The 57,671-nt window shown below is 34.6% G+C and carries 48 protein-coding genes and 2 tRNA genes (2 of these 50 running past the window's edge); 28 read left to right on the forward strand and 22 right to left on the reverse strand.

All coding sequences use genetic code 11. From position 1 onward, the window contains the following. Positions 1 to 94, reverse strand: partial view of a ribosome assembly cofactor RimP gene (rimP, locus tag H6X70_RS07015; RefSeq protein ID WP_194766961.1) — the beginning only. The gene continues 368 nt to the left of window position 1, outside the view; 94 of the gene's 462 nt are visible here — the first part of the coding sequence; the start codon lies at positions 92 to 94; its stop codon lies beyond the left edge, outside the window. A 215-nt stretch (positions 95 to 309) separates the two neighbouring features. Between rimP and H6X70_RS17005 the strand changes: the two genes are divergently transcribed. Continuing rightward, entirely contained in the window at positions 310 to 702 is a 393-nt protein-coding gene (locus H6X70_RS17005) for a universal stress protein (RefSeq protein ID WP_317171458.1), read from the forward strand. A gap of 29 nt (positions 703 to 731) precedes the next feature. Next, positions 732 to 1,139, forward strand: a complete 408-nt coding sequence (locus tag H6X70_RS17010; protein ID WP_317171459.1) for a universal stress protein — start codon at positions 732 to 734, stop codon at positions 1,137 to 1,139. Positions 1,140 to 1,242: 103 nt separating this feature from the next. On the opposite strand, the gene H6X70_RS07025 is transcribed toward H6X70_RS17010, so the two are convergent. Then, complete coding sequence (locus tag H6X70_RS07025; RefSeq protein WP_194767026.1) at positions 1,243 to 2,196, reverse strand: transposase; 954 nt, start codon at positions 2,194 to 2,196, stop codon at positions 1,243 to 1,245. Between the two features lie 506 nt (positions 2,197 to 2,702). Continuing rightward, positions 2,703 to 2,775, reverse strand: a tRNA-Gln gene (locus H6X70_RS07030). Between the two features lie 149 nt (positions 2,776 to 2,924). Here H6X70_RS07030 and H6X70_RS07035 point away from each other — a divergent pair. The 3 genes from H6X70_RS07035 to H6X70_RS07045 all read left to right on the forward strand — a co-directional run bounded on the left by H6X70_RS07035 (position 2,925) and on the right by H6X70_RS07045 (position 8,266). Continuing rightward, entirely contained in the window at positions 2,925 to 6,221 is a 3,297-nt protein-coding gene (locus tag H6X70_RS07035) for a protein O-mannosyl-transferase family (RefSeq protein ID WP_194766962.1), read from the forward strand. Positions 6,222 to 6,235: 14 nt separating this feature from the next. Continuing rightward, positions 6,236 to 6,889 carry a polysaccharide deacetylase family protein gene (locus tag H6X70_RS07040; RefSeq protein ID WP_194766963.1) on the forward strand — a complete coding sequence of 218 codons (654 nt, stop codon included), beginning with the start codon at positions 6,236 to 6,238 and terminating at the stop codon, positions 6,887 to 6,889. Positions 6,890 to 6,979: 90 nt separating this feature from the next. Next, positions 6,980 to 8,266: a DUF445 domain-containing protein gene (locus tag H6X70_RS07045; RefSeq protein WP_194766964.1), complete on the forward strand. Its 1,287-nt coding sequence runs from the start codon at positions 6,980 to 6,982 to the stop codon at positions 8,264 to 8,266. Positions 8,267 to 9,273: 1,007 nt separating this feature from the next. On the opposite strand, the gene H6X70_RS07050 is transcribed toward H6X70_RS07045, so the two are convergent. Both H6X70_RS07050 and H6X70_RS07055 read right to left on the reverse strand, forming a co-directional pair. After that, a complete protein-coding gene (locus tag H6X70_RS07050; RefSeq protein ID WP_194766965.1) occupies positions 9,274 to 9,570 on the reverse strand; it encodes a thioredoxin family protein in 297 nt (98 codons plus the stop codon). Between the two features lie 142 nt (positions 9,571 to 9,712). Then, on the reverse strand, positions 9,713 to 10,948 hold the full coding sequence (locus tag H6X70_RS07055; RefSeq protein ID WP_194766966.1) for a metallophosphoesterase: 1,236 nt from the start codon (positions 10,946 to 10,948) through the stop codon (positions 9,713 to 9,715). Positions 10,949 to 11,485: 537 nt separating this feature from the next. On the opposite strand from H6X70_RS07055, the gene polA reads away from it, so the two are divergent. From polA to H6X70_RS07075, 4 genes are all read left to right on the forward strand, one after another. After that, complete coding sequence (polA, locus tag H6X70_RS07060; RefSeq protein WP_194766967.1) at positions 11,486 to 14,341, forward strand: DNA polymerase I; 2,856 nt, start codon at positions 11,486 to 11,488, stop codon at positions 14,339 to 14,341. A gap of 17 nt (positions 14,342 to 14,358) precedes the next feature. Further along, the gene (locus H6X70_RS07065) at positions 14,359 to 14,577 is read left to right on the forward strand and encodes a hypothetical protein (RefSeq protein WP_194766968.1); all 219 of its coding nucleotides are present in this window, start codon (positions 14,359 to 14,361) and stop codon (positions 14,575 to 14,577) included. A gap of 83 nt (positions 14,578 to 14,660) precedes the next feature. Then, complete coding sequence (locus H6X70_RS07070; protein WP_194766969.1) at positions 14,661 to 15,047, forward strand: (deoxy)nucleoside triphosphate pyrophosphohydrolase; 387 nt, start codon at positions 14,661 to 14,663, stop codon at positions 15,045 to 15,047. Beyond that, complete coding sequence (locus H6X70_RS07075) at positions 15,044 to 18,181, forward strand: DUF3427 domain-containing protein (protein ID WP_194766970.1); 3,138 nt, start codon at positions 15,044 to 15,046, stop codon at positions 18,179 to 18,181. The genes H6X70_RS07070 and H6X70_RS07075 overlap by 4 nt, the downstream gene beginning before the upstream one ends. Before the next feature lie 3 nt (positions 18,182 to 18,184). On the opposite strand, the gene H6X70_RS07080 is transcribed toward H6X70_RS07075, so the two are convergent. After that, complete coding sequence (locus H6X70_RS07080) at positions 18,185 to 20,143, reverse strand: YgiQ family radical SAM protein (protein ID WP_194766971.1); 1,959 nt, start codon at positions 20,141 to 20,143, stop codon at positions 18,185 to 18,187. Between the two features lie 483 nt (positions 20,144 to 20,626). Beyond that, the gene (locus H6X70_RS07085) at positions 20,627 to 22,258 is read right to left on the reverse strand and encodes an ABC-F family ATP-binding cassette domain-containing protein (protein ID WP_194766972.1); all 1,632 of its coding nucleotides are present in this window, start codon (positions 22,256 to 22,258) and stop codon (positions 20,627 to 20,629) included. A gap of 221 nt (positions 22,259 to 22,479) precedes the next feature. Between H6X70_RS07085 and rplM the strand changes: the two genes are divergently transcribed. The 14 genes from rplM (at position 22,480) to H6X70_RS07155 (ending at position 36,672) form a co-directional block, all read left to right on the forward strand. Further along, positions 22,480 to 22,935: a 50S ribosomal protein L13 gene (gene rplM / locus H6X70_RS07090; protein ID WP_194766973.1), complete on the forward strand. Its 456-nt coding sequence runs from the start codon at positions 22,480 to 22,482 to the stop codon at positions 22,933 to 22,935. Beyond that, positions 22,935 to 23,321, forward strand: a complete 387-nt coding sequence (rpsI, locus tag H6X70_RS07095; RefSeq protein ID WP_194766974.1) for a 30S ribosomal protein S9 — start codon at positions 22,935 to 22,937, stop codon at positions 23,319 to 23,321. Before rplM ends, rpsI begins: the two co-directional genes overlap by 1 nt. A 202-nt stretch (positions 23,322 to 23,523) precedes the next feature. Continuing rightward, positions 23,524 to 24,300 (forward strand): 30S ribosomal protein S2, encoded by a 777-nt coding sequence (gene rpsB, locus H6X70_RS07100; protein ID WP_194766975.1) that lies wholly within the window; start codon positions 23,524 to 23,526, stop codon positions 24,298 to 24,300. Positions 24,301 to 24,385: 85 nt separating this feature from the next. Then, positions 24,386 to 25,360 carry a translation elongation factor Ts gene (gene tsf, locus H6X70_RS07105; protein WP_194766976.1) on the forward strand — a complete coding sequence of 325 codons (975 nt, stop codon included), beginning with the start codon at positions 24,386 to 24,388 and terminating at the stop codon, positions 25,358 to 25,360. Between the two features lie 179 nt (positions 25,361 to 25,539). Further along, on the forward strand, positions 25,540 to 26,247 hold the full coding sequence (pyrH, locus tag H6X70_RS07110; protein ID WP_228530293.1) for a UMP kinase: 708 nt from the start codon (positions 25,540 to 25,542) through the stop codon (positions 26,245 to 26,247). 41 nt (positions 26,248 to 26,288) lie between these two features. Beyond that, positions 26,289 to 26,846, forward strand: a complete 558-nt coding sequence (gene frr, locus H6X70_RS07115) for a ribosome recycling factor (RefSeq protein WP_194766977.1) — start codon at positions 26,289 to 26,291, stop codon at positions 26,844 to 26,846. A 611-nt stretch (positions 26,847 to 27,457) separates the two neighbouring features. Then, on the forward strand, positions 27,458 to 29,863 hold the full coding sequence (locus H6X70_RS07120; RefSeq protein ID WP_194766978.1) for an efflux RND transporter permease subunit: 2,406 nt from the start codon (positions 27,458 to 27,460) through the stop codon (positions 29,861 to 29,863). 207 nt (positions 29,864 to 30,070) lie between these two features. Next, positions 30,071 to 31,504 carry an asparagine--tRNA ligase gene (gene asnS, locus H6X70_RS07125; RefSeq protein WP_194766979.1) on the forward strand — a complete coding sequence of 478 codons (1,434 nt, stop codon included), beginning with the start codon at positions 30,071 to 30,073 and terminating at the stop codon, positions 31,502 to 31,504. Between the two features lie 93 nt (positions 31,505 to 31,597). Further along, on the forward strand, positions 31,598 to 32,164 hold the full coding sequence (locus H6X70_RS07130) for a hypothetical protein (RefSeq protein ID WP_228530294.1): 567 nt from the start codon (positions 31,598 to 31,600) through the stop codon (positions 32,162 to 32,164). Next, positions 32,161 to 33,009 (forward strand): ABC transporter ATP-binding protein, encoded by an 849-nt coding sequence (locus tag H6X70_RS07135; protein WP_194766980.1) that lies wholly within the window; start codon positions 32,161 to 32,163, stop codon positions 33,007 to 33,009. The genes H6X70_RS07130 and H6X70_RS07135 overlap by 4 nt, the downstream gene beginning before the upstream one ends. 6 nt (positions 33,010 to 33,015) lie before the next feature. Then, entirely contained in the window at positions 33,016 to 33,846 is an 831-nt protein-coding gene (locus tag H6X70_RS07140) for an ABC transporter permease (protein ID WP_194766981.1), read from the forward strand. Then, positions 33,846 to 34,502: a hypothetical protein gene (locus H6X70_RS07145; protein WP_194766982.1), complete on the forward strand. Its 657-nt coding sequence runs from the start codon at positions 33,846 to 33,848 to the stop codon at positions 34,500 to 34,502. The genes H6X70_RS07140 and H6X70_RS07145 overlap by 1 nt, the downstream gene beginning before the upstream one ends. A 101-nt stretch (positions 34,503 to 34,603) precedes the next feature. Next, positions 34,604 to 36,067: an RNA polymerase factor sigma-54 gene (gene rpoN / locus H6X70_RS07150; protein WP_194766983.1), complete on the forward strand. Its 1,464-nt coding sequence runs from the start codon at positions 34,604 to 34,606 to the stop codon at positions 36,065 to 36,067. Then, positions 36,064 to 36,672, forward strand: coding sequence for a hypothetical protein (locus tag H6X70_RS07155; RefSeq protein WP_228530295.1), 609 nt, complete (start codon positions 36,064 to 36,066; stop codon positions 36,670 to 36,672). The genes rpoN and H6X70_RS07155 overlap by 4 nt, the downstream gene beginning before the upstream one ends. Positions 36,673 to 36,700: 28 nt before the next feature. Here the strand turns inward: H6X70_RS07155 and H6X70_RS07160 are convergent, their stop codons facing one another. From H6X70_RS07160 to H6X70_RS07195, 8 genes are all read right to left on the reverse strand, one after another. Then, a complete protein-coding gene (locus tag H6X70_RS07160) occupies positions 36,701 to 37,348 on the reverse strand; it encodes a porin family protein (protein ID WP_228530296.1) in 648 nt (215 codons plus the stop codon). Between the two features lie 151 nt (positions 37,349 to 37,499). After that, positions 37,500 to 37,976 (reverse strand): ExbD/TolR family protein, encoded by a 477-nt coding sequence (locus tag H6X70_RS07165; protein ID WP_194766985.1) that lies wholly within the window; start codon positions 37,974 to 37,976, stop codon positions 37,500 to 37,502. Between the two features lie 19 nt (positions 37,977 to 37,995). Further along, a complete protein-coding gene (locus tag H6X70_RS07170; protein WP_194766986.1) occupies positions 37,996 to 38,586 on the reverse strand; it encodes an ExbD/TolR family protein in 591 nt (196 codons plus the stop codon). A gap of 4 nt (positions 38,587 to 38,590) precedes the next feature. Further along, positions 38,591 to 39,022 carry a hypothetical protein gene (locus tag H6X70_RS07175; protein ID WP_194766987.1) on the reverse strand — a complete coding sequence of 144 codons (432 nt, stop codon included), beginning with the start codon at positions 39,020 to 39,022 and terminating at the stop codon, positions 38,591 to 38,593. A 24-nt stretch (positions 39,023 to 39,046) separates the two neighbouring features. Further along, positions 39,047 to 39,820, reverse strand: coding sequence for a MotA/TolQ/ExbB proton channel family protein (locus H6X70_RS07180; RefSeq protein WP_194766988.1), 774 nt, complete (start codon positions 39,818 to 39,820; stop codon positions 39,047 to 39,049). A 75-nt stretch (positions 39,821 to 39,895) separates the two neighbouring features. Further along, a tRNA-Ser gene (locus H6X70_RS07185) sits at positions 39,896 to 39,983 on the reverse strand. 73 nt (positions 39,984 to 40,056) lie between these two features. Beyond that, entirely contained in the window at positions 40,057 to 41,088 is a 1,032-nt protein-coding gene (locus H6X70_RS07190; protein WP_194766989.1) for an asparaginase, read from the reverse strand. Between the two features lie 3 nt (positions 41,089 to 41,091). Then, positions 41,092 to 41,859, reverse strand: coding sequence for a TatD family hydrolase (locus H6X70_RS07195; RefSeq protein ID WP_194766990.1), 768 nt, complete (start codon positions 41,857 to 41,859; stop codon positions 41,092 to 41,094). Between the two features lie 85 nt (positions 41,860 to 41,944). Between H6X70_RS07195 and H6X70_RS07200 the strand changes: the two genes are divergently transcribed. Continuing rightward, entirely contained in the window at positions 41,945 to 42,385 is a 441-nt protein-coding gene (locus H6X70_RS07200; protein ID WP_194766991.1) for a TIGR02281 family clan AA aspartic protease, read from the forward strand. Between the two features lie 51 nt (positions 42,386 to 42,436). Then, entirely contained in the window at positions 42,437 to 43,069 is a 633-nt protein-coding gene (locus tag H6X70_RS07205; protein ID WP_194766992.1) for a response regulator, read from the forward strand. Between the two features lie 480 nt (positions 43,070 to 43,549). Here H6X70_RS07205 and odhB read toward each other — a convergent pair whose 3' ends face one another. Continuing rightward, positions 43,550 to 44,761, reverse strand: a complete 1,212-nt coding sequence (odhB, locus tag H6X70_RS07210; RefSeq protein WP_194766993.1) for a 2-oxoglutarate dehydrogenase complex dihydrolipoyllysine-residue succinyltransferase — start codon at positions 44,759 to 44,761, stop codon at positions 43,550 to 43,552. A 39-nt stretch (positions 44,762 to 44,800) separates the two neighbouring features. Further along, a complete protein-coding gene (locus H6X70_RS07215) occupies positions 44,801 to 47,539 on the reverse strand; it encodes a 2-oxoglutarate dehydrogenase E1 component (RefSeq protein ID WP_194766994.1) in 2,739 nt (912 codons plus the stop codon). Between the two features lie 155 nt (positions 47,540 to 47,694). Between H6X70_RS07215 and H6X70_RS07220 the strand changes: the two genes are divergently transcribed. After that, positions 47,695 to 48,225, forward strand: coding sequence for an alpha-ketoglutarate decarboxylase (locus tag H6X70_RS07220; protein WP_228530297.1), 531 nt, complete (start codon positions 47,695 to 47,697; stop codon positions 48,223 to 48,225). A gap of 127 nt (positions 48,226 to 48,352) precedes the next feature. Next, positions 48,353 to 48,850 carry a c-type cytochrome gene (locus tag H6X70_RS07225; RefSeq protein ID WP_194766995.1) on the forward strand — a complete coding sequence of 166 codons (498 nt, stop codon included), beginning with the start codon at positions 48,353 to 48,355 and terminating at the stop codon, positions 48,848 to 48,850. A gap of 111 nt (positions 48,851 to 48,961) precedes the next feature. Here H6X70_RS07225 and H6X70_RS07230 read toward each other — a convergent pair whose 3' ends face one another. The 5 genes from H6X70_RS07230 to H6X70_RS07250 all read right to left on the reverse strand — a co-directional run bounded on the left by H6X70_RS07230 (position 48,962) and on the right by H6X70_RS07250 (position 56,030). Then, positions 48,962 to 49,255 carry a FoF1 ATP synthase subunit delta/epsilon gene (locus H6X70_RS07230; RefSeq protein WP_194766996.1) on the reverse strand — a complete coding sequence of 98 codons (294 nt, stop codon included), beginning with the start codon at positions 49,253 to 49,255 and terminating at the stop codon, positions 48,962 to 48,964. Between the two features lie 77 nt (positions 49,256 to 49,332). Then, the gene (gene atpD, locus H6X70_RS07235; RefSeq protein WP_194766997.1) at positions 49,333 to 50,841 is read right to left on the reverse strand and encodes a F0F1 ATP synthase subunit beta; all 1,509 of its coding nucleotides are present in this window, start codon (positions 50,839 to 50,841) and stop codon (positions 49,333 to 49,335) included. A 302-nt stretch (positions 50,842 to 51,143) separates the two neighbouring features. Then, positions 51,144 to 52,337, reverse strand: coding sequence for a hypothetical protein (locus H6X70_RS07240; RefSeq protein ID WP_194766998.1), 1,194 nt, complete (start codon positions 52,335 to 52,337; stop codon positions 51,144 to 51,146). A gap of 279 nt (positions 52,338 to 52,616) precedes the next feature. Then, positions 52,617 to 55,376, reverse strand: a complete 2,760-nt coding sequence (locus H6X70_RS07245; protein ID WP_194766999.1) for a TonB-dependent receptor — start codon at positions 55,374 to 55,376, stop codon at positions 52,617 to 52,619. 264 nt (positions 55,377 to 55,640) lie between these two features. Beyond that, positions 55,641 to 56,030: a carboxypeptidase-like regulatory domain-containing protein gene (locus tag H6X70_RS07250; RefSeq protein ID WP_194767000.1), complete on the reverse strand. Its 390-nt coding sequence runs from the start codon at positions 56,028 to 56,030 to the stop codon at positions 55,641 to 55,643. A 347-nt stretch (positions 56,031 to 56,377) separates the two neighbouring features. Here H6X70_RS07250 and dgt point away from each other — a divergent pair, with 347 nt between their 5' ends. Further along, on the forward strand, positions 56,378 to 57,671 hold the 5' portion of the coding sequence (dgt, locus tag H6X70_RS07255) for a dGTP triphosphohydrolase (RefSeq protein WP_194767001.1). The gene runs 47 nt beyond the window's last position; only the first 1,294 of its 1,341 coding nucleotides appear in the window; it begins with the start codon at positions 56,378 to 56,380; its stop codon lies beyond the right edge, outside the window.

Raw genomic sequence — 57,671 nt, forward strand, 5'->3', positions numbered from 1 at the left:
GATTTTCACTGTTTATAGAAAAATCTATTAGAAACAAGTCTGGTCGTTCAACCAGTGCTGTATCAAGTAATTCTGTAACCTTCTTTTTAAACATTTTTAGTATAAAAAGAGGGGACTTTCCGTCCCCTCATATCATTAATTTCGCCTTTCAACGGTGCAAATATACAATATATTATTGATTTTTAAAGGAATATTTAATAATTTAGACAAGACTTGCTTATAACATCTCATACTTCAAACCTAAAAAAACAGCGATGATCAAGATGTTATTTTCAATACACGTAACCTCATTTCAAAATATAAAACACCATGAAAAAAATATTAGTCCCTACCGATTTTTCCAATCAAGCAGAAAACGCTTTAAAAGTAGCTGCACAATTAGCTAAAGTTCATGATTGTGAAATTCATCTGCTTCATATTTTAGATTTGCCTTTACACCAAATTGACCCTGTTAACACAACCAGTTTTTCATCAGGACCAGAAGCCCTTTTTTTTATGAAATTAGCAAAGCAAAAATTTGATGATTTATTAAGCCATGACTACTTAGAAGGACTTACTGTATTTAACACCATAGATTTTTCTGAAATCTATAATGGTATTTCAAACCTGTGCGAAAAAAACAATATCGATCTTATAATTATGGGATCGAATGGCACAAGCGGTATTGAAGAAATTCTAATTGGAAGCAATACCGAAAAGTAGTTAGAAACTCTAAAACTCCAGTTTTAGTTATAAAAAAGGAACATCCAGATTTTAAAGTTTCTAATGTTGTTTTCGCCTCCGATTTCGCCGATGAAAGCAAACCCGCTTTTGAAAAAGCACTCAGTTTCGCAAAACTGTGGGATGCAAAAATCCATTTACTTTTAGTAAACACACCAAACCAATTTATTACAACGAAACAGGCTAATGAGCGTTTTAAAAAATTCACAAAAGATTTTAGCTCTGAAAAACTACCTGTTATTATCTATAACGATGTCACTATTGAAAAAGGCATTATCAATTACAGCTACAGCATAGATGCCGACTTAATAGCTATGAGTACACATGGTAGAAAAGGCATTTCGCATTTCTTTAACGGAAGCATTAGTGAAGACTTAGTAAACCATGCAAAACGCCCCGTTTTAACTTATAAAATATAACAAATAAAAAAAGTCTTCCGAATTGGAAGACTTTTTTGTTGGCCCACTAGGGCTTATCTCGTCTGCGCTCGATATAAACCTGGATCAATCCTAATTGTTGTGTTTATGCAAAAATTGTGGTTAATCTGTATAGAAAGAATTCTATGTTTTTGACCCCTCTAAATTGACTTCTAAATGCTTTAATTTTCGCATTAAAAGATTCTGCAGAAGCATTTGTACTTCTATTAATAAAATAATTGAGTATTGAACGGTAGTTTATCGTTATGGTATTTGCTATTGTTCTAAAAGCTCTAAAGCCAGATTGTTCCACCTCTTTATACCAATGTGCGAGTTTGGTGTATGCTATTTCTCTTGATTTAGCTGAATTAAAAATATTTCGAAGCCCTTGCACCAAGCCAAAGGCGGTTTTGATGTCAGGGTATTCATTAAAAAGTATTATACTTCTTTCATATTGATTTTTGGTCCAATTTGAAGGTGATTTATAGAGTAAATATCTGCTTCTGGCTAAGAGTTGTTTTCTAGTATCTTCTTTGCTAAAGAGCTGTGGTTTATATGTTTTGTTAGCGGATTTGGCTATTTTAATAGCGTCGTTTTCTAAATCTATAGCATGCCATCGGTGTTTGATTCTTATGTCTTGTAAAGCTTCTAAAGCTAGTTTTTGTACATGAAATCGATCTGTAACTTGTATGGCTTTAGGAAAACATTTCTTTGCTATGGTTTTCATTGAGTTTGCCATATCTAATGTGATTTCCTTCACCGCTGCTCTTTTTTTAGCTGATATGGTGAGAAGCTGTTTTACAATAGGTTCAACTTTTGTGCCAGCAAAAATTGCCACAATACAACCTTTTTTTCCTTTAGCTTTTTTATTGGTAATAATGGTATAGAGCTCTCCTTTAGAAAGAGCTGTTTCATCTATAGATAAGTAAGCTCCAATGTTTTCTGGAAAGATAAGCCATTGTTTGGCGTGTGGTTTTTGTTTCCAGGCTTTAAATTCACTAAGATGGTCTCGATATTGTCTGCTAAATTTTTTACCATCAATATTATAAAAACCACCTATAGTATGGCAATCGTAAGCTTTAGTATCTGCTAATTTCTTTTAAAAAATCAGCGAACTCGGTGGTCATCCGTGTTCCCTGGGCTACTAAATTCCAATCTCTTTGAACTAATTCACTTGTTTGTTTATCTAACCATCTACGGCGTTTGACATGAAGATATACGGTATTGCCTCTTAAGGGAAAATCTTGAATAGTGACTTCCTTATGAAAACCATGGGCTATGAGTGTTCTCGAAGTTTCTTCTTTTGGAACTGCTTTTCATTCTTCAAAATAGAGATGCATGACTTCTCCGTTTTTTGTGTTTTTAACTAAATCAAAATGATTGATTAAAAATTCAGGAAGAATCAATTTTAATAGGTCTAGGTAATTATCCAAAGTGCTTTTTTTTTACAAAAATCGCAATCTTATTTTAATTCACACACAACTTTTGAGATTGACCCATAAACCTCTCGCACATATATGCTTTAAAAAGAAAAATCCTAACTTCTTTCGAAATTAGGATTCTCTGTTGGCCCACTAGGGCTCGAACCTAGACTCTTTGGTACCAAAAACCAACGTGTTGCCAGTTACACCATGGGCCATTCGTGTAATGAGGGTGCAAATTTAAAATAAAGTTTTATTTCTACAAGCATTTTTTAAAAAATATTTTTTAAAACTTAACGTTTCTTTAAAAACATTTGCGATACCATTATTATTGTTAAATTCGCAATGCAAAAAAACACAGAGACATATGGCACATTTTGACTATAAAAAATGGAATACCATTTTAGGTTGGTTTTCTTTTTTAATAGCACTTATAACCTACAGTTTAACAGTTGAACCTACGGTAAGTTTTTGGGATGCTGGCGAGTATATTTTAACTTCTGCTAAACTGGAAGTAGGCCACCCCCCTGGAGCACCACTTTTTCAAATGCTTGGTGCATTTTTCTCGATGTTTGCCTTGGAACCTAATCAGGTTGGATTTATGATGAATATGATGAGTGCCGTTGCAAGTGCATTCACGATTTTGTTCATGTTTTGGACCATTACTTTACTGCTTAAAAAAATGGTTTCTAAAAACGACACCATGTCTCAAAGCAAAGCCATTGCTATTTTAGGAAGCGGTTTAGTGGGAAGTTTAGCCTTTACTTTTACAGATTCTTTTTGGTTTAATGCTGTTGAAACCGAAGTTTATGCCATGGCCACTTTAATCATGGCTGTATTATTCTGGTTAGGACTGCGCTGGGAACAAGACATGAATAAACCACGAGGCAACCGTTGGTTAATTTTAATTGCTTTTATTATAGGACTCTCATTTGGAGTTCACTTTATGGGCTTACTAACCATTCCTGCCATTGGCCTGATATACTATTTTAAAAATTATAAAACAGTAACTTTTAAAAGTTTTATAATTGCTAATGTAGCCGCTGTAAGTGTTCTATTATTTGTTTTTAAGTTGTTAGCACCTAACATTCTTAAGTTTTTTAGTGTCTTCGAAATTTTCTTTGTAAACTCCATTGGCCTGCCCTTTAACTCTGGGTCTATCATTGCAGGAATTACACTAATAGGCTTTATTTATTACGCACTGCGCTATACGCGTAATAAAAATTATGTGCATTTAAATACTGCTATTCTTTGTGTTACCTTCGTTATTATTGGTTTCGCAACATGGATTATGCTTCCCATTCGTGCCAACGCTAATGTTGTAGTTAACGAAAACAACCCAAATAGCGCAAGAGAATTATTAGCCTATTATAATTTAGAGCAATACCCAGAAACACACTTGTTTTACGGACCACAGTTTACCGACCAATATGCCTATTTAGATGAAAACAATCCTTATGTTGATGATAAACCAAACTATGAAAAGGATGAAAAATCTGGAAAATACATTATTGTAAACGATTATAAAAACGCCAAACAAAATTACAATTCGAAACACGCGTCTATTCTACCACGTATGTGGAGCACAGAACACGCCGAAAACTACATGATGTTTTCTGGTTTTTTAAAGTTCAAGCTAAAGCCAGATTTTCAAATGGAAAACGAACTGCGTACTGCTGTAGCGAATTTCAGAAAAGATGTTGCTCAAGGCAATGTAGACTATGAAGATTATAACAATTTTTTAAAGCAATTTAAAGATTATATCGATATTGAAAAACCATCGTTATTCAGTAATATCACCTATTTATTCGAATACCAATTGGGTTATATGTACTGGCGTTATTTCATGTGGAATTTCTCTGGAAGACAAGACGATATTCAAGGCCGCTACGACAACCACGGAAACTGGATAACAGGCATCAAATTTATTGATGAATGGCATTTAGGGTATTCGCAAGACAATTTACCTAGCGATGTGAAAAATAATAAAGCCCGAAACACCTATTATTTGTTACCGCTAATTTTAGGGCTTCTAGGGTTTTTCTTTTTATTCAATAAAGACAAAAAAACATTCTGGGTTATGTTTGTGTTTTTCCTATTTACAGGAATTGCCATTCAGGTTTATACCAATGTACGCCCTTTTGAACCTCGCGAACGCGATTATTCTTTAGTAGGCTCATTCTATGTATTCGCATTATGGATTGGTTTTGGTGTTTACGCTGCCTACGATTTCATTAAAAAATACGTCCCTAAAAAACTAGCTGCACCCATTGTGTCGGTGCTTTGCTTATTGTTAGTACCTGGAATTTTAGCAGCAAACAATTGGGATGACCACGACCGTTCTGGCAAATACACCGCCCGTTCTATGGCAAAAATGTATTTAGATTCTTGCGCCGAAAACGGTATTCTATTTACCATTGGAGACAACGATACCTTTGCACTTTGGTATGCTCAAGAAATCGAAGGTTACCGAACCGATGTACGTGTGGTGAATACCAGTTTATTTCAAACCGATTGGTACATCGACCAAATGAAGCGCAAGGCTTATGAAAGTGACCCCATACCATCGCAACTTACACACGATTTATACCGTTATGGCACGAATGACTACATCATCATTCAACCCGTTATTAAAGACACCTTATTAGTAAAACAATTTTTAGATTTTGTTGGCAGTAACAACCCAAAAACTAAATACAAATACGTATTGCAACAACAAGGTGTTGATCTTTCTAAAGTAAGAAGTCAAGATGCCAATGCTACGTATTTACCAACACCGCATTTACGCATTCCTGTAAATAAAGAAAACGCGCTTAAATCGGGGATTGTAAAACCTGAAGATGCCGATAAAATTGCGCCCTATATCGACATTAACATAAAAGGAGGCGCTTTATATAAAAACAGGCTTCTTATGCTGGATATTGTTGCTAATAACGATTGGAAACGCCCTATTTATTTTACTGGCGGAAGTTTTGGCGACGATGATTACCTTTGGATGAAGGATTACCTTCAACTAGATGGTTTATGCTACAAATTAGTTCCTATTAGAACACCTATTGATAAATCGAACCCGTTTGATATGGGCCGTATTGATAGCGATTTAATGTATGAAAAAGTTAAACAATGGGATTGGGGAAATAGCGGAAGTCCAGATATTTACCACGATGTAGAAACTAGAAAAAACTCCATCACTTACCGTGGAAACTTAGCCCGTTTAGCCGAAAAATTAATCAATGAAAAACAATTGGCTAAAGCTGAAGAAGTAGCAGATATCGCTATGACAAATATGCCGGTTGAATATTTTGGCTATTACACCCTTTTAGAGCCTTACATTAGTATTTACTATGAAGTAGGCAACAAAGAAAAAGCACAACAATTATATAAGGAAGTGGCTAAAAAATATCAAGAAAACCTAGCCTATTACAGTAGTTTGAGTGTTGATAAACAAGAACGTTTATTTGAAGAAATTTACACCGATATTCAACGCTATAAAGGCCTAGTAGATGTTTTAATTCGATATGATATTAAGTTTGCTGAAACTGAAGGCGATATTTTCAACGAGCATTTAAGAGCGTTCAGACACTTTTATGGCGATCAAGAACCTGAAGACATAGAAGCTACGATGCCAGAAGAAGACACCTTGCAAACCGATAGCATCAATTAATTTAGATTAAGGTTATGACCTTAATACCCACAAAAACACCGTTAGTAGCTAAAAAGATGTTCCCAAATTATATTTGGGACATCCCTACTAACGAAAAAATACTCTACCTAACTTTTGATGATGGCCCAACACCAAGCATCACCAATTGGACTCTAGATATTTTAAAAAAACACGAGGCCAAAGCAACCTTTTTCTGTATTGGAAACAATATTGAAAAGCATCCTGATATTTTTCAAAACATTCTAAATGATGGGCATACCATTGGCAACCACACCTACAATCACGTTAAAGGCTGGAAAACAAAAACTGAAGATTACCTCGAAGAGGTTTCAAAAACCCAAAAGATAATTGAAATAGCTACGCGCCATGTTCCTTTGGCGACTCACACTCTTTTTCGTCCGCCCTACGGCCAAATTTCTAGAAAACAAGGCCAAAACCTCATCGAATTGGGTTATAAAATCATCATGTGGGATATTCTATCTTTCGATTGGGAAGCTTCTATTTCAGAAGAAAACTGCTTACAAAATGTGATAAAAAAAGCAACCAACGGCAGTATTATTGTGTTTCATGATAGTGTAAAAGCTTCAAAAAACATGCAATATGCCCTTCCTAAAGTCTTGGAACATTTTAGCAAAGAAGGTTTTATCTTCAAATCATTAAAAGGTTAACTCTTTAAAACTATTTTGAAAGTCCGTTTAGCATTTTAAAATTTCGTTACTTGTATTCATAAAAGTTTAGATGTTTTAATATCACACTTCATGGAAACTAAAAAAAACTACGTTGGAAGAACCTCTCTATTAATTTCAATAATTGGACTTATAGTTGTTCAAGCCCTCATTCAGTTAGGCTATTTAGAATCTAAATATTGGCATATTTTATTAACGGGTTTTGAAGCCGCAACCATTGGTGGTTTTGCCGATTGGTTTGCAGTTCGTGCCCTATTTCATGAAATTCCCATTCCTATAATTAGAAAACACACCAACATTATTGTAAGAAACCGAAATAATCTCACCGAAGGCATTGTAGATTTAGTGACCAACAAATGGTTATCTCCAGAAATTATTAATGAAAAATTAACGGATGTTCAAATTGTAAAAAACATTGTTACATCTTTAAAAGAACCAGAAAACACACAAAAAGTTGTTGGTTTTTTAAAGCAAATAAGCACACGGTTAACCGAAAACATTGATAGTCCCGAAGTTGTAAATGTGCTACAAGCCCTATTGGAAAAACAAGTTAAAGGCATGGATTTGGCAACGCCATTAGGCGGTTGGTTAAAAACAGCTATTGAAAGAGGCGACCATAATACTTTATGGGACATGGTTCTAGGTTCTGCCCAAAAAACGATTCATGATGAAGCGACCCGCAAGCAACTTTTAAAATTGATTGAAAATCAAATGCAAGAGTATAAAGATGAAGGCTTTTGGAAAAAAATTATCGTAAAGTTTGCCTCTGAAGTTGGTGGGGTTGATAACGAATCGATAGTAGATAAAATTATTAATTCCATGACTAGCTTTATTCAAGAAGCTAAAAACGACCCCAATCATACAGTGCGTTTAAAGTTTGATAAAAGCATTCAAGATTTTGCTGAAGGTTTGATTCGTGGCGATGAAGCTTCCCGAAAAATTGTAACCGATTTACAAGCCAAATTAGTTGATAATGCCGACGCAAAAGTGCTAATTCAAGACATCCTTCATAATTTTAAAATCTCGATTACAAACGAGTTAAAAGAAAACGACACCCCTTTTACCAATTTTATTAAAAGTAATGTTGACAAACTTTTAAATGAGTTGGAAACAGACACGGCACTTCAAGAAAAAACAGACCGTTGGATAAAGGAAACCATTCAGCAATTAATTACGAAATACCACCATGAAATTGGCGATATGGTTAGAATGAGTTTATCCAAATTAAACGACGTGGAATTGGTTAGTCAAATTGAAGAAAAAGTAGGTAATGATTTGCAGTATATCCGATTGAATGGCGCTGTTGTTGGCGGCTTTGTTGGGATTTTAATTTCGGTGATTCGGATTTTGTTTTTGTAGTTGGTTGTGATATCAATTGTAACTTAAAACAAGCTTGACATATTGTTACGTTGATTGTTGAAAATTGCTTCTTTCTAGTAAAAACCAAGTTATTTTCTTTACACGATTAAACAAATAAGCATTAATTACTGAGCCCTTCTTTTTTTTAAAAAACTCAGTTATATCATGGTTTTCGAGCGGAGTCGAGAAGTTTATTCTTTTTAACGATAAAGGTTCTCGACTACGCTCGAACACCCTAAGATTAGTGCTTTGTTGAATTGAATATTATCTATTGATTATTGAAAACCACTTCTTTTCTAACAAAAACCCTGTTATAGAACGGTCTTCGAGCGGCGTCGAGAAGTTTATTCTTTTTAACGATAAAGGTTCTCAACTATGCTCGAACACCCTAAGATTAGTGCTTTGTTGAATTGAATATTATCTATTGATTATTGAAAACCACTTCTTTTCTAACAAAAACCCTGTTATAACACGGTCTTCGAGCGGCGTCGAGAAGTTTATTCCTTATAACGATAAAGGTTCTCGACTATGCTCGAACATCCTAAGATTAGTGTTTTGTTGATTTGAATATTATCTAATGATTATTGAAAACCACTTCTTTTCTAACAAAAACCCTGTTATAGAACGGTCTTCGGAGTCGAGAAGTTTATTCCTTATAACGATAAAGGTTCTCGACTACGCTCGAACATCCTAAGATTAGTGTTTTGTTGAATTGAATATTATCTAATGATTATTGAAAACCACTTCTCTTCTAACAAAAACCCTGTTATAGAACGGTCTTCGAGCGGAGCCGAGAAATGGCATATAATTCAGGCTTGCTTGTTATCGACTGCACTCCAAAATAAATCTACAATATTGAAATTTACTTTCCTTATTTAAAATACTGTTTTACAAATATGATGAAATACCGATAGAAGTTCAACGTAACGAAAACGTGCAATGAGAACTACAAATTTTCATTTAGAAAATCTGCTTTAATTGATGGGACTTCTGCTTTCGCAGAAGTTTTAGATGTAGTCTTGAATAATGCCAATAAGCGTGTTGGCATCTTGCTCGCCACTATGGCGCCATTTCATTTCGCCATCTTTATAAATAATAAGTGTAGGCAAAGCTTTTACACGTAAAGCTTCAGCGAGTTCTTTATTTTTTTCAATATCAATTTTAATCACTTTAGCCTTATCTCCCAAAGCTGCTGCCACATCTCTTAAAGTAAGATGCATAGTCTCCGATTGTGTATTCCATTCGGTATAAAAATCTAACAAAACTGGAATTTTAACATCTATAAGTTCACCAAATTTCGACATACTTTATGTTTTATGAGTCAACGGCACTAATTTAAAAGTCGTGTTACTTAATAAGATAATGCTATGCTATTTTAACACGTCGTTTTCAATGCATTAGTATAAAAATAAGCAAAATCTTTTCAAAAGCAACAATTATAGGGAATTATGCTTCAGCCTGACCCTTTTTTAGTTCAATAACCGTTATTTCTGGCCAAATGCCTACACGTCCTGGAAATGCCAGATATCCAAATCCGCGATTCACGTTAATAAATTGGTCTTTCTCTTTGTAGATACCTGCCCAATATTTGTAACGCCATTTTACAGGACTCCATTTAAACCAGCCCGGAATTTCAATACCAAACTGCATCCCATGGGTATGTCCGCTTAACGTTAAGTGGTAATGGTAATCGTCATCTATCACTTGTTTTTCCCAATGCGTAGGGTCATGACTCATTAATATTTTAAAATCGTTGGCATCAACAAATTGGGAAGCCTTTTTTAAATCGCCCGCCTGTTTAAAACCACCAATTCCCCAGTTTTCAACACCCACCAAGGCAATACGCTCGCCATTTTTCTCTAAAAACTTGGTTTCATTCAGCAGCATATTAAAGCCCATTTCCTTTTGAATAGCCTTTAAATCGTCTAAGTTCTTCTTTTGTGCTTCAGCAGAATCCCACTTCACATAATCGCCATAATCATGATTTCCTAAAACCGAATACAAGCCGTCTTTCGCTTTTAGTCGTCCGAAAACAGATTTATAAGGTATGAGTTCTTCGGCTTTATTATTCACCATATCGCCAGTGAAGAGAATCACATCGCTATCCTGTTCATTAATTAAATCGACTGCATATTCTACTTTTTCCATATCATCAAAACTTCCCGAATGAATATCACTTAGTTGGGTGAGTTTGTAACCATCGAAAGCCTCAGGAAGGTCTTCAAAATACATGGTATACTTTAAAACTTTGTAATTGTAACGTCCTTTATAAATCCCATAAATAATGGACGCAAAAGGAATGGCAGCAAGACCCAAAGCTATTTTACTTATAAATTGGCGACGCGAAGACATATATTGTCCATTGTCGCTTTGGCCTTCTGTAAAATATCTGTAAATGGCTTGAGGTACTCGAAATACATCTTCGAGAAGCATCACACCAACTACCAAAATAAGCGGTACAGCCACAGCAATTAAAAATCCAACCGCATAGCCATGAGTATGTGAAAACCCATCGCTACGGTTAAAACCATAAAACTGAAAAACGAAATTACCAAGTACAAAAAGGGTAATCACCCAATATAAAGCAAGAAGTATATTATTTTTTGTAACGGTTCTAAACGCCTGAAAAGCATAATAATCGGCCACTAAAAAAATAACAATAAAAATAATCCAACGTATCATTTTAAATTTTTGCTAAAGATAGTCGTATTATAAGGGAATAGTTAACGTAGTGTTTTTTATTTAACGAATCGTTAAGAATTAACATGCTTTATTTGAATGATAATAATGTTCATTTTTTTAGTTCACTCATTATTATTTTAAATTAATGAGTTCATGAATCTCCTTCGTCGATTTCATTGATGAAAAAACGAACCAATCCTTCGACTTCGCTCTGGACAAGCAAATCTAGGCTTACGAACCTTTATCTAAATTTTTCGTTCGACACCTAAATTTCAGGAACTCGCTATGAGAATTTAAGGTTCAAAGAAAACTCCGTTCAGCTCAAACAGCCTGAAATTTTACGGTGTTTTCACTTCAAATTTTACGATAAATCTTCGATAGGCCATGTACCACGTTTCAAAAAAAGGCTACTACAGACCTTCCAAATAAATCTTTTTGATGTTAACTATTTTAACCAACCTCAGCAAAGCAAGGTATTATATTTCTTAAATTAAGCCTAAGTTTTCGTAGTTTTGACTTTCTATCAAAACAAATACAATGTCCGATCAAAAACGTCTTTTTTTAGTCGATGCTTATGCATTAATTTTCCGTGGTTATTACGCTTTTATAAAAAATCCAAGAATCAATTCGAAGGGTGAAGATACCTCGGCTATTATGGGGTTTATGAACTCTTTATTAGATGTGATAAAGCGTGAACGCCCAGATCATTTAGCGGTTTGTTTTGATAAAGGCGGTAGCGCCGATCGTGTTGAAATGTTCGAGGCTTACAAAGCCAATCGAGATGAAACACCCGAAGGCATAAAAACAGCTGTACCCTACATTTACGAGATATTAAAAGCCATGCACATTCCTATTATGGTTAAGGACGGTTATGAAGCTGATGATGTGATTGGCACCCTTTCCCGTCAAGCGGAAAAAGAAGGTTATAAAACCTACATGGTAACTCCCGATAAAGATTTTGCCCAGTTAGTAACCGAAAATATTTTTATGTACCGCCCTGTTTTTGGAGGCGGTTACGAAACATGGGGCATTCCTGAAGTGAAAGCCAAGTTTGAAGTGGAGGATCCTATGCAGGTGATCGATTTTCTGGGTATGATGGGTGATGCCAGTGATAATATTCCTGGACTTCCAGGCGTTGGCGAAAAAACAGCAAAAAAATTTATTGCGCAATTTGGAAGCATGGAAGGTTTGCTTGCCAATACCGATCAGCTTAAAGGGAAGATGAAAGAGAAAGTGGAGGCTAACGGTGAATTGGGCTTACTTTCTAAAAAACTCGCCACGATTATGCTGGACGTTCCTGTGGAATTTAATGCGGAAGACTTTGAAATGTCGGAACCTGATATTCCAAAAGTGACCGAGATTTTCCAAGAATTAGAATTTAGAAGATTAATTGATAATTTCACCAAGACTTTTGCTGTTCAAGGGGTTTCGGGAACATCAACCGAAACTACTAAAGCTTCAGAAGTAGCAGAAACCAAAGAATCGCCTAAAGAAGTAAAGGCTGCTGGAGCAGGGCAATTCTCTTTGTTTGGAGCAGACCCTTCTTCCGCGGAAGCGCCAACAACAAACACTTTTGAGCGCAAAAACATAGCAAACACCCCACATTTTTACCAAAGTGTCGCTTCGGGGATGGCCACCAAATTATTTATTAAAAATTTATTGAACCAAACCAGTGTGTGTTTTGATACGGAAACCACAGGGTTAAATCCGTTATCGGCAGAATTGGTAGGCATTGCATTTTCATGGGAAGTAGGCAAAGGCTTTTACTTACCATTTCCAGAAAACAGAGACGAAGCTCAAGAATTGATAGAACAATTGCGTCCGTTTTTTGAAAATGAAGCCATTGAAAAAGTGGGTCAGAATTTAAAATACGACATTAAAATTTTAGCCAAATACAACATTTCGGTAAAAGGCAAATTGTTCGATACCATGCTCGCGCATTATTTAATTAACGCCGATATGCGTCATAATATGGACGTTTTAGCCGAAACGTATTTGAATTACACGCCAGTTTCTATTGAAACTTTAATTGGGAAGAAAGGTAAAAATCAGTTGTCGATGCGCGACGTCGATTTGGAAAAACAAACCGAATACGCCGTTGAAGATGCCGATATTACCTTACAGCTTAAAGAACATTTTAAAAATGAATTGGGCGAGGCTAATACCCAAACTTTATTTGATGATATTGAAATTCCGCTACTTCGTGTTTTAGCAGCTATGGAATTGGAAGGCATTAATTTAGATAAAGCCTTTTTAAACAGCCTTTCGGAGCAACTTAATAGTGACATCGCTACCCTAGAAACCCGTATTTATGAAACGGCTGGCGAGACTTTTAATATTGCATCGCCAAAACAATTGGGCGTGGTGCTTTTCGAGAAACTGAAATTGGTAGACAAACCTAAAAAAACCAAAACGGGACAGTATAAAACGGGTGAAGACATCCTGAGTTATTTAGCTAAGGAGCACCCGATTGTTCAGGATATTTTAGACTTTAGAGGGTTATCGAAATTAAAAAGCACTTATGTAGATGCTTTACCAAATCAAATTGATGAAGTTACGGCACGCGTGCATACCGATTATATGCAAACGGTAGCTGCGACAGGGCGTTTGAGTAGTAACAACCCGAATTTACAAAACATACCGATTCGTACCGAACGCGGCCGACAAGTTAGAAAGGCTTTTGTACCGCGAAACGAAGATTATATTTTACTGGCTGCCGATTACTCGCAAATAGAACTACGTATTATCGCCGCTTTAAGTAAGGAAGAAACCATGATTTCGGCCTTTAAAAATGGTGAGGATATTCATGCTTCAACCGCTTCTAAAGTCTTTAATGTGCCTTTAGAAGAAGTGACACGCGAACAACGTAGCCATGCTAAAACGGTTAATTTTGGTATTATTTATGGCGTTTCGGCATTCGGACTTAGCAATCAAACCGATTTATCTCGAGGGGAAGCCAAAGAGCTTATCGACACCTATTACGAAACCTACCCGAAGCTTCGCGCTTACATTAGCGAACAGGTAGATTTTGCTCGCGATAATGGTTATGTACAAACCCTTTTAGGGCGTCGTCGTTATTTAAAAGACATCAACTCTAGAAATGCCGTAGTTCGAGGCGCAGCAGAACGTAATGCCGTGAACGCTCCCATACAAGGTAGTGCCGCCGATATTATAAAAATTGCCATGATTAACATCTATAATAAGCTGGAAGCTGGAAATTATAAAACTAAAATGCTCCTACAAGTGCATGATGAATTGGTGTTTGATGTGTATAAACCAGAACTAGAAACCATAAGTACTTTAGTAAAAACGGAGATGGAGAACGCTTATACTTTAGAAGTTCCGCTTGATGTGGAATTGGGTACTGGTCGTGATTGGTTGGAGGCGCATTAATTGGAAAAAACAAACCAATGAAAAATTATCAAGATTGGATAATAGATGAACTTGAAAGTTGGAAACAAACTTTTAATAATCAATATCCTGACCATAAGGAACAAGTGATTTCAGAAGAGAAAAACAGCTATGATGAAATTCAAACATTAATAGAAAAAATTACTAAAAACGAATGTTCTAAAATCGATTACGAAAACATTCTATTTCATCTTTGGCAAATTAAGCATGAATCCTAATGTAATTTTTATTTTATTACAGAATAAAAACTAAATCACTTTTTAGTTCATGTAAATTTAGCTCTCTTGTCAAAAGGATTCCTATGAAAACAATTCCCGTTACTTGTGCTATAGTTCATTTCGAAGATAAGATCTTAGCCGTTCAAAGAAGCAAAGCAATGAAACTTCCTTTGAAATGGGAATTCGCAGGCGGTAAAATTGAAACTGGAGAAACGGAAATAGACTGTATTCATAGGGAGATTTTTGAAGAATTAAATATTCATATTGAAGTCCAACAAAGATTGACTCCTGTAATTCATGAATACCCAGATTTCAAAATTAAACTCATCCCATTCATTGCTAAGTTTATTTCAGGAGAATTACAACTTAAAGAACATGCTGATTTTATTTTAGCAAATAAAGAGGAGCTACCTAACTTAGATTGGGCAGAAGCAGATTTACCAATTTTAAAAGAATATTTATCATTATGAATCAAGGTATTTACGAAGAATTAATCACTCAGCTTATTAATACAAAATTGAGTGAGCTTGATAAAGATGAGTTCTTTTTAAAGAAAAGCTTAATTGATAAGGAGGAAGCTTCAACAATTCTTTCTAAACATTTAGGAAAAACAATAAAACAAGCTTTTGATTTTATTGGGAAAACGAAGGTAGAGGAACAGATTAAAATTGCGAATAAAATTATAAATCTACTTAAAGAAGAGCTAAACAAACAAGAATTTAAAGATGATTTAGTAGATATTGAAGGTGAGATTTTAAAAGCCGTGTTTTCTAAAACTGATGCTCATTTTACAAATTTAGATTTACGTCTCAAGGAAATAACACCATACACAACATTAACCCAAAGTGAACTATTTACCGGAGGGAATGGTGGACTATCATTAGAAAGCGAACTCAAAAAAGAAATTCTATCATCTAACCAAATAAACTTATTAGTCTCTTTTATAAAATTTAAAGGCATCATTATTCTTGAAAAAGAATTAAGAGAATTTACTGAACGTGGCGGAAAATTAAAAGTAATTACTACAACTTATATTGGAGCAACAGACTATAAAGCGATTCAATTACTAGCAAAGCTACCAAATACAGAAGTAAAAATATCGTATAATACGTCTAACGAAAGATTACACGCCAAAGCTTATTTATTTTATAGAGATACAGGATTTCATACCGCTTATATAGGTTCTTCGAATTTTTCAAGGTCCGCGCTCACCGATGGGTTAGAATGGAACTTAAAAATTACAACTAAAGAAGTAAGCCATATTATAGACAAGTTTCAAAAAACTTTTGATGCATATTGGCAAAGTGATGACTTCGAATTATTTGATGACTCTATTCATAAGGAAAAGCTTCAAAATGCACTAAAACAAAGTAAATTTAGTAAGCCTTATGAAAACTCAACTACTTTTTTTGACATTAAACCATTTCCATATCAATATGAAGTTTTAGAAAAATTAGAAGTAGAAAGAAGCATTCACAATCGATATCGAAATTTGGTAGTTGCAGCTACCGGAACAGGTAAAACAGTTATTTCTGCTTTCGATTATAAACGATTTAAACAAGAAAATAAATCAGCAAAACTACTTTTTCTTGCTCATAGAAAAGAGATACTTCAAAAATCACTTTCAACCTTTCAAGGTGTTTTAAGAAATAATAATATTGGAGAATTATGGGTCGACGGTCTCGTCCCTGATAATTTTGAATACGTATTTGCTTCAGTTCAAACGGTAAACAATCAGTACAAAAATTATAATCTGACACCAGAATATTATGACTACATCATTATTGATGAATGTCATCACCAAATAGCAAATAGTTATCGAGAAATCATTAATTATTTTAACCCAAAAATTCTACTAGGTCTTACAGCAACCCCTGAACGAATGGATGGTGGAGATATTTTAGAGGATTTTGAAAATAAAATTGCCGCAGAAATTAGGTTACCCGAAGCAATGAACCGAAAACTACTGTGTCCTTTTCAATACTTTGGAATTACAGATAGTATCGATTTAACGAATGTTAAATGGGTTAGAGGAAAATACGTTGCTAGCGAGTTAACCGATTTATACACAGGAAGCGACAGAAGAGTTCGAGAGATAATTGATGCCCTAGAAAAGTATACAAAAGACATAAGTGACGTTAGAGCTTTGGGGTATTGTGTTTCTATGGAACATGCGAAATACATGGCCGAAAAATTTACTCTAGCAGGATTTAAAGTCGATTATTTAACAAGTAAAAACAGTAATGACAGAGTTTCTATTCGTCAAAAATTAGAAAAAAAAGAAATCAATTACTTATTTGTGGTAGACATGTTTAACGAAGGTATTGACATCCCTGAAATTGACACCGTCCTATTTCTAAGACCTACAGAAAGTTTAACTGTGTTTTTACAGCAATTAGGCAGAGGCTTAAGGCTTCATGAAGATAAAGACTGTCTAACTGTTCTAGACTTTGTTGGTAATTCTAAACCTGAATACAATTTTGAAAGCAAATTTAGAGCCTTAATAGGTAAAACAAACACGACTGTTTTAAAAGAAGTTGAAGATGATTTCCCTCACCTTCCTTTAGGCTGCTCCATTGTTTTAGAAAAAAAGACTAAAGAAACAATTCTTAAAAATATCTCTGCAGCAACTTCATTAAATAAAAACAAATTAATTCAAAAAATTCAACAATTTCAACATGACACCAATTTACCATTAACTATTGGCAATTTTAGTACCTTTTACAATATTCCATTCCAATCAATTTACAAAAGAGGAAGTTGGAAACGCTTATGCCAATTGGCAGGAAAAATAGATGATTTTGATTCTGTTAACGAAAAAGCTATTGTATCTGCTATTTCAAAAAAATGGCTTTCAACAAATTCATTAAGCTACTTTACATTCCTACTTCAACTAGCAAAACAAAAATTCAAAATAAATAAATCTAGATTAACCGAGAATGAAAAAACCATGCTTCTCATGCTCCATTACGATGTTTGGCAAAAAGAAGGCGGTTTTGCCTCTTTAGAACAAAGCATCGAACAAATTGGAAAAAACACCATTTTAGTTGAAGAAATTATTGAGGTTTTAGTACTATTAATTGAAAAGATTAATTTTAAAGAACTTTCTATATCACTTCCATATCAGCAACCTTTAAAAGTTCACAGCCGTTATACTCGAGACCAGATTTTAGTAGCTTTCAACAAAAGTAGTTTTGAAAAAAAGTATTTAAGTATGGAAGGCACTGTTGAAAACAAAAATTTAAACACAGAACTTTTATTCATTAACCTCATCAAATCTGAAGAAAACTTTTCTCCAACAACTATGTACGATGATTATGCCGTTAACGAATTATTGTTTCATTGGCAAACACAAAACTCAGCTAGGCCAGATACTGGCAAAGGACTATCATACATAAACCATAAAAAAACAAAAAAACGAGTTTTACTTTTCGTTAGAGAAAAAGCAAAAGACGCTTATGATAACACTGCTGGCTACGTTTTTATTGGTGAAGGTCATATAAAAGATTATTACGGCTCAAAACCTATGAGCATCAACTGGGAACTCCAAGAGCCGATGCCACATTATTTATGGAAAGATGCCGCAAAGCTTTCTGTTGGTTAAACCCTACCTACGCTTCTTATTCTTCTTCCCTTGAAACTTCACCTTATTCTTGCGTTTATTAAAAGGCACGGCATCATCAAAAGTATGTTTAGCATCGCCTTTAGGTTTGTTTTTACGCCATTTTTCGTTCTTTTCTGGAAGTAGCACTTTTAGTAAATCCTGACGCCCTAGTTTGTTTAAAGTCTTTTTAATCCAGGCTTTATTTTCGTCTTTATACCAAAAGAAAAAACGGTGTTGTTCCTCTTTTTCTTTAGCCGTAATAGGCGTTTTTACTTTTTTAAGCGTGTATGGGTGGTAACCACTATAATAAATTACGGTAGCCACCGTCATAGGTGTTGGCGTAAAACCTTGCACTTGCTCCAATTGGAAGCCCATATCTTTGGTTTCGGCAGCCAGGTTAGCCATATCTTCAGCCTCACACGCTGGGTGATTCGAAATAAAATACGGAATCAACTGCAGCTTCAGCTTATGCTTTACATTTATTTTATCGAAGCGCTCCTTAAACTTATGGAAGTAACTAAACGAAGGCTTACGCATCAATTTTAAAACAGGATCACTGGTATGTTCTGGCGCTACCTTTAAACGTCCAGAAATATGCTTGGTCATCACCTCTTCGGTGTAATCGTCTAATTCTTTCGGGTCGGCATTTTTATTAAATTCCGGCACCAACATATCATGACGAATACCACTACCAATAAAGGATTTTTTAATTTTCGGGTGACTATCAACCGCTTGGTATAACTTGGTTAACGGCTTGTGCGAGGTATCTAAATTACTGCAAATTACAGGCGAAATACAGGAAGGCGCCACACACTTATCGCAAATGGACTGTACTTTCCCTTGCATTTTATACATGTTAGCACTTGGGCCACCAATATCAGACAAATAGCCTTTAAAATCGGGCATATTCGCTACTTTATCCACCTCACGAAGCACCGACTCCTGACTCCTAGATGCAATAAACTTCCCCTGGTGTGCCGAAATGGTACAGAAACTACAGCCTCCAAAACACCCACGGTGAATATTTATCGAGAACTTGATCATTTCAAAGGCAGGAATTGGTCCGCGTTTGTTGTATTTCGGGTGCGGTAAACGCGTGTACGGCAACTCGAACGAGGCATCAATCTCGTCTTCGGTCATGGTTGGGTACGGCGGATTAATCATCAAGGTTTTATCACCTATCTTCTGAAAAATACGTCGCGCCGCCAATTTATTACTCTCCTGCTCTATCGTTTTAAAGTTAGAAGCATAGGCTTTTTTATCCTTTAAACAGGTTTCATGCGACTGGATTTCAACATCTTCCCAGTTACTGTTTTTCGGAATCTTATCATCACCATCAACCAATAAGGCTGTTTGTTTCACCGTGTTTATACTACTAAAAGGCACCCCTTTTTGCATTAAACGCACCACTTCTCGTAAAGGTTGCTCGCCCATACCGTAAACCAACATATCGGCTTTCGAGGTTTCTAAAATAGAAGGTAATAGCTTATCGCTCCAATAATCGTAGTGGGTAACACGTCGTAAAGACGCTTCAATCCCACCAATTAAAATAGGAACATCGGGAAATTTATCTTTTAATATTTTCGAATACACCGAAGTGGCGTAATCTGGTCTAAAACCAATATCGCCATTCGGCGTATAAGCATCTTTATCACGACGTTTTTTATTCGCGTTATAATTGCTAATCATTGGGTCCATACAGCCCCCGGTAATCGCAAAAAACAATTTTGGTGTTCCCAGCTTTTCAAAATCCTGAAGGTTATCATTCACATTAGGCTGCGGAACAATCGCTACACGCAATCCGTAACTTTCCAGAATACGTCCAATAACAGCAGGCCCGAACGATGGATGATCCACGTAGGCATCGCCACTAAATAATATCACGTCTAGGGCATCCCAGCCGCGTATTTTCACCTCTTTGTTTGTGGTAGGTAACCAATCTGAAAGTTGTAACTCTTGCATAGCGCTGCAAATTTAGTCAAAAAAAGACTCTTAAATGTTAAATGTAAATAATTTGGGCGTTACCCAAGGGTCAGGCTTTCAACTATATCTTTTTTGTTCATAAACATTTAGGTCATTAATCATGTATTTTCTAAACTTCATATTTACGTTCTAAACCAACTTTAGGACACACAAAAAAGGATGCCGTTTCAATCCCTAACGCGGAAGTTTCGTCTTTGATTAATGGTTCTGTTTTAATTTTGATAAAACAAAGAAAACACCACAAACCCCTGAGATTCCACAGACCCTTCAGGTTTCAAAACCTGAAAGGTCTTTTCATTCTAAAACAAAAAAAATCAATTGAGGATATTCCTATTCAGCATCTTTAATAAGACTATTTTTCACCAAAGACTTAATCATGAGACCCTGAAACGCCATGCCTGCCGGCAGGAGTTCAATGTGACGGCAACTCAACAATTAACCGATTAAACAAATAAACGCCCATTACAAATCTATCGCTTTCAAGCTCTCAATACGGTTTCTAACTAAGAAATCGTCAATCGTTTCGAAATGCTCGATAACACGTTGGTCTTTAAATTCGAATACTTTTTTAGATAAGCCTTGAAGAAAATCTCTATCGTGAGAAACCAAAACCAAAGTACCATCAAAATCTAATAAAGCCTCTTTTAAAACATCTTTCGATTTTAAATCTAAGTGGTTAGTAGGCTCATCGAGAATCAGCAAGTTTACGGGTTCTAGTAATAATTTCACCATGGCTAATCTGGTTTTTTCACCACCAGAAAGTACCCCTACTTTTTTATCGATAGCATCGCCTTTAAACATAAAGCGTCCTAAAATGTTCTTTATTTGCTTTCGCACATCGCCTTGAGCGACTTCATCAACGGTTTGGAATACGGTAAGTTCTTCATCTAACAAGGCCGCTTGGTTTTGTGCAAAGTAGCCCACCTGTACATTATGACCTAAAGCACAAGTACCTTCAACATCAATTTCACCTAAAATAGCTTTAATCATGGTCGATTTTCCTTCACCATTACGACCTACGAAACACACTTTTTCACCTCTTGCAATAGACATGCTGGCATTTTTAAACACCACATGATCGCCGTAAGATTTCGACACCTCTTTTACAGTAATAGGATAATCGCCTGAACGCTGAGTTTTAGGGAAACGTAATTTTAAGGCCGAAGTATCGATATCGTCCACTTCAATAATCTCTAACTTTTCAAGCATACGCTCGCGCGAATTCACCTGATTGGTTTTAGAATAGGTTCCTTTAAAGCGTTCGATAAAGGCCATATTATCGGCAATAAATTTTTGCTGCTCTTCGTAAGCTTTTATTTGATGCGCTCTACGCTCTTCACGCAATTGTAAATAATGGGAGTAATTGGCTTTGTAATCGTAAATACGCCCCATAGTCACTTCAATCGTTCTATTGGTAATATTATCAATAAAGGCTTTATCGTGTGAAATCACCACGACGGCATTGGCTTTATTCAGTAAAAAATCTTCCAACCAAATAACCGACTCTATATCTATATGATTCGTTGGCTCATCTAAAAGGATTAAATCAGGCTTTTGTAGTAATATTTTAGCCAGCTCGATACGCATACGCCATCCGCCACTAAATTCGTTAGTTAATCGTGTAAAATCTTCTTGTTTGAAACCTAGTCCTTTTAATGCCTTTTCAACTTCAGCATCGTAATTCACATCTTCTAAAGCATAATACTTCTCACCCAGATCGGAAACGCGTTCAATAATTTTCATATAATCATCCGATTCGTAATCTGTACGTGTTTCTAGTTGCTTATTTAAAGCTTCCATTTCGTTACGCATTTCGAATACATGACTAAAAGCTTTAGACGCTTCATCGAAAACAGTGGTATTATCCTCCGTTAATAAATGTTGAGGCAAATAAGCAATTACAGCATCCTTAGGAAAACGCACGTTGCCTCTACTAGGGCTTAGTTCTCCTGCAATAATTTTCATCATGGTAGATTTTCCTGCACCATTCTTACCCATTAATGCAATTTTATCGTTGGCATTTATGGTAAATGACACGTCACTGAACAAGGTATGTCCGCTAAACTCTACGGCTAAATTATCAACTGAAATCATATTCAAAAATTTAAAGCTGCAAAACTAATAAAAGCATGGTCTTGAAAAACAAATATTTAACTAAAAATGATTTTCAATTTAAAGGGCTTATAATGAATTCAAAATCAGTTAATAAGTACAATTAAAAATAAGTGAGCTCACTATTTGGTAATCAAATATATAATCGTAAATTTGCAAACTCTTTTTAAGAGAGGAATGTTTAATAATTAAAAATAATTAGTGTGGACACATTAAGCTACAAAACGATTTCAGCCAACAAAGCTACTGTAGATAAGCAGTGGGTAGTTGTTGATGCTGAAGGTCAAGCGCTTGGTCGTTTAGGCTCTAAAGTTGCAAAACTTTTAAGAGGTAAACACAAGCCAAACTTCACACCTCATGTTGATTGTGGTGATAACGTAATTGTTATCAATGCCGAAAAAATCACATTATCTGGTAACAAATGGAACGACAAAACGTACATTCGTCACACAGGATACCCAGGTGGTCAAAGAAGTTTAACTGCTACAGAATTGTATGGTAAAGATCCTGCAAGAGTAGTAGAAAAATCAGTTAAAGGAATGTTACCTAAAAACAAATTAGGTGCAGATTTATTCCGTAATCTAACAGTTGTTGTTGGTGACAAGCATGCACATGCAGCTCAAAAACCTAAAACAATTAACTTAAACGAATTCAAGTAATGGAAGTAATTCACAAAATTGGCCGTAGAAAGACGGCTGTTGCTCGTGCTTATGTTTCTCCAGGAAAAGGAAACATTACGATTAATAAAAAAGACTTAACTAATTACTTTACTACAGCTACCTTACAGTACAAAGTAAAGCAACCTTTAGTTTTGACTAACAATGACAGCAACTTTGATATTACAGTAAATGTATATGGAGGTGGTATTACTGGACAAGCAGAAGCTGTTCGTTTAGCAATTTCTCGCGCTATGTGTGAGGTTGATGCTGAGAACAGATTAACACTTAAGCCAGAAGGTTTATTAACTAGAGATCCAAGAATGGTAGAGCGTAAGAAATTCGGTCAGAAGAAAGCGCGTAAAAAATTCCAATTCTCGAAACGTTAATATCCTGGACTTGGTTCAGGATCTGTATATCAGATTCCTTTATCATTTTCAAACAGAATTAAAATTTTAAAACAAGTTATTGTTGCCTTGATTGTAAAATCAAGATTTAGTTTAGCATCTAAATGAAGCCAAAAGCAAAGCTAAAAAAGCTTAAAGCCCAATGGAACATTGCTAATTCAACAGAACGTAAACTATCACAAAAATGGCAGTAGAAGTAAAAGAATTACTTGAAGCAGGTGTACACTTTGGACACCTTACACGTAAGTGGGATCCAAACATGGCGCCTTACGTATACATGGAGCGTAATGGCATCCACATTATAAACTTATACAAAACAGCAGCTAAAATTGACGAAGCTGGAGCAGCACTTGCTAAAATTGCAGCTTCTGGTCGTAAAATTTTATTTGTTGCTACAAAAAAACAAGCAAAAGACATCGTTGCTGAAAAAGCTGGCGACATTAACATGCCTTACATCACTGAAAGATGGCCTGGTGGAATGTTAACAAACTTTGTTACTATTAGAAAAGCTGTTAAAAAAATGGCTTCTATTGATAGAATGAAGAAAGACGGAACTTTCTTAACGCTTTCTAAAAAGGAACGTTTACAAGTTGATCGTTTAAGAGCTAAGTTAGAGAAAAACTTAGGTTCTATTGTAGACATGACACGTTTACCGGGTGCTTTATTTGTAGTAGATATTAAACGTGAGCATATCGCGATTAAAGAAGCTCAAAAATTAAACATTCCAATTTTTGCAATGGTTGACACTAACTCTGACCCACGTCAAGTTGATTATGTAATCCCTGCAAATGATGACGCTTCTAAATCGATAGATAAAATTTTATCTCACGTAACAACTGCTATCGCAGGTGGTTTAGCAGAACGCAAAGCAGAAAAAGATGCAGCTCCTGCAAAGGAAGATGATGCACCTAAAGCTAAAAAAGCTGCTGCTAAAAAAGCAACTGCTGAAGAAGAAGAATAAATAACATTAATACAACACAAATAAGTCGTTTAGTTCTTTTCTTTACAGAAAATGTATTGAACGACTTTTTTAAATTATAATCACTATGAGTACTACAGTAAAAGTAACAGCAGCTGAAGTTAACAAATTAAGACAAGCAACTGGTGCAGGAATGATGGACTGCAAAAAAGCTTTAGTAGAAGCTGAAGGTAACTTTGATAAAGCTATCGAAGTTTTACGTAAAAAAGGACAAAAAGTAGCAGAAAAAAGAGCCGATAGAGATTCTTCTGAAGGTGCTGCTGTAGCTAAAATTAATGCAGACCAAACTGCTGGTGTTGCTATTGTATTAGGTTGTGAAACTGACTTTGTTGGTAAAAACGAAAACTTCTTGGCTTTAGCTAATCAATTAGCTGATATCGCTTTAAATACAACTTCTAAAGAAGAGTTTTTAGCTGCCGATTTTGGAGGTATGACTGTTGCAGACAAATTAGTTGAACAAACTGGTGTTGTTGGTGAAAAATTAGACATCACTTCTTTCGAAAAATTAGAAGCTCCTTATGTTGGTGCTTACGTACACATTAACAAAATTGCTGCTTTAGTAGGATTAACTGCAAAAGTTGATAACGCTGAAACTTTAGTTAAAGATGTAGCGATGCAAGTTGCTTCAATGGGCGCAACTTCTTTATCTTACAAAGATTTCGATCCTGCTTTCGTTGCTTCTGAAACTGAAGCTAGAATCGCAGTTATCGAAAAAGATAATATCGAATTAGGGCGTTTAGGAAAAACCCTTAAAAACGTACCTCAGTACATCTCTATGCAACAATTAACTCCTGAAGTTCTTGCTGCTGCTGAAGAAACTGCAAAAGCTGAGTTAGCTGCTGAAGGTAAACCTGAGAAAATTTGGGGTAACATCTTACCAGGTAAAATGCAACGTTTTATCTCTGATAACACCACTTTAGATCAAGAGCAATGTTTATTAGACCAAAGATTCATCAAAGATGATAAAAAATCTGTAGCTGAGTATGTTTCTACATTCGGCGATGTTGAAATCTCTGGATTTAAACGTGCTTCTGTAGGATAATATAATTCCTGTGAAAACAGGAACCTTACAATATAAACCACCATTCTTGTTTAAGAGTGGTGGTTTTTTTTATTCTTAAATTCTGAATTCAGATAAATTCAAAAAAATAAAAATTTTATGTAGTTTTGCTAAACTTTATTCTCACGGGGGTGAGAAGCTTAAAACGATTAATCCAGTCCATGAAATACAAAAGAATACTTCTAAAACTCTCAGGAGAGGCCTTAATGGGTAAACGCCAATATGGTATCGATCCAGAACGTCTAGCAGAATACGCACAAGACATTAAAACCATTACCGATAAAGGCGTACAAGTTGCCATAGTTATTGGTGGCGGAAACATTTTTAGAGGTGTTTCTGGAGCTAGTAAAGGCATGGATCGTGTACAGGGCGACCACATGGGTATGCTGGCAACCGTGATTAACGGATTAGCATTACAAAGTGCTTTGGAAGATGCCGATATCCCAACGCGTTTGCAATCTGCGATAAAAATTAACGAAGTTGCCGAACCTTTTATTAGAAGAAAAGCCATTCGTCATCTCGAAAAAGGCCGCGTGGTTATTTTTGGAGGTGGTACAGGAAATCCTTACTTTACAACAGATTCTGCAGCTGTTTTACGCGCTATCGAAATTGAAGCCGATGTGATTTTAAAAGGCACTCGTGTAGATGGTATTTACAATGCAGATCCTGAAAAAGATAATACAGCCGTTAAATTTAAAAGCATCACGTTTGATGATGTTTTACGTAAGGGCCTAAAAGTGATGGACACCACAGCCTTTACATTAAGTCAAGAAAATAAATTACCAATTATTGTTTTTGATATGAACACGATTGGAAACTTGTTAAAAGTGGTTTCGGGCGAAAATATTGGAACCGTAGTTAACGTATAAGAATTGACATATTTTTGATTTAATCACAAAAAGTTAAAACAATGAACGAAGACGTACAATTTATATTAGACAGCGCAAAAGAGGCTATGGAAAATGCCATTATCCATCTTGAAAAGCAATTCACAAATATTAGAGCTGGAAAAGCAAGTCCTGCCATGCTTGGTAGTGTTATGGTAGATTATTACGGGTCGCAAACCCCTTTAAGTCAAGTAGCCAATGTTAATACTCCAGATGGAAGAACCATAACAGTTCAACCTTGGGAAAAAAACATGTTACAAGAAATTGAACGCGGAATTGCTTACGCCAATCTTGGTTTTAATCCAATGAACAACGGGGAAGTTATTATTATAAATGTACCGCCTTTAACTGAAGAGCGTCGTAGAGACCTAGCAAAGCAAGCTAAAGCTGAAGCTGAAGATGCTAAAGTTAGTATTAGATCGGCTCGTAAAGAAGCGAATCATGAGTTAAAAAAGAACGACGATATTTCTGAAGATTTAAAGAAAAACGGCGAAATTGACGTACAACAGCTAACAGACAAATATGTTAAAAGGGTTGATGACGTTTATGAAAATAAGGAAAAAGAAATCATGACCGTATAAAAAACTAAAAAGCGACAATATTGTCGCTTTTTTTGTATCTCTTTTTAGTCTTCGTACTGCACGTACTAATACAAAACATCATACTATTATTCTGCCACTTCTTATTTTTACAAATTTTGATACTTCACATCATTGGCAGAACAGCCTGTAGATATAAAAAAACCAGTTACTTTCGTCAATCATGTATCATCTCAATGATTAACTAACACTAATAATCTGAACAAACCACAAATATTACAAGGCTTCTCTATTGCTGGACTAAACAGTTTTAAGCCCATATCTTTTAACGAGCTTTTTTCTGATAGGCTTTTCACCCTTCAACAAAAATATTTCATAAAACATTTAATATTTTCACCAAAATACACGACACAGTTAGTGTTAATTACACGATATGCGCTTGGTAATGTGGCAAACCCAAAACGACATATTTCTACACTTTAAACTATAGTTATACAGAATCTGATTTCGAAAATAATAAATTATAATATGGGTTTGGCTTAAGTTTCAGCTACCAACTTTTCCCGATAATATTGCATTTAAAATCACTTTTAACGTCTCATTATAAGGTATTCTACTCGTTTTCCCTACCTTTGCGAACTTTAAAATAAAGCATGCTTAAACTTTTTACCGAAAATTTTTGGGACGCCGTTGCAAGACTCATTTTACGTAATAAAATTATCATTCTTGTTGGTATCGTTATAGCCACCTTTCTGTTAAGTCAGAAATGGGATAATATGCGCTTCACAAATACCGAGGCTAATTTACTGCCAGACGACCATGACGTAAACATAACCTATAATAATTTCTTAAAAACTTTTGGTGAGGAAGGTAATTTAATAATTCTTGGAGTTAAAGACAGCACCCTTTTTACTGTAGAAAAATTAAATGCATGGAATAAACTGGCAAACAGTTTTAAAGGCAATCCTTCTGTTGAAACCGTTGTTTCTATAAAAGACCTTCAAAAGCTTGTAAAAGATACTAAGGATAAAAAATTCATACTTGAACCCTTCATTAAAGATTCTGTAAGCTCGCTAGCACAAATAGAAACCTTAGAAAATGATTTGTTTAAAAAATACCCGTTTTACGATAACTTTCTATTCAATAAAGAAACGAAAACCATTCGAACGGCTATTTATCTAAAAAAAGATATTGTAAACACTTCAATACGAAAAGACTTTGTTCTTGATGAATTAATTCCGCAAATAAAAACCTTTGAAGACACCTATAATTTAGAAGTTAGAGCTTCTGGAATGCCGTATATTAGAACTCTAAATGCGCAAAACATTATAGATGAAATTGGGATGTTTGTTTTAGCAGCCCTTTTAGTAACTTCATTAATTTTCTTTTTCTTTTTTAGGTCGTTTAGAGCCACGTTTATATCTGTTATCGTAGTTTGTATCGGGGTGATGTGGAGCTTAGGCATCATAGGTTTTCTAAACTATGAAATCACCGTTTTAACAGCTTTAATTCCGCCTTTAATTATTGTTATAGGCATCCCTAATTGTATTTTCTTAATTAATAAATACCAGCACGAAGTTAAACTTCATGGTAATAAAATTAAATCTTTACAACGTGTTATTACAAAAGTGGGCAATGCCACACTAATGACGAATGTTACCACAGCCTCTGGTTTTGCAACATTCATTCTTACCGAAAGTAAACTTTTAAAAGAATTTGGTATTGTAGCTTCCTTAAGCATTTTGGCTATTTTCATGCTTTGTTTGCTTATTATTCCTATTATTTACGCCTTTTTACCCTCACCAAAAGACCGTCATTTAGAGCATTTAAACAGGCGTTGGATTGGCGGATTTGTAAACTGGATGGAGCGTATGGTAAGACATAAGCGTATTACCATTTACATTACGGCATTTATTTTAGTTGTAGTTAGTATTATAGGAATTTATCAAATAAAAATTTCGGGAAGCCTTATTGAAGACATGCCGCAACGATCGCAATTCGTTAAAGATATTCGGTTTTTTGAAGATGAATTTAATGGCATTATGCCTTTAGAAATCATGATAGACACCAAGCGTAAAAAAGGCGTTATGAAACGCTCTACACTAAAACGCATGGACGAATTAGAGGATTTAATTATTGAAATTCCAGAATTATCGAAGCCTATTTCGGTGGTTGGTTTGGTTAAATATTCAAAACAAGCTTATTATAACGGCAATACCAAATACTACCAATTGCCAACGGCACAAGAAAATAGTTTTATTTTATCCTACGCTAAAAACTCTTCATCAAATGTCGATTTGCTGAAAAACTTTGTAGATAGTACAGGCCAATATGCCCGTATAACGACCTTCATGAAGGATATTGGCACCGATAAAATGGAGCGCATTGAAGAAAATCTTCAAACAAAAATCGACAAAGTTTTTCCTAAGGAAAAATACAATGTTACCATGACAGGAAAAGCCTTGGTTTTTCAAAAGGGAACAAAATATTTAGTTAAAAACTTAGCCATTTCCCTGTCCTTAGCCATTATTTTAATCGCCCTTTTTATGGCCTATATGTTTAGGTCTGGGAGAATGATTATTGTTTCGCTCATACCAAACTTACTGCCATTGGTTATTACCGCTGGATTAATGGGCTATTTAGGTGTGCCTATAAAACCTTCAACCATTTTGGTATTTAGTATAGCTTTTGGTATTTCGGTAGATGATACCATTCACTTTTTAGCAAAATACAGACAAGAATTGCAAGCCAATAAATGGAAAATTAAAGTCTCTGTTTATGGCGCTTTACGCGAAACTGGAGTAAGCATGTTTTACACATCTATTGTGCTTTTCTTTGGTTTTTCAGTATTCACCATTTCTAGTTTTGGCGGTACGGTAGCTTTAGGTGCTTTAGTATCTATGACGCTATTATTTGCCATGCTTGCCAATTTATTACTGTTACCTTCATTATTACTGTCGTTGGAGCGTAGCATTGCTAATAAAAAGGTACTTAAAAAGCCTACGATTAATATTATTCCGAAGGAAGATGATAAGGGCGAAAAAGATTCTGAATTTTAAAAAAATCACAAAACAAGTCAAACAAAACATGTAACTATTTCAATTAAATCGAAATAGATGTTGTTTATTGTTTTATTTAAACCATCTTAAATTACAGATTCGCACATTATTTAGGTGAAAAAAACAAATTTCATATCATTTTATCGATTTATAATTTTAATTTTAGGGTTTTATTATTTTATATTTACAGTTTAATATCAATTGAAGATGCAGCAGAAAACTATTTCGGAACTATTAACACAAGACATTGTTATACCAGAGGTTGAAATTAAAGGATGGGTAAGAACTTTTAGAGCAAACCGTTTTATTGCTTTAAATGATGGCTCTACCATTAACAATATTCAATGTGTTGTCGATTTTGAAAAGTTTGATGAAGCTTTATTAAAAAGAATTACAACAGGCGCTGCCATTCACATAAAAGGGGAATTGGTGGAAAGCCAAGGAAAAGGACAAAAGGTTGAAATTCAAGTTTCTAACATTTGTATTTTAGGCGATTCAGACCCTGAAACCTACCCCATTCAACCTAAAAAACATTCTTTCGAATTTTTAAGAGAAAACGCCCATTTACGCACTAGAACCAATACGTTTAGCGCCGTAATGCGTTTGCGATCTTCATTATCTTTTGCCATTCATAAATACTTTAACGAGCACGGTTTTTACTATATGCATGCCCCTATTATTACAGGTAGCGATGCTGAAGGTGCCGGCGAAATGTTTAAAGTCACCAATCTTGATGCTAAAAATCCGCCACTAGATGACGCTGGACATGTAGATTATACTAAAGATTTCTTCGGAAAGGAAACCAATTTAACTGTTTCCGGACAATTAGAAGCCGAAACTTATGCCATGTCTTTAGGAAAAGTGTATACATTCGGACCTACGTTTAGAGCTGAAAACTCGAACACTTCGCGCCATTTAGCCGAATTTTGGATGATAGAACCCGAAGTGGCATTTATGGATTTGGCTGGAAACATGGATTTAGCTGAAGATTTCATGAAATCGGTTATTAAGTACATTCTAGAAAATAACAAAGAAGATTTAGAGTTTCTAGATAAACGTTTACAAGACGAGGACAAAGGCAAACCACAGGCAGAGCGTAGCGATATGACTTTAATTGAAAAATTAAACTTTGTAACCGACAACCATTTTAAAAGGGTAAGTTACACAGAGGCTATCGATATTTTACGCAATTGCAAGCCCAATAAGAAAAAGAAATTCAAATATATAATTGACGAATGGGGTACCGATTTACAAAGTGAACACGAACGTTACCTTGTAGAGAAACACTTTAAATGCCCTGTTATTTTATTTGATTACCCTGCCAATATTAAAGCCTTTTACATGCGTTTAAACGACGATGGTAAAACGGTTCGCGCTATGGACATTCTTTTCCCTGGAATTGGAGAAATAGTAGGCGGTGCACAACGTGAAGAGCGCCTTGATGTTTTAAAAGAAAAAATGGCTGCCATTAATATTCCTGAAGAAGAGCTTTGGTGGTATTTAGATTTACGTAAGTTTGGTACTGCGGTTCATTCTGGCTTTGGTTTAGGTTTCGAGCGATTGGTTATGTTTGCTACTGGAATGAGTAATATTCGAGATGTGATTCCTTTCCCAAGAACACCACAAAATGCTGAATTTTAAAGGCTAACAAAGAAATTGACGTTTTTTAGATGAATGCAATTTGTTATCATTCATTAATTATGTTACTTTACCGAAGATATTTACCAACCTCTTTTGAATAGCATTGATTTTATAACACCCAAAATAAAGGAATTACCAGAACAACCACATCCTTTAATCTCCTACTTTCGGGTAGGGCGTCTCCTTTATTATTCACTAATATTATTCGTTTTAGAATCTTGGTTTTATTGGATAAAACTAAAAGCTGCTTATATTGAAAGTCCAACCTGGGTGATTATTTTCTGGTGCTGGTGTTTTATGTTTTCGTTCGTTCATATTTTCCTTGTTATGATGGATGGCTGGTCGCGTTACCAAAATTACAAACGAGCTAAAGATCAATTTTACGTTTACGGCTATACCAAAAGAATTGCACAACTTTATATGGGGTCTAAATGCCAACGTATGGCAGCTATTGTAGCAGCTAGCGAGTTAGGTATTGAAGAAAAAGTAACATCCTTTTACGAATCAAAAGGAATTAAGTGGTACCATTACATACCTTATTTTATGGTAAAAGACCCTCTGTTTGCTTTTAAAAAATACTTCTGGAAACGTACTTTTCTAGAAAGAGGTTATCAATCTAAATTTGATTTTAGAACGCTTCAATTACAACTTAGTTTATGATTATATCTGGAAGCAACTTATCCAAATCATATAAATCCTTAAAAGCTTTAAATGATGTTTCAATTTCCTGTTCTGCAGGAAAAATTTCAGGAATTGTTGGTGCTAACGGTTCTGGAAAAACAACACTTTTTAAAATTTTATTAAAAATACTAAAACCCGATAGTGGCAGCGTTATTATAAACTCTAAACGCGTAAAACCTATTGGTGGCATAATAGAAAAACCCGCCTTATACGAATACTTAAACGCATACGATAATCTTAAACTTTTTGCGAGCATTCAAGGCGCAAAAAGCGATAAGGAATCCATTATAAATGGTTTGCTAAAAGTTGGGCTTCCGCTAGACCGAAAAGATCCTGTGAAAAACTTTTCAATGGGCATGAAACAGCGTCTTGGCATTGCCATTGCCTTACTAAACAACCCAGAATGTTTGGTACTAGACGAGCCTTTTTCAGGCTTAGACCCTATGGGAATTTCATCACTAAAAAAATTAATCATCACGCTTGCCGAAGAAGAAAAATTAGCCATTTTAATTTCGTCACACATTATCGACGAGCTGGCTAAAATCTGCCATACCCTAACTGTATTAAAAAAAGGGGAAATTGTTCATTCGGGCACAACCAAAGCTTTAATAAATAAAAGTACGCAAGCCTATACCATTTCGGCAAACAACATTGCAAATTCAAGCATATTACAAGCCTATAATACTGTTTTTAAAGAGAACAGTGTAACGGTACAAATTGACCCCGAACACATTGCTGTACTGCTTCAAAAGTTATATGAAGAGCACATTCAAATTGAATCCTGTGTTCCAGAAATTAACATGAATAAATTGTTTGAAACTTAAAATAGGATGAAAAGATTAATTTTTGCTGAAGTTTTCAAACTCTTCAAACAAGGAAAAACCTACTATGCTTTAATTGCCACATTTTTAATTGAGGTCATTATTTTATTTAGTGCTTATTCCCAAGGTCAGAATGTATTAGATATTTTATTGGATAACTTAAGTCAGTCCTTTCATTTTGAAGGTAATTTACTAAATGGCAACCTTTTAATTTATCTTATTTTAAACACCTTATGGTTTCATTTGCCCTTAATTTTAATCATTATAATTTCAGGCAGTTTAACATCCGAATACAGCGACAGAACCTTGCTAACCGTAATGCTTCAACCGGTTTCTAAGTGGAAATTCATCCTGAGTAAATACATTGTAGCCATACTATTTACCTTAGTAATTGTTGCCTTTTTAGCAATAACATCGTTCGTGCTTTCTTATTCGCTTTTTGGCAGAGGCGATTTACTTGTGTTTATAGATACGCTTAATTTCTTTGAATCGGCCGATGCCTTTTACCGCATTAAATACGCCTTTATTTATGGCGCAATTTCTATGGTTTTTCTATCGGTTGTTAGTCTAACTTTAGCCATTATTTTTGAAGAATCTACCAAAACATGGATTACGGCAGCCTTCTTCTTAATTCTTTCAAACCTGCTGTTAAAGGTCGATTTTCATAATGATTTTCTAAACAATTGGCTATTTGCAAAATTAAGCGACACTTGGCAATACCTTTTTTATTTTGAAATTCCATGGGATAAAATCTATTGGAATTCAAGCATCATGATATTATATACAATAATTACGATGCTTATTGGCATTGTAATTTTCAACAAAAAAGACATCGGTTAATGGCACGTTTTTCAATTTATATTTTTCTTTTTTACACTTGTTTTTTAAACGCGCAAGTAATAGACCCCAACATTATAAAAGTACAGGAACGCCTTGATTCTATTGAAAAATTTTCAGCAGATTTAGAGCTAGAAGTCGCTATTAGCTTCATCAATATTCCGAATAAATTTGCAAAAATAGTCTATACTAAAAATGAAGATACCAAGGTTGTTTCAGACGATTTTGTGCTTATTCCTAAAAAAGGATTAGACGTTTCATTAAACCAATTGTTTAAATATCCATTTATCACTGTAGATCGTGGTTTTGAAGAAAGAAATGATAAAGAATATAAACTTGTAAATATCATTCCAACCGATAAAAAAGCCGATTTCTCTATTGCTTCCGTGTTAATCGATATTGAAAACGATAGAATTATAGAGTCTGAAATAAACACTAAAAAAGACGGTAGTTACTTGGTTAAAATGCATTTTGACAAGCCATCAAGTGTGCTTCCTAAACAAATTGAAGTACAATTTGAAATTGAACGCATTAGAATCCCGCTAAAATACATGGGAAAAGAAGCGACTATCGACAAAAAGAAGTACAAATCTGGCGAAGTTAAAACAGGAACTATATTCTTAAACTTCACCTACACCGATATTATTTACAAGGCCTAAGGCAATTATCTACATAAAAAACGAGTTTAATCAAGAAAGCACTTGCTGTAATCAAGTAATTCATCTAATTTAATTATTTTTGGTAGAGGTAAACTAAAATCATGCTTAAACAACATTTACAATTTAAATTATCGCAAAAACTGTCGCCGCAGCAAATTCAATTAATGAAATTGATACAGTTGCCAACACAGGCTTTCGAGCAACGTTTAAAGCAAGAATTGGAAGAAAATCCAGCTTTAGAAGGCGGTAAAGAAGAAAGCATAAATGATGATTTAGATGCTGACTTCGATAATTCATCTGATGAAATTAACGATAACGAATCGATAAATACAGACGACATTAATGTTGATGAATATTTAAGTGATGATGAAATTCCGGAATACCGAACGCAGGCTAATAATTACAGCAGTGACGATGAAGAAAAAACCATGCCTTATGCTGCAGGTACCTCATTTACACAACATTTAATTACCCAATTAAATACCTACAGATTATCTGATGAGGAGCATGATATTGCTGAATTTTTAGTTGGAAGCGTTGATGAAAGCGGTTACATAAGAAGAGAGCTTAGTGATATCATGGACGATTTAGCGTTCACTCAAAACATCTATACCACTGAAGAAACCATTCAAAAGGTATTACGCATAGTTCATCAATTAGATCCCGCAGGTGTGGGCGCAAGAAATTTACAAGAGTGTTTAAGCATTCAATTGCATCGAAAAGATAAAACTGCCGATACCGAATTGGCTATAAATATTATCGATAACGCCTTTGATCAGTTTACAAAAAAGCATTATAAAAAGTTGCTTCAAAAATTTAATATCACCGAAGAACAACTTAAAGGTGCCATCTCTGAAATAGAACATTTAAATCCGAAACCAGGAGGTTCCTACGCAGGAAACAACCGCATCGTGGAACATGTTGTTCCCGATTTTGCTATAAGAATTGTAGATGGCGAATTGGAACTCACTCTAAACGGAAGAAATGCTCCAGAATTACACGTATCTAGAGAGTATAATAACATGCTGAAAGGCTACAAAGACACGAAAGAAAAATCGAAGTCTCAAAAAGATGCCGTAATCTTCATTAAGCAAAAATTAGATGCAGCCAAATGGTTTATAGAAGCCATAAAACAACGTCAGCAAACTTTATTTGTAACCATGAGTGCGATTATGCATTACCAAGAAGCCTATTTTTTAACGGGCGATGAACGTAACTTAAAACCCATGATCCTTAAAGATATTGCCGATGAGATTTCTATGGATGTATCAACAGTATCGCGGGTTGCAAATAGTAAATATGTCGATACGCCTTATGGTACTAAATTGATTAAAGAATTCTTTTCAGAATCAATGAAAAATGATCAAGGTGAAGATGTTTCAACTCGTGAAATTAAAAAGATTCTTGAAACAGTTATTGAAGAAGAAGACAAGAAAAAACCTTTAACTGACGAAACTTTAGCTGGCATTCTTAAAGATAAAGGCTACCCAATAGCCAGACGTACTGTTGCTAAATACAGGGAGCAACTTGATATTCCTGTTGCTAGATTACGTAAAAAAATATGATGGATAAACTCTTAAAAAGTATTTCGTTTATTTTCCATCCATTATTAATGCCCCTCGCAGGGGTTGTATTTTACTTTGCAAAGGCGCCAAGATTTATTCCATTAGACCTAATTAAAGCAAAACTAATTTCGCTTTTTATCCTTACTGTTTTACTACCCATTCTAATGTTTTTTCTTTTAAAAACTTTAGGGAAAGTCACAACAATTTATCTTGAAACCACCAAGCAAAGAATTATTCCTTTATTTCTAAATTGCATTATAATACTGCTTATAATTCAAAAAATTGTACCTCCAAGTCAAGCTGTAGAACTCTACTTTTTCTTTGTAGGGATCTTAATCTCTAATATGGCCTGTTTAATCTTAGTTTTATTTAAATTCAAGGCAAGTATTCATATGATAGGCGTAAATGGGCTATTAATGTTTATAATCGCACTAAGCATCCATTTTAGCATCAACATCAATGGAACGCTATGTATTATGGCAATAATAATTGGTGCCGTAGCGACATCAAGACTGCATGTAAATGCACATAACACTAAAGAACTGCTTATAGGCGCTTTTATAGGCTTAATCCCTCAATTAATATTAGTACCCTACTGGTTGTAAATTGAAGCTTTAAAACTATCTGTACAACTTACAAAACATAAAATATAAGTCCTATTTTAATAATACTGATATCAATATTCTCGCCACTTAAATGCGCTTTTTTAGATAAGATAGAATTGAGTAGATAATTAACATGAATGTTCCAGGTATTATAACCCGCACTTAAGGTTAACCCACATTGAAAGTTATTAAAATCACGATTATTACGGTATTTAAACGCTCCTAACTCCCCTTTATAAGCATAGGTGTTAGATATGGCATAAGCGAATTTAAAACCCGTGTAAATACGCCAGAAAGCATAATCTGTAGGCGTAGAGGTTCGCCATCTGTATTCAATTGGCATTTCAATTAAATGGAATCGTATTTTGTTTTTGGAGTAAGAGCTTCCATCAGATAAAATACTGTAAACAAAATCGCCATCACTATTTTTACTTATAAAAAGATTTTGGTTATAAGAATCGGTTGCATAACCCAATCCTACTCCAATGGCCTTGTTTCGCGCCTTATTAATAGGCATATCTTTAATAAATCCAACACTAAAACCGAAGGAAAATCCATTTTGAGAAAGCCCTTCTGGACGCTTATTAATAAAGTTATAAGTAGCACCTGCATAAAACTGATCTTCTTTATAAAGCGAATCTACTTGGGTTGTAGATGTTTCTTGCGCAAAACACAAAGCTATATTTAACAGAAAAATAGAAAGAAAAACAAAACATCTCATCAGGCAAAAGTAAATAGTCTAATTAGTACAGATAATAAAGATATAAAAATTAAAAGGCGTTTTGATTGTATCAAAACGCCTTTATTTATAAAATTAAGAAAGTAAATTAATCTCTTCCAAACACACTACCCTTTTTAGTGGTATAGTTTATTTTAAGTGCATTAACTTTACGTAATTCTTGTTTAATATCGCCAATTAATCCCATGTTAGCTTCTTTATCAACTTTTAAAGCAGTTGTTAAAAATGGAACTAATTCTTCTCTTTTAGAAGCACGTTCAGCAGCAATAAAACTAGCAATTTCTTTTACATCAGCAAAGTTATCATTTAACTGAATTTTTGCTTGATTACCAAATTGCTTGTAGTTTTCACTTGGTTTTCCTGCATAAATATACATAACCAAATCCTTCTTATCCAGTTTTTCAACCTGATCTGCAAAAGGTAAATTATTCTCGATCTTTAAAGTGTTTTGCCTCATCACTGTGGCCACCATAAAGAAGAATAATAACATAAATACAATATCGGGTAAAGCCGCTGTGTTTACTGCTGGAATTCCTCCGTCTTTTTTCTTTTTAAATTTAGACATATAATATAAATGTTAAATTTTAGTTTTGAACTTCTGAAAGTTTCTGAGGATAATCAAGCTTAATTTGATCAATTTGTCCCTTTAACTTTTCTTTATTCCCTGGCCAGTTTACATCTTTATAATTGTCTTCCATTTCTTTGAATGACTTACCGTATAAAGATTGTGCTCTAGCATCTCTTAATTCGTTATATGCTGCTACTAATTCATTCTGTACAGCGATATACGTTTTATAAGTGGTCTCACGTTCGTTTTTTAGCGAAATGATAGCCTTATCTGGATTATCTGATGAAGCTGGATCTTTCTTTCCTTTACAAAAAGTACATGATCCATCGCCACCATTATCTAAAAACTCCTTTGCAGCAAGTCTAAGATCTTTAAGTTCCATTAGCTCATCTTCTACTAACAACTGATCTTTACCGTTTAATAAAACAGTGAAGATGTTTTTTTGCTTAATAACGACGTCTTCTTCAGATTCTTCCATTGGAGGAAGTTTACGGTTAATACCCGAATCTGTCTCAATAGTTGTCGTTACTAAGAAAAATATAAGTAGTAAGAACGCGATGTCGGCCATAGAGCCTGCATTTACTTCTGGTGATGCTCTTTTCGCCATAACTTTATTTATTAAATATTTTTTTTACTCCACCAAATAGCATTGAGCCAATGGCTATAACTGCAAGAATATAAAATGCATATAAACCAGCACCTACATCTTTAGACGTTGATTCAGTAATATCTAAACCTTTATCTGTAAAAGGTTTTAAATCTAAATCGGTACCTGATGATAGTGCATAAGAAATAACAAGAACCAGTACAAAAGCACCAACTGTCATTATTGTCTTTTTTATGTTACCGGCAAACAAACCTTTTATTACAAATATAAATACTAGGAATAAAACGATAGCTAATGTAACATAAGCTATGTACAGCATGTTTCCGCTCATACTTAAAGCAGTCGAATCGTCTCCTGTCATTATCATTAGTGCAAAAATGGCACCAATAATAGCCAGAGCGAAAGCTACTATTTTTAAAACTTTATGTAAACCCATAATTTTTTTTAAATCTTTAAATTATTACTTTTTGTGTCTGATTAATAGATCCATTAACGTAATAGAAGCATCTTCCATGTTGTTAACAATACTATCAATCTTAGCAATAATGTAGTTGTAAAAAATTTGAAGTATAATAGCTACTACAAGACCAAATACAGTTGTTAAAAGTGCTACTTTAATACCACCAGCTACAAGAGAAGGTTGCATATCTCCAGCTGCCTCAATTTTATCGAAGGCTTGAATCATACCAATTACCGTACCCATGAAACCAAGCATTGGTGCAAGAGCGATAAATAATGAAATCCAAGATACATTCTTTTCTAATTGTCCCATTTGAACACCACCGTAAGCTACAACAGCTTTTTCAGCAGCCTCAAGACCTTCATCAGTTCTATCTAAACCTTGATAGTAGATAGATGCTACAGGACCTTTTGTGTTTCTACAAACTTCTTTAGCAGCTTCAACACCACCTGAAGCCAATGCGTCTTCAACTTCTTGAGTTAATTTCTTTGTATTTGTAGTAGAAAGGTTTAAAAAGATAATTCTCTCAATAGCAATCGCTAAACCTAGAATTAAACATAATAATACAATCCCCATAAATCCAGGACCTCCTTCAATAAATCTCTTTTTTAATTCTTGGTGAAACCCTAAAGTTTCAGCAGGCGCAGCAGCTGTATCATCTTGAGTAATAGTTGCTACTGTCGTCGTAGTAGTTGTACTTGCAATTGTAGTTGCATTAGCAGTTCCAAATACCATCATTCCTGTTATGGCAAGGATAGAAAATAATCTTTTCATGTTCTAGATCTTAATTTTATTAGTTAAAGGGTTAAAGATAAAAAAAAAAAGTAATTAATTCGCAAAAAATCACAGCAGAGAGGAAGGGATTCGAACCCTCGATACCCTTTTGAGGTATACACACTTTCCAGGCGTGCGCCTTCGACCACTCGGCCACCTCTCTAATTGATGTCTCTTTAATTACGGGGATGAAATAACAAAAAAAACTTTGAACGCTGAAATTTTGAAGGTTAATTTTAAGACAATTCTCCTCGTAACGGCGTTTCATACATGGTTTTGAACATGTTAGCAGAAATATTTTGACCTAACATAAACATCAATTTTCCTATGGCCGCTTCTGTAGTAATGTCTTTTCCTGAGATAACGCCTATCTTTTTTAGCGCGCTACTGGTTTCATAATGCCCCATCATAACACTTCCTCCTACACATTGCGTAATATTTATTATATGTATGCCTTTTGAAATATTTTTTGTTAAAATTTCTAAAAACCATGGTTCTGTGGTACAATTTCCTGCTCCGTAGGTTTCAATAATTACTGCTTTTAAGTTATTTGTACTAAATATACTCTGGATAAATGCTTCAGTAATCCCAGGAAATACTTTAAATAAGGCAATGTTATGATCTAATTTTTTATGTACGACAAACCTTTTTCTTAGGTTTGGCTTATATAAATATTCGGTATTAATTTTTAAATGCACACCCGATTCGGCTAAATCGTGGTAGTTAAATGATGAAAAAGCTTGAAAATCTTCAGCATTTAGCTTCGTGGTTCTATTAGCGCGGTACAGTTTATATTCAAAATACAAACAAACTTCCTTAATAACTGGTTTCCCTTTACTTTGTAATGAAGCCACTTGAATGGAAGTAATTAAATTTTCCTTCGCATCGGTCCTTAGATCTCCTATGGGCAATTGCGACCCCGTAAATACAACTGGTTTTCCTAAGTTTTCTAGCATAAAACTTAATGCCGAAGCTGTATAACTCATCGTATCACTACCATGAAGCACCACAAAACCATCAAATTTTAAATAATTAGCTTCAATATGTTCGGCAATTTGCACCCAAGATTCGGGATTCATATTACTAGAATCAATAGGTTCTTTAAAGGAAACCGTATCGATATTACAATCCAAAAGCTTTATTTCTGGAATATTATCAAGTAAAGTCTTAAAATCGAAAGCTTTTAAAGCACCGGTTTCAAAATCTTTAACCATACCAATGGTACCGCCTGTATAAATTAATAAAATGTTCACTTTGGATGTATTCATAGCCTAAATCTTAAATACGTCTTTAGAGTTTCTGGTAGTAATTTCGGCAATTTCATTTATAGACTTACCATAAATCTCAGATAATTTTTCCAACACCTTTAATATATAGCTACTTTCGTTTCGCTTTCCGCGGAATGGTGCAGGCGCTAAATAGGGTGAGTCGGTTTCTAAAACAATATGCTTTAAATCGATTTGATTTAGAAACTGATTAATTTTACCATTTTTGAAAGTAACCACACCTCCTATCCCAAGTTTCATATTATAGGATATGGCTTGATGGGCTTGTTCTAAATTCCCTGTGAAGCAGTGAAAAATACCGAATAAATCATCTGATTTTTCAGATTCTAAAACTTCAAAAATGTCATCAAAAGCCTCTCTACAATGGATGACAATAGGTAATTTGTATTGTTTAGCTAATCGAATTTGATGAATAAAAGCTTCTTTTTGAATTTCCAAAGTGGTTTTATCCCAATATAAATCGATGCCAATTTCACCAATAGCATAAAAAGAACGCTTAGCGAGCATTTCTTCAACATGCTGAAGTTCGGCTTTAAAATTTTCTTTAACATGTGTGGGATGTAACCCCATCATTAAAAACACATGATTAGGGAAATCTTTTTCCAATTGAAGCATAGATTCTGTATACTCTGAATCTATTGCTGGAATAAAAAATCGAGAAACGCCTTGCTCTATAGCACGATTAATCATATCATGACGATCTTCATCAAAAGCTTCACTATATAAATGGGTGTGTGTATCTGTAATTATCAAATGCAAGAATTTAAATGGGCCCTTATTAAACTTCAGCAAAAATAATTGTTTTTACATGATTATATTTGGTTAAAAATATAATGTTATGGAAACGCTTCAACAATTCTTAACCAATAAAGGCTATGCTAAGGTTAAACTACACTTAACCAAAACTAATCATTTTGAAATTAAAGCATCCATAAACGGCAAAAAAGGTGTCTTTATATTAGACACAGGCGCTTCAAGTTCTTGCGTTGGTTTTGAAGGCATTGAAACCTTTAAATTAAAAGCTGAAGATTCCCTAATAAAGGCGGCTGGCGCAGGCGCCATAGATATGGACACAAAAATGTCTAAAAAAAACAAGTTAAAAATAGGCAAATGGACTACCAACAAGGTTGTTTTAGTATTATTTAACCTAACCCACGTGAATACGGCACTTAAAAATCATAATTCGGAACCTGTTGATGGCATAATTGGTGCCGACATATTAAAAAAAGGAAAAGCCGTTATAGACTATGAGAAGAAATACTTATATTTAAGATTGTAATTGTAAGTGGTAACTCACTTATGAATTAATAGCAAAAAATTCTCAAAATAAATGAATACCTCAATTGTCATCGCTGACGATCACGCCCTTATTTTACGTGGTTTAACAGACTTTTTAACGGAACAGGGCTACAATATTATTGGTAGTACAGACGACGGTCATAGTGCCTACAATATGATTGTAAAGTTAAAACCAGAAATTGCCATTTTAGACATCAATATGCCTTGTATGACTGGACTTGATGTGGCTGAAGCCTGTAACAAAAACAAATTACCCACCAAAATCATTCTTTTAACTTTAGAAAAAGACGAAAAGTATTTTGACAAAGCTATAGAATATAACGTTTATGGTTATATTCTGAAGGAGTTTGCTATTGATCAAATTGAAACCTGTATTGAACATGTTGTAAAAGGGAGTCCGTATTTTAGTGAAGATATTTCGCCATACCTTGTTAAGACCCATTTAGGAAACCGGCCAGACACCATCGAACTCCTTACAAAATCTGAGTTAAAAATTGTAAAACTCATATCTAAAAACAAAACTAGCCAAGAAATTGCTGAAGAGCTATCCATCTCGGTTCGCACGGTTGATAAGCACCGAAGTAATGTGGTACAAAAGCTAGAACTAGGAAACAGACCTACATCGCTTTCCATTTGGGCAAATCTAAATAAAAGCTATTTTTAAAAAATACGTATAAGTGCGTATTTTATTTTTTAGAACTATAGTGTATCTTTACAATGCTATTAATTAGTTCTTAGGGAGAATTATAGGAAGCTCTAAATTGTAATGATTTAGAGCTTTCGCTATTTATATACCTAAGGCCATTTTAAAAATTACGTATAAGTGCGTATTTTTTTTATGCCTAATCTAAATTACCTTTACACTGCTATTAATTCTTTTGAGAGAGAATTTTTTATAATGCTCTGCACCGAAAGGTGCAGAGTAATTATTGACATTATACGATAATATGTTAAAAAACTTATTCATGCAAAACAAGAACAGCACCTTTGACACATGTTGTATTATTGGGCTAACTTTACTGGTAGTGACGACTATTTGTATAAATATCCTAATGCTCTTTATTTAGACCTTCTAAAAAAATAATACCAAAAAAAAGGCTGTTGTATCGATACAACAGCCTTTTTTATACAAATGCTTTTAAAACTATAGTTCTAAAGCTTTTTTAATATCGTTATTCATTAGGATTTCAGTTGGATTTTCTAGCGCTTCTTTTACAGCAACTAAGAATCCTACACTTTCTTTTCCATCAATAATTCTATGATCGTAAGATAGAGCTACATACATAATCGGTCTAATTTCCACTTTACCATCGATAGCAACTGGACGTTCAACAATATTATGCATTCCTAAAATACCACTTTGAGGTGGGTTGATGATAGGTGTAGATAACATACTTCCAAATACACCACCATTAGTGATTGTAAAAGTTCCACCTGTCATTTCATCAACTGTAATTTGTCCGTCTCTTGCGCGTAAAGCTAAACGTTTTACTTCGGCTTCAACTCCTCTAAAACTTAAGTTTTCGGCATTTCTAATAACTGGCACCATTAATCCTTTAGGTCCCGAAACAGCAATACTAATATCGCAAAAATCAAAAGAAAGCATTTCTTTACCGCTTATCATTGAGTTAACTGCTGGATACATTTTTAAGGCACGAACCACAGCTAAAGTAAAGAAACTCATAAACCCTAAACCAACGCCATGCTTTGCTTTAAACGTATCCTTATATTCTGAACGCAATGCAAAAATAGGCGACATATCAACTTCGTTAAACGTTGTTAACATAGCCGTTGTATTTTTAGCTTCAACTAAACGCTCGGCTACTTTTCGTCTTAACATCGACATTTTGCTCGTGGTGCTTGTTCTTGAACCACCAGTTGGTGTTCCCATAGAAGGCACTGCATTAATAGCATCGTCTTTAGTTACTCTACCATCTTTTCCTGTTCCAGAAACCGAACCAGCATCCATACCTTTTTCAGCTAATATTTTTTTAGCAGCAGGGCTTGCGCTTCCTGAGGCATAGGTTTTTGTTTCTACTGCAGCAGCTTTAGGAGCTTCGGCAGCAGGTGCTTCCTCTTTCTTTTCTACTTTTTCAGTAGCGCCACCTTCTGGTTTTTCAGCACTAGTATCGATTAAACATACTACAGCACCTACTTCTACAGCATCGCCTTCTTCCGCTTTAAGCGTAATAATTCCGCTAACTTCTGCAGGCAATTCAAGTGTTGCTTTATCGCTGTCTACCTCAGCAATAGCTTGATCTTTTTCAACATAATCTCCATCTTCAACAAGCCATGTTGCAATTTCAACTTCTGTAATAGACTCCCCTGGCGAAGGGACTTTCATTTCTAAAATCATTTTTTATAATTTTAATGGTATTTTCTTTTTAACTTAATTTTATAAACCGAACACGCTATTTACAACCTGTTTCTGTCTTCTTTTATCTCTGGTACTAGATCCTGGAGCAGGCACCGAGCTATATGGTCTTGAGCAAACTTCTAATTTAACAAGCTCCATACGTTGCGCCATGTGTGTCCAAGCCCCCATGTTTTTAGGTTCTTCTTGTGCCCAAACATACTTTTCTACATTTGGATAACGGTTTATAACCTCTTGTATTTTATCTAAATGTAATGGGAATAATTGCTCGATTCTTACTAAAGCAACATCATCTCTTTCTAGATTTTCTCTTTCTTCTAATAAATCGTAATAGAATTTACCAGTACAGAATGTAAGTTGCTTTACATTTTCTGGGTTGATGGTATCATCTATAACTTCTTGAAATTCTCCTGACGCTAAATCGCTTATTGAAGATACCGCTTTAGGGTGACGTAATAAACTTTTAGGTGTGAATACAATTAGAGGTTTTCTGAAATCGCGTTTCATTTGACGACGCAATAAGTGGAAAAAGTTTGCAGGTGTTGTACAATCGGCAACAAACATATTATCGTTTCCACATAATTGAAGGTAACGTTCTATTCTTGCAGATGAATGCTCTGATCCTTGACCTTCATAACCATGAGGTAATAATACAACAATACCGTTTTGCGACTTCCATTTGTCTTCTGCAGCCGATAAATACTGATCGAAAATAATTTGCGCACCGTTGCTAAAATCTCCAAACTGTGCTTCCCAAATGGTTAGTGTATTTGGGTTTGCCATGGCATAACCATAATCGAAACCTAAAACACCATATTCTGATAAAAAGGAGTTGTAAATGTACATTTCCCCTTTATTGTCTGGATTTGTATTTAAAAGATTGATACGTTCTTCTGAAATCTCATCACGTAAAATAGCGTGTCTATGACTAAAAGTTCCGCGTTCTACATCTTGTCCTGAGATACGTACATTGAAACCTTCTTCAAGTAAACTACCGTAAGCTAATGTTTCAGCCATACCCCAATCTAACGTATCGGTTTCAAAAACCATTTTAGCACGACCATCTAAAATACGTTCTGCTTTACGTAAAAACTTAACGCCTTCTGGTACTGTTGAAACCACTTTTGAAATGTTTTCTAACTTGGCTTTTTGATAGGTTGTATCGGCCGTTTCAAGCATTGCATCAACACCTCGACGTACAAAACCTTGCCAACGCTCCATCATAAACTCACGAACCTTAGAAGAATCATCTTCTTTAGATTTTGCATAAGCTTTTTCAAGGGTGTCTTTAAACTCGGCTACAATTTGTGTAGCATAAGCTTTATCTATGGTTTTTTCAGCAATTAATTTATCGGAATAAATTTTAAACGGACTAGAATGCTTCGCAATATTTTTATATAAATTAGGCTGTGTGAATCTAGGCTCATCACCTTCATTATGACCATATTTTCTATAACCTAATAAATCGATGTACACATCTTTTTTATAACGCATTCTGTATTCTAAAGCCAATTCTACAGCGTGCACAACTGCTTCAGCATCATCAGAATTAACGTGTAAAACTGGTGATAAGGTTACTTTAGCAACATCGGTACAATAGGTACTTGAACGGGCATCTAAATAATTGGTTGTAAATCCAATTTGATTGTTTACAACAATATGAATGGTTCCTCCGGTTTTGTAACCGTTAAGCTGACTCATTTGCGCTACCTCATACACTACACCTTGACCTGCAATAGCAGCATCACCGTGCACTACAATTGGTATAATTTTAGAATCGTCGCCATCATAATCGTTATCGATTTTTGCACGAGTAATCCCTTCGGCAACTGGTGCTACAGTTTCTAAATGCGATGGATTTGGCACTAAGTTCATTTTGATAGTCTTACCGTTTTGGTAAGTTTTATCCAGTGTTAAACCCAAGTGGTATTTAACATCGCCATCGATAAATTCATCTTCGAAATCTTTACCATCAAACTCGCTAAAAAGTTCGTTTACTGGTTTTCTAAAAATGTTTACTAAAGTACTTAAACGACCACGGTGTGCCATTCCTAATACACATTCCTTTACACCGTATTTTTCAACCGCATAAAAAAGCACGTTACTAATCGCTGGAATTAAAGATTCTCCCCCTTCTAACGAAAAACGTTTTTGCCCAACATATTTAGTTTGCAAAAAGTTTTCGAAGGTTACAGCTTGATTTAGCTTAGAAAGAATATATTTTTTGGTATCAGCCGAAAAAGCAGGCTGATTATCATTTTTATTTAATTGATCTTGCCACCACTTAATAACCTCAGGGTTTCTTAAGTACATGTATTCTACACCAATAGAATTGCAATAAATTAAATTAAGATGTTTAATGATTTCACGTAAAGTAACTGCGCCTACGCCTAAAACTTCGCCTGCATTAAAAACCGTATCCAAATCACTATCGGAAAGATTAAAATTGCTTAAATCTAAAGTTGGTGTATAGCTTCGTCTGTCGCGAACAGGGTTTGTTTTGGTAAACAAATGGCCACGCATTCTATAGCCATCAATTAACCTTAACACATTAAATTCCTTTTGTACGTGTTCTGGAATTTGGGTTGAATCACCTTCAACAATTTCACCGTTTAAGCCATAATCTTCACTCCCAAAATCGTAACCTTGAAAAAAGGCTCTCCAACTAGGCTCTATACTATCTGGATTTTCTAAATATTGGCTATATAGATCGGAAAAATATGCTGTGTGTGCGGCGTTTAAAAAAGAAAACTTGTCCATTATTACTATTAATCTCCTGTAGGTTTTTCAAAATATATTCCCCAAAAATACAACTTTTAGTAAAATTAGATGATTCTTTGACTATATTTATGGCTGTCATTATTCATTTAACGAATATGTTCAAAAACTTGTTAAATTTTTAATAATATGATATTTTGACCAACACTTTATTCCTTATTAATAAAAAAGCATGCTTAGTTTTTGCTCTTTTCTTCTTCTGTATTTTAAAAATAGAGGCGCAACAGCCCACTAACGACTTCTGGAATCACGTTCGATTTGGAGGAAGTTTAGGATTAAGCTTTGGTGATAATTTTTTTAGTGGCACTATTGCGCCAAGTGGAATTTATCAATTTAACAACAAATTTGCTTTAGGTTTAGGCTTAAACGCGACATTTAACAACCAAAAAGATGTTTACAAATCTACCATTCTTGGCGGTAGCGTTATAGGCTTATATAATATTATTGAAGCCATACAAGTTTCGGCAGAATTTGAACAACTTCATGTAGACCGAAATTACAGAAACAGTGCCTACTACGACGACAAATATTGGTTGTCATCTTTATATTTAGGCGCTGGTTACAGAACAGGAAACATTACTTTTGGGATAAGATATGATGTTTTATACAACAACGGCAAGAGTATTTACACCAATCCATGGTCGCCATTTTTTAGAGTTTATTTTTAATAGCTGACGTTTTTTACACAGCCTGTGTTTCTATAAATTATGAAGAAATCATCTAGATACAACCCATGATTTTTATCATAGATATTCATAGTGAAACCCTGTAATTTTGAATTTTAAATTTCCGAAGATGAAAAAAAGTTTAAAAGTACTATTAGCCGTATTAGTTACTACACTTATCGCTTGCGGTGAAAAAGAAGAAAAAAAGAAAGCTGGTTTTTCTTATGAAAACACTTCAACAGAAACCACATCTGTTGAAGCAACCAAAAACCTACCACCATCTAAAACCATCGATTTAACCAGCAAGGGTATTGGCGCCGTTACTTCGTTAACTTTAGATGCCAATATAAATACTGAATTAGCCAAAACTGGTTCTAAAATATTTAACAGAACCTGCACCTCTTGCCACAGAACCGACAAAAAATTTATTGGCCCTGCTCCTAAAGACATTTTAAAACGAAGAACACCAGAATGGGTTATGAATATTATGCTAAACCCTGAAAAAATGGTAAAGCAAGATTCTTTAGCAAAAGCACTTTTAGCCGAATTTAACGGCTCGCCAATGCCATATCAAGGTCTTACTGAAGATGATGCCAGAGCGCTATTAGAATACTTTAGAACGCTTTAATACCAATTATAATTCGATGCTAAAAAGCAACTAGATATTGACTTTTATCCATAAAAAAATGCGAAGCAGTTGCTTCGCATTTTTAATATTATATAACTTATGAAATAAAATTTAATCGGCTAAAATAATGGCTTTATTATCTTTCATTTCTATCGTTCCAGATTTAATCTCAAATGTTAACACTTTATTGTCCATCATATGAGGTTTTAGTTCTGGATGAAGTTTATCAAAATCCAAATGTCTTTGAGTATGCACTCGTATCTTCACAGTTCCTGCAGTTAATAAAGATACTATAGGCGCGTGATTTTTAAGTATTTCAAACTCACCCTCAACGCCTGGCACTATGATAGCATCAACTTCTGAACTTAAATAAATAGCTTCTGGCGATACAATTTCTAAATACATATATTGTAGTTGTTTGTTATTTGTTGATGATTGTTGGCAGAAAAACTATAAACCAACAACTAAAAACCATTAACCAATTAAACTTCTGCAAGCATTTTTTCTCCAGCTTGAATCGCTTCTTCAATAGTTCCTTTAAGGTTAAACGCTGCTTCTGGTAAGTGATCTAATTCACCATCCATAATCATGTTAAATCCTTTAATAGTTTCTTTAATATCTACTAATACCCCTGGAATTCCGGTAAACTGCTCTGCTACGTGGAAAGGTTGTGATAAGAAACGTTGTACACGTCTTGCTCTACCTACAGCTAATTTATCTTCTTCAGATAATTCTTCCATACCAAGGATAGCGATAATATCTTGTAATTCTTTGTAACGTTGTAATAACTCTTTTACACGTTGCGCACAAGCATAGTGATCTTTACCTAAAATATCAGCCGTTAAAATTCTAGAAGTAGAATCTAAAGGATCTACCGCAGGATAAATACCAAGCTCGGCAATTTTACGAGATAATACCGTTGTAGCATCTAAGTGGGCAAACGTTGTTGCCGGTGCAGGATCCGTTAAATCATCCGCAGGTACGTAAACCGCTTGTACCGATGTAATAGAACCTCTTTTAGTTGACGTAATACGCTCTTGCATAGCACCCATCTCTGTTGCTAAAGTTGGTTGGTAACCTACCGCAGAAGGCATACGACCAAGTAATGCAGATACCTCTGAACCAGCTTGTGTAAAACGGAAGATATTATCTACGAAGAATAATACATCTTTCCCTTGTCCTTCACCAGCACCATCACGGAAATACTCTGCAATAGTTAAACCTGATAAAGCCACACGAGCACGTGCTCCAGGAGGCTCATTCATTTGTCCGAATACGAAAGTTGCTTTCGATTCTTTCATTTTAGACTTATCTACTTTAGATAAATCCCATCCACCATCTTCCATAGAATGCATAAAATCATCACCGTAACGGATAATTCCAGACTCTAACATCTCTCTTAAAAGGTCATTTCCTTCACGTGTTCTTTCACCTACTCCAGCGAATACTGAAAGTCCACCGTGACCTTTTGCAATATTATTAATTAACTCCTGAATTAATACTGTTTTACCTACACCAGCACCACCAAATAATCCAATCTTACCACCTTTTGCATAAGGCTCGATAAGGTCGATTACTTTAATACCTGTAAATAAAACTTCAGTAGAAGTTGATAATTCTTCAAATTTAGGTGCATGACGGTGAATTGGCAACCCAGCTTCTCCAGCTTTAGGTAAATCTCCAAGACCATCAATAGCATCACCAATTACATTAAATAAACGCCCATAAACATCATCACCAATCGGCATTTGAATAGGAGCACCTGTAGCAGTAACTTCAGTTCCTCTACTTAATCCATCAGAAGAATCCATTGCGATTGTACGCACGGTATCTTCTCCAATATGAGACTGTACTTCTAAGACTAATAAAGACCCATCGGCTCTTTTAATTTCTAATGAATCATAAATTTTTGGAAGCTCTGAATCCGAATCGAATTGAACATCGATAACTGGCCCTACTATTTGTGCAACTTTACCTGTAACTTTAGACATTACTTATGTATTTAATATTATGCGACTTAATTGAGTGAAAACACTTTTTGTTTTCGCGCTGCAAAGATATATTTTTTAATTTAAAATGAAAGTTGTTTTTAATGCTTTTTTAGACTGAAAAAAGCAGCTTCAATTTATGCCTATTTTTTCTTTGTAAAATCGTTCGTTTTCTGAAAAATGTTATACTTGAAACCACCTTAATTTGATGGTGTTTAGCAACGTTACAAAATAAAATCGACTGAATTCGAAGTTTAAAAACTAAGAATCCAGTCGATATATTATAATTGATTTTTTTTAACCTCTTACTTTGTAACTACAAAAGTTTGGTCAGCCCAATCGAAAGCAGTTAAATCTGCTCCTACTCCAGCTTTAGCTACTACCGTATTATTTGATGGCACTGTAATACCATCTGTAATCACAGCAACATCACCGTTAATAGCACCACCAACTTTATCTGCTCCTACAGTACCTTGAGCAAATGCACTTGTTAATGTTAAAGTACCATCTCCTTTATCGTCTTTAGTATCTATTCTACCTTCAAAACTAGCAGAACCATAAGCTGCAAAAAGAACATTATTAATAGTAGCCACTGTACCTCTTCTAATTTCTGCTCCTGCCTTAAGAGCAACATCAGGATTAAGATTTAGAATGGTTACATTGTTTAATGTTGGCATTGAAATAGGTAATGCTGAAGCATCAGATTCATTACTATCACCTTCAATACCTCTTGGATCGCTACTAGCAGCATCAAATCCATCATTACGAACTCCAAAAGCATTGGTAATGGTTCCTGTGTATCCTCCAGTCCAATCGAACATATCGTCACCAATATTAGCACAATACACATTAGTAACATTTACGCTACCTCCAAAAAACTCAATACCATCATCGTTACCGTCGCTTACAACAATATTATTTACTATTGTTTTGTTACCAACACCGAAAAACGAAATACCATTAAACTCTTGCTCTCCATTAATTTTAGCACCAGTATATTCAGCAATAACATAACTTAACTCACCAGAATTATCATCATTAACTGTACCACCATATAGTAATCCAGCAACTTCAGATTGTACATCTGTACCTTTATTAGAAGGTGCTTTACCCGCTAATACAAGTCCACCCCAATCTCCTGCTTTAGGAGAGCTCGCATCCGATGTAAAAACAATAGGTTTAGCAGCTGTTCCTTTTGCAATTATTTTAGCTCCTCTTTCAACAGCTAAAAAAACATCTGTTCTTCCGCTTTTTGCTTTAATAACAGTTCCAGGCTCAATAGTTAATGTAGCCCCTTCTTTTACAGTAACCGATCCTGTTAAAGTATATGCTACACTAGCCAATAATTTACTGTCTTCAGTAATGTTTCCTATTAATTCACTTCCTGTAATATCACCTCCATTTTCTGGAGCTTCTATGTTTCTATTATCATCATCAGATGAACAAGAGAAGATTGAAATAACACATGCAATTACTAATAAATTTTTTAAAGTTTTCATTTGATTTTTTAATTATTATTTTGATGCAAAGCAAAGGCTTAATATTAAATACAATCTTACCGATGTATTAGTAAAACGTTAAGGATTATTGCCAATGTTAAGCCTATGTTTATTGAAGAGAAATAGATTTCACAGAAGTTGATTATACTTAAATATTTCTATGAATTAGCATACATTTAGGAATCTTTTTTTTAGTTACAAAAATGCCTCCAAAAGCGAAACACGATTTGGAGGCATTATAATATGATTGATATTTTTTGTTTTTTTTGTTTTCTAGCACTAAAAATTAAGAACCAAGCCAGCGGTTACCGTTACCCCATTTTTATATGAGTTCATAATCGGTTTTCCTGGTACATCTCTATATCTGTCAAAACTTGGGTTTAATAAGTTTTTAGCATTAAACTTAAAACCTATTTGTTCGTTAAATTGGTGTTTAAAAACAAAATCTAAAATAGGAACTGCTTTTTCAATAATATTTTCTTGAAAGTTTGTCCCGATACTGTACACCTTATCGCTTTGATAATTAAAAACCAAGGTTGAAATAGTTTCTTTGTCGTTTTTAGTAAATCTATAAGACACATCGGCATTTACTGTAAAAGGTGAAGCACCTTCTAATTGCGAGCTATCGCCTGTGTAATTAAACAGTGTATTACTTTTATTAAAAATTAAGTCGGTTTTCATAATGGTTGCATTCGTTCCAACCGATAATGTCTGCGACTTATTATTATCATCAACCTCTTTACTAAAAACATCTACTTTAGCTTCAATTTCTGCTCCATATATGGTAGCATCACCAGAGTTATCAAAAGTAAAATCTCTTTCTACCGCCGAAGTACGCTCTAAACGGTTAATAGAATTTTCAATTAATTTACCAAATACACCAACGGCGATTAATTCACTTTTCTCCGGAAATAATTCAAATTTAATTTCAGCATTATAATTATCTGAAGGAATTAAAGCAGGGTTTCCTGTTTCTTGATAGTTAATACCTTCATAAGTAAAAGGTGCAATTTCTTTAAACTGCGGATAGGTATAGGTCATGCTTCCAGAAGCTCTTAAATTAATCTTCTCGTTAAGCTCATATTTTAAGTTTAAAGCTGGTAGTACATAGTTTTTATCTAACGCAATATCCCCTATACTCGGATAACCTGCTACGCTAATGTTAACATCCCAATCAACATTCATTTTAATGCTTTCTGCGCGAATACCAATATTTGTTGTGAACTTGTCGCTAAACTTGTAAACTAAATCAGCGAAAGCGGCATGAGTTGTTTTATCGGCATCATATAATTGCGGACGAAAAGTTTCATCGTCATCATTATTTCTACCTCTAGAAGTTTCTACACCAAAAATACCGTTATCTAAATTGTCTTGGTTAAAAGTGGCATCTAAATTATTAACATCTACAAATGTACCTGTAGGGTTTGCAAAATTATGATCGTAATATATCCCATCAAATTTTCTATTTGTTAACCTTCCGTTGTAACCTAAAGTCACTTTTCCTTTGTTTTCCGAACGGTCTCCAAAATATTTAATAGCCTCTAAATTTCCGGCAATATCATCTTCAAATAAGTTACCGTAAAATCGGCTATTATCTCTCACAGCATTTTGAGAAATTAAAGTCCTATTTGTATCGTTATCTATAATGAAGGTGTTTTTTCTTCTGTCTGGCTCGTCATTATAAATAGCATTGTAACTTAACCCAGCATTGACATCAACAGATTCACCAAATCTATTGGTAGACAATAATTGATTTACAAAAAGCCTGTTTTGAATTTCGGTTTGTAAATTTAAGTTTATTAATCGGTTATCGTCATCGTCTCTTCCTATATCTGGAGTAGTTCCAACAAAATCTTCAATTTCTTGAGAATTGGAATGGATGAACAAATTATTGTAGCTTATTTTATGATTGTTATTAATTTTATAAACTAAATTCCCCATTAACATGGTAGAAGCACCATAACTATAGGTTTTAGTGTCAAACTCGGAACCAACATTACCAAAATTAACAATGTTTGCCGAGCGCCCTTCTTGATACTCGTAAGCATTACTAAAAGACCCTACTAAAAAGATTCCTAAACTGCTTTCATCAGAAATCTTAATTTTATTTCCGTAGTTTAATGACAAGCCAAAATTAGGATTCGCTTTGGTTTGATTTGGTGAAAAACTATTTTCAAAATTATAAACAGTAAGATCGTTTATACTTGTTTTAGTATTTTTAACAACACCAAACCAATTAGCTCCATCCATTTGTTTAAAATCCTTAAATGTAGTTTGAGAGTTTACTGCGGAAGACACTTCAAAGTTAAAAAAAGATTTTCCAGACATTTCTTTGCTTACAATATCTACACTTGCTCCAGCAACATCTGAAGATGCTGTTGAAGAAAACGACTTAGCAATCCCTACATTTTCAATAACACCTGTACCAAATAATGATAAATCGATGTTTTTATTTCTAGGATCGTTTGAAGGCAGTGGTAAACCGTTTAAAGTCGTATTGTTATAACGATCGCCTAAACCTCGAACATATATTTTACTAGAACCTTCCTTTTTGTTAACACCAGTAACTTTTAAAGTTGCCGCACCAGCATCTGAAACTGCTTTTTTAGATAATTCTTGAGCTCCAATTGCTTGTTTTATGGTAACTGCTTTTTTCTGCTCCAACAACAAAGCGGTTTCGCTTTCTCTCTTTGTGGTTGTTGTAATAACTACCTCATCTAGAGTTGCTGCACTGGCACTCATTACCACATTAACTTCTTTTGTTTTCCCCCCTTCAATAACAACCTCTATTTCTTGAGATTGGTACCCCACAAAACTAAACTGTAAAGTATAGGTGCCTGGTTCTAAATTGTCGAAAAAGTACAAACCATCAAAATCTGAAGTCGTTCCTTTTGTTGTTCCTTTAATTAAAACGTTAGCAAAAGCTAATGGCTCGTTGTTATATTCTTTATCGGTTAACAAACCTTTAACCGAGCCTGTATTTTGCGCATATGTAAACGCCGATGTAATAATTGTAAAAAGTAAAATAAATTTTTTCATTGTTTTTGTCATGATTTCACGGCGCAAAGAAACCACAGTATTGTCATCAGAATGTTACCTCATGATTAAAGAACGGTAATAAAAGTGTTAGCTTAAGGTTATGGCATTGCGAAGGATTGGTAAGGTTATTTACATTAAATTAACATTGTATTTGTAACTGTTTTGAATAGATGTATTCTAAAAACAAAAAAAGCTACTTCCATTTTACCGAAAGTAGCTTTTTTGAATTTCAATCTGAATTAACCAGATTACAATGCTGTAATTCTATTTGTTTGTTGTTGCTATTGAAGGCTCTTCTACATCTGCACTAGCAAACAAAGCTGCCAAATCGTTTAATGAAACTGTACTAGCTCCTAAGTATAATTTTAAATCTTCATTATTTGAAGCTGCTACATTTACTTTTGTTTCTTTAGTTTCATAACCTACAAAACTGTAAACCAAAGTATAGGTTCCTTCCTTAAGATTTTCAAAAGTAAATAAACCCGTTTCATTTGATAATGCTTCCGCTCCCGTTTCTTTAATAGAAACTTTAGCATATAATAATGGTGCGTTAGCTTCTTCTAAATCTAATATATGTCCGTTGATTACTCCTGAATTCTGAGCAAAACCAAAAGCTGATACTAAAAATACAAGGGTATATAAAAACTGTTTCATTTGTTTATAATTATTTAACTGTCACACGCAGCATCCTTTTCAATTATTTTCTTGGGTACCACGTTTTAGTTATGGATGTTTCAAATTAGCAACATAAAATGTTTTGCAAAGTAACTACAGAACTCTAAAAAGTATGTTACCAAAAGATTAAACCTAAATGATTAAAATGTTACCGTAATGTTAAGCGCACCTATTTTTAAATCATTAAAAAAATCGCGACTCTTAATTCTATAAGCGAAATGCTCTTTTGGCTTTTATCGAATACCCATGTTTTTTAATCTAAGAAGCATGTATTAGCCCTATAATTTTAATGAAATTAGTATCTTGGCAGCACTTAAAAAACGACTATGAACTGGGAGCAACTATTATCCTTAAAACGCTTTGGCGATACCAATAAACGATTAAGAAAAGAGCAAGATGAAAACCGAATTGGTTTTGAAGTTGATTATGATCGTATTATATTTTCTTCGGAATTTAGAAGCCTTCAGGATAAAACCCAGGTGATCCCATTATCGAACACCGATTTTGTGCACACCCGCTTAACACACAGTTTGGAGGTTAGTGTTGTTGGGCGCTCTTTAGGACGAAGCGTAGGCCACAAATTATTAGAAAAACATCCGCATTTAAAAAACATACACGGTTATCAGGCCAACGATTTTGGAGCTATTGTTGCGGCGGCTGCTTTGGCGCACGATATAGGAAATCCCCCTTTTGGACATTCAGGAGAAAAAGCTATTGGTGAGTTTTTTATAAATGGTAAAGGGAAAAATTTTAAAGCGCAATTAACCGACAAAGGATATCAAGATTTATGTGATTTTGAAGGCAATGCCAACGGATTTAAAATTTTAACCGAAAGCAGAGCAGGTCGTCCAGGCGGTATTCGTTTAAGTTATGCTACCCTTGGCGCTTTTACCAAATACCCTAAAGAATCGCTACCTAAAAAACCTACCAAACATATTGCCGATAAAAAATACGGCTTTTTTCAATCTGAGAAAGACAACTTTGAAGATGTAGCCAACGAACTTGGTTTAATAAAACGCAGCGAAAAAAACATAAGTTATTCTAGGCATCCTTTAACTTTTTTAGTTGAAGCTGCCGATGATATTTGCTATACCATTATCGATTTTGAAGACGGCATCAATCTGGGGTTAATTCAAGAAGAATTCGCCTTGGAATATCTTTCTAAAATCATAAGAAAAAATATTATTCCAGAACATTACTATGCCCTTTCAACTAAAAAAGATCGCATTGGTTATTTACGCGCTTTAGCCATTGGCACCCTAATTAATGAAGCTGTAGATATTTTTATGGCCAACGAAGAAGCTATTTTAAATGGTGAATTTGACTGTGCGCTTTTAGACAAAAGTGCCTACGATGCGCAAATTAAAGATGTTATTAAAATTAGCATCGACAACGTGTATCAATCTACCGAAGTTATCGATAAAGAAATTGTTGGTTACGGCGTTATCAATACACTTTTAGATACCTATACTTCGGCAGTAAATAATACGTTTAACAACACAGCTTCCAATTACGATAAGCTTATTTTAAAAGGTTTGCCAGACACACTAAAAACCGATCATGAGGATTTATACACGCGTTTACTAAGCGTTTGCCATTATGTTTCGTTATTGTCTGACA

It is taken from the genome of Tamlana sp. I1 (assembly GCF_015355625.1).
GTDB lineage: Bacteria > Bacteroidota > Bacteroidia > Flavobacteriales > Flavobacteriaceae > Pseudotamlana.

Excerpts from the sequence above, each read along its gene's own strand:
- H6X70_RS17005 (WP_317171458.1), top strand. The coding sequence starts at position 310 with ATGAAAAAAATATTAGTCCCTACCGATTTTTCCAATCAAGCAGAAAAC.
- H6X70_RS07035 (WP_194766962.1), top strand. The coding sequence starts at position 2,925 with ATGGCACATTTTGACTATAAAAAATGGAATACCATTTTAGGTTGGTTT.
- H6X70_RS07040 (WP_194766963.1), top strand. The coding sequence starts at position 6,236 with ATGACCTTAATACCCACAAAAACACCGTTAGTAGCTAAAAAGATGTTC.
- H6X70_RS07045 (WP_194766964.1), top strand. The coding sequence starts at position 6,980 with ATGGAAACTAAAAAAAACTACGTTGGAAGAACCTCTCTATTAATTTCA.
- H6X70_RS07050 (WP_194766965.1), bottom strand. The coding sequence starts at position 9,570 with ATGTCGAAATTTGGTGAACTTATAGATGTTAAAATTCCAGTTTTGTTA.
- H6X70_RS07055 (WP_194766966.1), bottom strand. The coding sequence starts at position 10,948 with ATGATACGTTGGATTATTTTTATTGTTATTTTTTTAGTGGCCGATTAT.
- polA (WP_194766967.1), top strand. The coding sequence starts at position 11,486 with ATGTCCGATCAAAAACGTCTTTTTTTAGTCGATGCTTATGCATTAATT.
- H6X70_RS07065 (WP_194766968.1), top strand. The coding sequence starts at position 14,359 with ATGAAAAATTATCAAGATTGGATAATAGATGAACTTGAAAGTTGGAAA.
- H6X70_RS07070 (WP_194766969.1), top strand. The coding sequence starts at position 14,661 with ATGAAAACAATTCCCGTTACTTGTGCTATAGTTCATTTCGAAGATAAG.
- H6X70_RS07075 (WP_194766970.1), top strand. The coding sequence starts at position 15,044 with ATGAATCAAGGTATTTACGAAGAATTAATCACTCAGCTTATTAATACA.
- H6X70_RS07080 (WP_194766971.1), bottom strand. The coding sequence starts at position 20,143 with ATGCAAGAGTTACAACTTTCAGATTGGTTACCTACCACAAACAAAGAG.
- H6X70_RS07085 (WP_194766972.1), bottom strand. The coding sequence starts at position 22,258 with ATGATTTCAGTTGATAATTTAGCCGTAGAGTTTAGCGGACATACCTTG.
- rpsI (WP_194766974.1), top strand. The coding sequence starts at position 22,935 with ATGGAAGTAATTCACAAAATTGGCCGTAGAAAGACGGCTGTTGCTCGT.
- rpsB (WP_194766975.1), top strand. The coding sequence starts at position 23,524 with ATGGCAGTAGAAGTAAAAGAATTACTTGAAGCAGGTGTACACTTTGGA.
- tsf (WP_194766976.1), top strand. The coding sequence starts at position 24,386 with ATGAGTACTACAGTAAAAGTAACAGCAGCTGAAGTTAACAAATTAAGA.
- pyrH (WP_228530293.1), top strand. The coding sequence starts at position 25,540 with ATGAAATACAAAAGAATACTTCTAAAACTCTCAGGAGAGGCCTTAATG.
- frr (WP_194766977.1), top strand. The coding sequence starts at position 26,289 with ATGAACGAAGACGTACAATTTATATTAGACAGCGCAAAAGAGGCTATG.
- H6X70_RS07120 (WP_194766978.1), top strand. The coding sequence starts at position 27,458 with ATGCTTAAACTTTTTACCGAAAATTTTTGGGACGCCGTTGCAAGACTC.
- asnS (WP_194766979.1), top strand. The coding sequence starts at position 30,071 with ATGCAGCAGAAAACTATTTCGGAACTATTAACACAAGACATTGTTATA.
- H6X70_RS07135 (WP_194766980.1), top strand. The coding sequence starts at position 32,161 with ATGATTATATCTGGAAGCAACTTATCCAAATCATATAAATCCTTAAAA.
- H6X70_RS07140 (WP_194766981.1), top strand. The coding sequence starts at position 33,016 with ATGAAAAGATTAATTTTTGCTGAAGTTTTCAAACTCTTCAAACAAGGA.
- H6X70_RS07145 (WP_194766982.1), top strand. The coding sequence starts at position 33,846 with ATGGCACGTTTTTCAATTTATATTTTTCTTTTTTACACTTGTTTTTTA.
- rpoN (WP_194766983.1), top strand. The coding sequence starts at position 34,604 with ATGCTTAAACAACATTTACAATTTAAATTATCGCAAAAACTGTCGCCG.
- H6X70_RS07155 (WP_228530295.1), top strand. The coding sequence starts at position 36,064 with ATGATGGATAAACTCTTAAAAAGTATTTCGTTTATTTTCCATCCATTA.
- H6X70_RS07165 (WP_194766985.1), bottom strand. The coding sequence starts at position 37,976 with ATGTCTAAATTTAAAAAGAAAAAAGACGGAGGAATTCCAGCAGTAAAC.
- H6X70_RS07170 (WP_194766986.1), bottom strand. The coding sequence starts at position 38,586 with ATGGCGAAAAGAGCATCACCAGAAGTAAATGCAGGCTCTATGGCCGAC.
- H6X70_RS07175 (WP_194766987.1), bottom strand. The coding sequence starts at position 39,022 with ATGGGTTTACATAAAGTTTTAAAAATAGTAGCTTTCGCTCTGGCTATT.
- H6X70_RS07180 (WP_194766988.1), bottom strand. The coding sequence starts at position 39,820 with ATGAAAAGATTATTTTCTATCCTTGCCATAACAGGAATGATGGTATTT.
- H6X70_RS07190 (WP_194766989.1), bottom strand. The coding sequence starts at position 41,088 with ATGAATACATCCAAAGTGAACATTTTATTAATTTATACAGGCGGTACC.
- H6X70_RS07200 (WP_194766991.1), top strand. The coding sequence starts at position 41,945 with ATGGAAACGCTTCAACAATTCTTAACCAATAAAGGCTATGCTAAGGTT.
- H6X70_RS07205 (WP_194766992.1), top strand. The coding sequence starts at position 42,437 with ATGAATACCTCAATTGTCATCGCTGACGATCACGCCCTTATTTTACGT.
- odhB (WP_194766993.1), bottom strand. The coding sequence starts at position 44,761 with ATGATTTTAGAAATGAAAGTCCCTTCGCCAGGGGAGTCTATTACAGAA.
- H6X70_RS07215 (WP_194766994.1), bottom strand. The coding sequence starts at position 47,539 with ATGGACAAGTTTTCTTTTTTAAACGCCGCACACACAGCATATTTTTCC.
- H6X70_RS07225 (WP_194766995.1), top strand. The coding sequence starts at position 48,353 with ATGAAAAAAAGTTTAAAAGTACTATTAGCCGTATTAGTTACTACACTT.
- H6X70_RS07230 (WP_194766996.1), bottom strand. The coding sequence starts at position 49,255 with ATGTATTTAGAAATTGTATCGCCAGAAGCTATTTATTTAAGTTCAGAA.
- atpD (WP_194766997.1), bottom strand. The coding sequence starts at position 50,841 with ATGTCTAAAGTTACAGGTAAAGTTGCACAAATAGTAGGGCCAGTTATC.
- H6X70_RS07240 (WP_194766998.1), bottom strand. The coding sequence starts at position 52,337 with ATGAAAACTTTAAAAAATTTATTAGTAATTGCATGTGTTATTTCAATC.
- H6X70_RS07245 (WP_194766999.1), bottom strand. The coding sequence starts at position 55,376 with ATGAAAAAATTTATTTTACTTTTTACAATTATTACATCGGCGTTTACA.
- H6X70_RS07250 (WP_194767000.1), bottom strand. The coding sequence starts at position 56,030 with ATGAAACAGTTTTTATATACCCTTGTATTTTTAGTATCAGCTTTTGGT.